This is a genomic window from Pedobacter zeaxanthinifaciens, from assembly GCF_003313335.1.
In the GTDB taxonomy this organism is placed as follows: Bacteria; Bacteroidota; Bacteroidia; order Sphingobacteriales; family Sphingobacteriaceae; genus Pedobacter; species Pedobacter zeaxanthinifaciens.
Genome location: NZ_QMHP01000011.1, coordinates 1 through 57,671, shown reverse-complemented (window position 1 = coordinate 57,671; position 57,671 = coordinate 1). Strand labels below are relative to the sequence as shown.

At 37.9% G+C, this 57,671-nt stretch carries 48 protein-coding genes (1 of these 48 running past the window's edge); 26 read left to right on the top strand and 22 right to left on the bottom strand.

All coding sequences use genetic code 11. From position 1 onward, the window contains the following. The 8 genes from mdh to DUT68_RS15540 form a co-directional block, all read left to right on the top strand. Positions 1-932 carry the 3' portion of a malate dehydrogenase gene (gene mdh, locus DUT68_RS15575; protein ID WP_113639146.1) on the top strand. The gene continues 7 nt to the left of window position 1, outside the view, so the window shows 932 of its 939 coding nt (coding positions 8-939); the start codon falls outside the window, past its left edge; its stop codon occupies positions 930-932. 84 nt (positions 933-1,016) lie between these two features. Continuing rightward, positions 1,017-1,442: an aspartyl protease family protein gene (locus DUT68_RS15570; protein WP_113639145.1), complete on the top strand. Its 426-nt coding sequence runs from the start codon at positions 1,017-1,019 to the stop codon at positions 1,440-1,442. A 3-nt stretch (positions 1,443-1,445) separates the two neighbouring features. Then, entirely contained in the window at positions 1,446-2,111 is a 666-nt protein-coding gene (locus DUT68_RS15565; protein ID WP_113639144.1) for a peptidoglycan recognition protein family protein, read from the top strand. Between the two features lie 57 nt (positions 2,112-2,168). Further along, positions 2,169-2,705 carry an SRPBCC family protein gene (locus DUT68_RS15560; protein ID WP_113639143.1) on the top strand — a complete coding sequence of 179 codons (537 nt, stop codon included), beginning with the start codon at positions 2,169-2,171 and terminating at the stop codon, positions 2,703-2,705. Positions 2,706-2,809: 104 nt separating this feature from the next. Further along, complete coding sequence (locus DUT68_RS15555; protein WP_113639142.1) at positions 2,810-3,487, top strand: response regulator transcription factor; 678 nt, start codon at positions 2,810-2,812, stop codon at positions 3,485-3,487. Next, entirely contained in the window at positions 3,487-4,848 is a 1,362-nt protein-coding gene (locus tag DUT68_RS15550) for a sensor histidine kinase (protein ID WP_113639141.1), read from the top strand. The genes DUT68_RS15555 and DUT68_RS15550 overlap by 1 nt, the downstream gene beginning before the upstream one ends. A gap of 97 nt (positions 4,849-4,945) precedes the next feature. After that, positions 4,946-5,446, top strand: coding sequence for a hypothetical protein (locus DUT68_RS15545; RefSeq protein ID WP_113639140.1), 501 nt, complete (start codon positions 4,946-4,948; stop codon positions 5,444-5,446). A 25-nt stretch (positions 5,447-5,471) separates the two neighbouring features. Beyond that, complete coding sequence (locus DUT68_RS15540; RefSeq protein WP_113639139.1) at positions 5,472-6,398, top strand: bestrophin family protein; 927 nt, start codon at positions 5,472-5,474, stop codon at positions 6,396-6,398. Between the two features lie 67 nt (positions 6,399-6,465). On the opposite strand, the gene DUT68_RS15535 is transcribed toward DUT68_RS15540, so the two are convergent. From DUT68_RS15535 to gyrB, 4 genes are all read right to left on the bottom strand, one after another. Beyond that, positions 6,466-7,155 (bottom strand): hypothetical protein, encoded by a 690-nt coding sequence (locus tag DUT68_RS15535; RefSeq protein ID WP_113639138.1) that lies wholly within the window; start codon positions 7,153-7,155, stop codon positions 6,466-6,468. Further along, complete coding sequence (locus DUT68_RS15530; RefSeq protein ID WP_113639137.1) at positions 7,152-7,808, bottom strand: hypothetical protein; 657 nt, start codon at positions 7,806-7,808, stop codon at positions 7,152-7,154. Before DUT68_RS15530 ends, DUT68_RS15535 begins: the two co-directional genes overlap by 4 nt. 1 nt (position 7,809) lies before the next feature. Next, positions 7,810-8,148 carry a PadR family transcriptional regulator gene (locus DUT68_RS15525; RefSeq protein ID WP_113639136.1) on the bottom strand — a complete coding sequence of 113 codons (339 nt, stop codon included), beginning with the start codon at positions 8,146-8,148 and terminating at the stop codon, positions 7,810-7,812. A gap of 109 nt (positions 8,149-8,257) precedes the next feature. Further along, complete coding sequence (gene gyrB, locus DUT68_RS15520; RefSeq protein WP_113639135.1) at positions 8,258-10,216, bottom strand: DNA topoisomerase (ATP-hydrolyzing) subunit B; 1,959 nt, start codon at positions 10,214-10,216, stop codon at positions 8,258-8,260. Between the two features lie 165 nt (positions 10,217-10,381). Between gyrB and DUT68_RS15515 the strand changes: the two genes are divergently transcribed. The 3 genes from DUT68_RS15515 (at position 10,382) to DUT68_RS15505 (ending at position 13,860) form a co-directional block, all read left to right on the top strand. Then, the gene (locus DUT68_RS15515; protein WP_113639134.1) at positions 10,382-10,984 is read left to right on the top strand and encodes an OmpH/Skp family outer membrane protein; all 603 of its coding nucleotides are present in this window, start codon (positions 10,382-10,384) and stop codon (positions 10,982-10,984) included. 180 nt (positions 10,985-11,164) lie between these two features. After that, positions 11,165-11,890: an EcsC family protein gene (locus tag DUT68_RS15510; protein WP_113639133.1), complete on the top strand. Its 726-nt coding sequence runs from the start codon at positions 11,165-11,167 to the stop codon at positions 11,888-11,890. 347 nt (positions 11,891-12,237) lie between these two features. Beyond that, complete coding sequence (locus DUT68_RS15505; protein ID WP_113639132.1) at positions 12,238-13,860, top strand: ABC-F family ATP-binding cassette domain-containing protein; 1,623 nt, start codon at positions 12,238-12,240, stop codon at positions 13,858-13,860. 148 nt (positions 13,861-14,008) lie between these two features. Here the strand turns inward: DUT68_RS15505 and DUT68_RS15500 are convergent, their stop codons facing one another. Next, positions 14,009-16,891: a TonB-dependent receptor gene (locus DUT68_RS15500; RefSeq protein ID WP_113639131.1), complete on the bottom strand. Its 2,883-nt coding sequence runs from the start codon at positions 16,889-16,891 to the stop codon at positions 14,009-14,011. 190 nt (positions 16,892-17,081) lie between these two features. Here DUT68_RS15500 and DUT68_RS15495 point away from each other — a divergent pair, with 190 nt between their 5' ends. Genes DUT68_RS15495 through DUT68_RS15485 form a run of 3 tightly spaced genes read left to right on the top strand, consistent with a single transcriptional unit; the run spans position 17,082 to position 20,882 of the window. After that, positions 17,082-19,514 carry a penicillin acylase family protein gene (locus DUT68_RS15495; RefSeq protein WP_113639216.1) on the top strand — a complete coding sequence of 811 codons (2,433 nt, stop codon included), beginning with the start codon at positions 17,082-17,084 and terminating at the stop codon, positions 19,512-19,514. Between the two features lie 2 nt (positions 19,515-19,516). Further along, positions 19,517-19,867 (top strand): hypothetical protein, encoded by a 351-nt coding sequence (locus DUT68_RS15490; RefSeq protein WP_113639130.1) that lies wholly within the window; start codon positions 19,517-19,519, stop codon positions 19,865-19,867. Between the two features lie 28 nt (positions 19,868-19,895). Next, entirely contained in the window at positions 19,896-20,882 is a 987-nt protein-coding gene (locus tag DUT68_RS15485) for a LuxE/PaaK family acyltransferase (protein ID WP_113639129.1), read from the top strand. A gap of 75 nt (positions 20,883-20,957) precedes the next feature. Here DUT68_RS15485 and tyrS read toward each other — a convergent pair whose 3' ends face one another. Further along, positions 20,958-22,241 (bottom strand): tyrosine--tRNA ligase, encoded by a 1,284-nt coding sequence (gene tyrS / locus DUT68_RS15480; RefSeq protein WP_113639215.1) that lies wholly within the window; start codon positions 22,239-22,241, stop codon positions 20,958-20,960. Between the two features lie 100 nt (positions 22,242-22,341). Between tyrS and DUT68_RS15475 the strand changes: the two genes are divergently transcribed. The 3 genes from DUT68_RS15475 (at position 22,342) to DUT68_RS15465 (ending at position 25,233) form a co-directional block, all read left to right on the top strand. After that, on the top strand, positions 22,342-23,013 hold the full coding sequence (locus DUT68_RS15475; RefSeq protein ID WP_113639128.1) for an ACP phosphodiesterase: 672 nt from the start codon (positions 22,342-22,344) through the stop codon (positions 23,011-23,013). A 1-nt stretch (position 23,014) separates the two neighbouring features. After that, positions 23,015-24,100, top strand: coding sequence for a putative type IX sorting system protein PorV2 (locus DUT68_RS15470; protein WP_113639127.1), 1,086 nt, complete (start codon positions 23,015-23,017; stop codon positions 24,098-24,100). A gap of 119 nt (positions 24,101-24,219) precedes the next feature. Beyond that, positions 24,220-25,233 carry a zinc-binding alcohol dehydrogenase family protein gene (locus DUT68_RS15465; protein WP_113639126.1) on the top strand — a complete coding sequence of 338 codons (1,014 nt, stop codon included), beginning with the start codon at positions 24,220-24,222 and terminating at the stop codon, positions 25,231-25,233. A gap of 13 nt (positions 25,234-25,246) precedes the next feature. Here DUT68_RS15465 and DUT68_RS15460 read toward each other — a convergent pair whose 3' ends face one another. The 4 genes from DUT68_RS15460 to DUT68_RS15445 all read right to left on the bottom strand — a co-directional run bounded on the left by DUT68_RS15460 (position 25,247) and on the right by DUT68_RS15445 (position 28,718). Then, complete coding sequence (locus tag DUT68_RS15460; RefSeq protein ID WP_113639125.1) at positions 25,247-25,627, bottom strand: Fur family transcriptional regulator; 381 nt, start codon at positions 25,625-25,627, stop codon at positions 25,247-25,249. Between the two features lie 85 nt (positions 25,628-25,712). Continuing rightward, complete coding sequence (locus tag DUT68_RS15455) at positions 25,713-26,675, bottom strand: AAA family ATPase (protein WP_113639124.1); 963 nt, start codon at positions 26,673-26,675, stop codon at positions 25,713-25,715. A 3-nt stretch (positions 26,676-26,678) separates the two neighbouring features. Further along, positions 26,679-28,046 carry a peptidylprolyl isomerase gene (locus DUT68_RS15450; protein WP_113639123.1) on the bottom strand — a complete coding sequence of 456 codons (1,368 nt, stop codon included), beginning with the start codon at positions 28,044-28,046 and terminating at the stop codon, positions 26,679-26,681. Positions 28,047-28,103: 57 nt separating this feature from the next. Beyond that, a complete protein-coding gene (locus DUT68_RS15445) occupies positions 28,104-28,718 on the bottom strand; it encodes a hypothetical protein (RefSeq protein WP_237088354.1) in 615 nt (204 codons plus the stop codon). Positions 28,719-28,797: 79 nt separating this feature from the next. On the opposite strand from DUT68_RS15445, the gene DUT68_RS15440 reads away from it, so the two are divergent. Both DUT68_RS15440 and rdgB read left to right on the top strand, forming a co-directional pair. Next, positions 28,798-29,415 carry a hypothetical protein gene (locus DUT68_RS15440; protein WP_113639122.1) on the top strand — a complete coding sequence of 206 codons (618 nt, stop codon included), beginning with the start codon at positions 28,798-28,800 and terminating at the stop codon, positions 29,413-29,415. Then, complete coding sequence (gene rdgB, locus DUT68_RS15435; protein WP_198659613.1) at positions 29,415-29,987, top strand: RdgB/HAM1 family non-canonical purine NTP pyrophosphatase; 573 nt, start codon at positions 29,415-29,417, stop codon at positions 29,985-29,987. The genes DUT68_RS15440 and rdgB overlap by 1 nt, the downstream gene beginning before the upstream one ends. A 70-nt stretch (positions 29,988-30,057) precedes the next feature. Here rdgB and DUT68_RS15430 read toward each other — a convergent pair whose 3' ends face one another. The 3 genes from DUT68_RS15430 to DUT68_RS15420 all read right to left on the bottom strand — a co-directional run bounded on the left by DUT68_RS15430 (position 30,058) and on the right by DUT68_RS15420 (position 34,443). Continuing rightward, positions 30,058-31,875, bottom strand: coding sequence for a serine hydrolase domain-containing protein (locus DUT68_RS15430; protein ID WP_113639120.1), 1,818 nt, complete (start codon positions 31,873-31,875; stop codon positions 30,058-30,060). A 42-nt stretch (positions 31,876-31,917) separates the two neighbouring features. Continuing rightward, entirely contained in the window at positions 31,918-33,570 is a 1,653-nt protein-coding gene (locus tag DUT68_RS15425; protein ID WP_113639119.1) for an amidohydrolase, read from the bottom strand. 378 nt (positions 33,571-33,948) lie between these two features. Beyond that, positions 33,949-34,443 (bottom strand): cytidine deaminase, encoded by a 495-nt coding sequence (locus tag DUT68_RS15420; RefSeq protein ID WP_113639118.1) that lies wholly within the window; start codon positions 34,441-34,443, stop codon positions 33,949-33,951. Positions 34,444-34,591: 148 nt separating this feature from the next. Here DUT68_RS15420 and DUT68_RS15415 point away from each other — a divergent pair, with 148 nt between their 5' ends. Genes DUT68_RS15415 through DUT68_RS15405 form a run of 3 tightly spaced genes read left to right on the top strand, consistent with a single transcriptional unit; the run spans position 34,592 to position 42,921 of the window. Next, the gene (locus tag DUT68_RS15415) at positions 34,592-39,589 is read left to right on the top strand and encodes a translocation/assembly module TamB domain-containing protein (protein WP_113639117.1); all 4,998 of its coding nucleotides are present in this window, start codon (positions 34,592-34,594) and stop codon (positions 39,587-39,589) included. Continuing rightward, positions 39,573-41,870, top strand: a complete 2,298-nt coding sequence (tamL, locus tag DUT68_RS15410; protein ID WP_113639213.1) for a translocation and assembly module lipoprotein TamL — start codon at positions 39,573-39,575, stop codon at positions 41,868-41,870. Before DUT68_RS15415 ends, tamL begins: the two co-directional genes overlap by 17 nt. A gap of 49 nt (positions 41,871-41,919) precedes the next feature. Next, the gene (locus DUT68_RS15405; protein ID WP_113639212.1) at positions 41,920-42,921 is read left to right on the top strand and encodes a YihY/virulence factor BrkB family protein; all 1,002 of its coding nucleotides are present in this window, start codon (positions 41,920-41,922) and stop codon (positions 42,919-42,921) included. A 5-nt stretch (positions 42,922-42,926) separates the two neighbouring features. Here DUT68_RS15405 and DUT68_RS15400 read toward each other — a convergent pair whose 3' ends face one another. Both DUT68_RS15400 and DUT68_RS15395 read right to left on the bottom strand, forming a co-directional pair. Next, on the bottom strand, positions 42,927-45,059 hold the full coding sequence (locus DUT68_RS15400; RefSeq protein WP_113639116.1) for a response regulator: 2,133 nt from the start codon (positions 45,057-45,059) through the stop codon (positions 42,927-42,929). A gap of 175 nt (positions 45,060-45,234) precedes the next feature. Then, complete coding sequence (locus DUT68_RS15395; protein WP_113639115.1) at positions 45,235-47,109, bottom strand: DNA topoisomerase IV subunit B; 1,875 nt, start codon at positions 47,107-47,109, stop codon at positions 45,235-45,237. Positions 47,110-47,316: 207 nt separating this feature from the next. Here DUT68_RS15395 and DUT68_RS15390 point away from each other — a divergent pair, with 207 nt between their 5' ends. The 4 genes from DUT68_RS15390 to DUT68_RS15375 all read left to right on the top strand — a co-directional run bounded on the left by DUT68_RS15390 (position 47,317) and on the right by DUT68_RS15375 (position 52,818). Next, complete coding sequence (locus DUT68_RS15390; RefSeq protein ID WP_113639114.1) at positions 47,317-48,669, top strand: APC family permease; 1,353 nt, start codon at positions 47,317-47,319, stop codon at positions 48,667-48,669. Positions 48,670-48,715: 46 nt separating this feature from the next. Continuing rightward, positions 48,716-49,876 carry a trans-sulfuration enzyme family protein gene (locus tag DUT68_RS15385; RefSeq protein WP_113639113.1) on the top strand — a complete coding sequence of 387 codons (1,161 nt, stop codon included), beginning with the start codon at positions 48,716-48,718 and terminating at the stop codon, positions 49,874-49,876. A 54-nt stretch (positions 49,877-49,930) separates the two neighbouring features. After that, positions 49,931-50,812, top strand: a complete 882-nt coding sequence (locus tag DUT68_RS15380) for a restriction endonuclease (protein ID WP_113639112.1) — start codon at positions 49,931-49,933, stop codon at positions 50,810-50,812. A gap of 758 nt (positions 50,813-51,570) precedes the next feature. Further along, complete coding sequence (locus tag DUT68_RS15375; RefSeq protein WP_113639111.1) at positions 51,571-52,818, top strand: DEAD/DEAH box helicase; 1,248 nt, start codon at positions 51,571-51,573, stop codon at positions 52,816-52,818. A 253-nt stretch (positions 52,819-53,071) separates the two neighbouring features. On the opposite strand, the gene DUT68_RS15370 is transcribed toward DUT68_RS15375, so the two are convergent. The 7 genes from DUT68_RS15370 to DUT68_RS15340 form a co-directional block, all read right to left on the bottom strand. Then, complete coding sequence (locus DUT68_RS15370; protein ID WP_113639110.1) at positions 53,072-53,800, bottom strand: acyl-CoA desaturase; 729 nt, start codon at positions 53,798-53,800, stop codon at positions 53,072-53,074. 77 nt (positions 53,801-53,877) lie between these two features. Then, positions 53,878-54,375, bottom strand: a complete 498-nt coding sequence (locus DUT68_RS15365; RefSeq protein ID WP_113639109.1) for a cupin domain-containing protein — start codon at positions 54,373-54,375, stop codon at positions 53,878-53,880. 67 nt (positions 54,376-54,442) lie between these two features. After that, positions 54,443-55,060, bottom strand: a complete 618-nt coding sequence (locus DUT68_RS15360; protein ID WP_113639108.1) for a Pr6Pr family membrane protein — start codon at positions 55,058-55,060, stop codon at positions 54,443-54,445. Between the two features lie 52 nt (positions 55,061-55,112). Then, a complete protein-coding gene (locus DUT68_RS15355; protein WP_113639107.1) occupies positions 55,113-55,421 on the bottom strand; it encodes a DUF3467 domain-containing protein in 309 nt (102 codons plus the stop codon). A 143-nt stretch (positions 55,422-55,564) separates the two neighbouring features. Beyond that, entirely contained in the window at positions 55,565-55,993 is a 429-nt protein-coding gene (locus DUT68_RS15350) for a hypothetical protein (protein ID WP_113639106.1), read from the bottom strand. Positions 55,994-55,995: 2 nt separating this feature from the next. Then, positions 55,996-56,286 carry a hypothetical protein gene (locus DUT68_RS15345; RefSeq protein WP_113639105.1) on the bottom strand — a complete coding sequence of 97 codons (291 nt, stop codon included), beginning with the start codon at positions 56,284-56,286 and terminating at the stop codon, positions 55,996-55,998. A gap of 17 nt (positions 56,287-56,303) precedes the next feature. Then, positions 56,304-57,107, bottom strand: coding sequence for a hypothetical protein (locus DUT68_RS15340; protein WP_113639104.1), 804 nt, complete (start codon positions 57,105-57,107; stop codon positions 56,304-56,306). Positions 57,108-57,671 lie beyond the last annotated feature (564 nt).

Genomic DNA, 57,671 nt, shown 5'->3' with positions numbered 1-57,671 from the left:
TAACAGTAGTAGGTGCGGGTGCCGTTGGCGCCACTTGTGCAGATAACATTGCACGAAGAGAATTAGCAGAAGAACTCGTATTATTAGATATTAAAGAAGGCTTTGCTGAAGGTAAAGCCATTGATATGATGCAAACCGCTACCCTATTGGGTTTCGATACAAAAATTAAAGGTGTAACTAACGATTACAGCCAAACAGCAGGCTCGGCAGTAGCAGTAATTACTTCAGGTTTGCCACGTAAACCAGGAATGACCCGCGAAGAATTGATTGGCATTAACGCTGGCATTGTAAAAGGTGTTGCAGAAAATATTTTAAAGTACTCTCCGGAGGCAATTATCATCGTAATTTCTAACCCTATGGATACGATGACCTACTTAGCATTAAAATCTTTAGGCTTACCAAAAAACAGAATTATTGGCATGGGTGGCACATTGGACAGCTCACGCTTTAAATATTATTTGAGCCAAGCCTTAAACTGCAGCCCTAATGATTTGCAAGGGTTTGTAATTGGTGGCCACGGCGATACCACGATGATTCCTTTAACCAGATACGCTACTTACCAAAGCTTACCAGTATCAGAACTGTTGGATGAAGCTACCCTAGAAAAAGTAGCTGCAGATACCATGGTGGGCGGAGCTACCCTAACTGGTTTAATTGGCACTTCTGCTTGGTATGCACCAGGAGCAGCAGGAGCAGCATTGGTAGAAGCAATAGTTAGAGATGAGAAAAAATTATTCACCTGCTGTGTTTCATTAGAAGGCGAATATGGTCAAAACGATATTTGCTTAGGTGTTCCAGTAATTATTGGCCGTAATGGTTGGGAGAAAATTATTGATTATACCCTTAACGAAAAAGAACAAGCAGCTTTCAACAAAAGCGCCGATGCGGTACGCGGTATGAACAATGTACTAGCTGAAATGAAGTTAGTATAGTTTTGTTTGAACGGAGCAACTAGTTAATCGTTTAACCGTTATAAGCAGTTAGCATTCTAAATAATTTAAACGATTAAACATATAATGAGAACAATTAAGGTTCCTTTAATTTTAGTGAACTTACAAGACAACGGTTTCCACATCTTAGTGGAAATTGTTGTTTTTGGACAACGCTTATTTGCTGTGGTAGATACTGGAGCATCGCGTTCTGTATTCGATAAAACCTTGATGGAAAAACACCTATCGCATTTGCGTGAAAATGAGGAACATCAAGCAGCAACCATTTTTAGCAGTACAACTACTTTGGAGGGCACCATCCCTCTTCTGCAAATTGGCAGTTTAAGCATGAAAAATTACGACACCGTAGCAATAGACCTACAAAGCGTTTCAGACACTTATATCCAACTCGGGCAACCTTCTATTTCCGGCATCATTGGCGGTGATATTTTAGTGCAGTTCAACTGCAAAATTGATTATAAAAAGCAAATACTTACATTTTACAAAGACTAGGAAATGCTAACAAAATTTAATTTATTTTTCTTACTGCTCATCAGTTACGTAACAGTTCAAGCGCAGCAAATTAAAATTGTCGACAAACCTATCTCCTATAATTCTACCAGAATAAAACTGAGTTTGCAATACCTTAAAGAAAGACATGGAATTACACAAACTACACCGACAATAACTCCCAAAATTATTGTGCTACACTGGACCGCCGCCAAAACCTTTTCCTCAACGTTTAACGCGTTTTATCCAGCCAAGCTTCCTAATGGCGACAGGAAGGATATTGCCCAAGTGAGTGCGCTCAATACTTCATCACAATTTTTAATTGATAGAGATGGCACCATTTATAGGCTAATGCCTGAAAACTATTTTGCCCGACACGTAATTGGCTTAAATTACTGCGCAATAGGTGTTGAAAATGTAGGCAGCGCCGATTTTCCCTTAACAGATGCTCAACTAAAAGCCAATGAGTTGTTGGTGCGTTACCTCTGTAAAAAATACAACATCGAATATTTGATTGGCCACTACGAATACGCTAAGTTTAAAAACACGCCGCTTTGGAAAGAAACCAATCCAAATTACCTTACGGGCAAAAATGACCCCGGAGCAGATTTTATGCTGAACATCCGCAACAACATGAAAGATTTAAAACTAAAGGGAGTATCAAATAACTAGTAAAATTTTCCCTTTTTCTAATTTTAATTAACTTTATGTAAATCAAACAAATACAACATGAAGTTTTTAAAAATTTTTCTAGCGGTGATAGTAGTACTCGTTGCTATCATCGTAATTGGTGGTACATTACTTCCAAAAACCTATTCGGTAAGCAGGTCTGTAACTATTGCAGCGCCAGACACCGTAGTTTATCAACATATCGCCAACTTCAATAACTTCCTTAAATGGAACGCTTGGTCCAAAATGGATACTACTTCTAAATATGATTTAAAAGGTAGTCCTGAGCAAGTAGGGCACCAATATCACTGGAAAGGAGAAAAATCAGGCGAAGGTGAAATGAGCATCACAGGCGTAACTCCGTACCAACAAATCAAAATGGATTTAAAATTCATCAAACCTTTTGAAAGCCTTGCAAATGTTACCTTCGACCTCTCAAAACAAGCTGACGGCACAAAAGTGACTTGGACGATGAGCGGCGACAATAACATCATTGGCAGGTGGATGTGCCTAGTAATGGGTGGCATGGATAAAATGATTGGAAAAGATTTCGAAAGTGGCCTACAATCCTTAAAGGAGATGTCTGAAAAGAAATAATCAAACAAATACTTGCGTTTGCTGTTCGTTATCAAACAGTAAAATTTAACTAAAAGAAGGGATATAATTTTTTTTTATCCCTTTTTTTAAAGTACTTGGCATTGATGAATTTGCTATTAGTTGAAGATGAGCCTAACGTGGTATCAGTTGTGGTACGCGGCCTCAGTGCCGAAGGGTTCAATGTAAGTGTTGCCCCTGATGGCAATATTGGTCAAACAATGGCACTTTCTAGCCATTTTGATTTGATCATTTTAGATATCATGCTTCCTGGCATTAATGGCTTAGAACTTTGCAAAATCATTAAAAAAGAAAAGCCTAACGTACCTATTATCATGTTAACAGCGCTTGACTCTACCGAGAATGTAGTGAATGGACTGGATAATGGCGCCGATGATTACTTAACCAAACCTTTCAAATTTGCAGAGCTTTTTGCTCGCATCCGTATGCTGTTGCGCAGGTACAGTGGCTTCATCAGTCCTGACCATACCATTAACATTGCTGATTTACAGATCAACCTAACCGCTAAAAGTGTAAAAAGAGCCGATCAGGATATTACACTTACTGCTACCGAGTACCGCTTACTTGAATTCTTGGCAAAAAATAAATCTAAAATTCTCTCCAGAATTGATATTTTAGAAAATGTATGGGATATTGATTTTAACTTGGGTACCAACGTAGTTGATGTTTACGTCAATTATCTTCGGAAAAAAATCGATAAAAACAGTGATCAAAAACTGATTCATACGGCAGTAGGTTTGGGTTACGTTTTGAAAGAAAATTAATGCAGCTAGCAAAAAAAATCACTTTATTATTTGCCATATTATCGGCAGTTATCATTTCCTTGCTAAGTGGATTCGTGTGGTATTTTTCCAATGAATTTGCCTTCGAAGATTTTTACAAACGTTTAGAAGCGAGAGTAAATATTGCAGCACAAATTAAGTTAGTAAAAGATGAAAATAACGATGCCTACGCAAAAATGCGTGCTCAATATTTAGAGCGTCTTCCTTCTGAAAAAGAGTATATCGTTAAAACGGATACCAATACCCATCCTGAAGTAAACACACAAGATCAGCTTCCGAAAAGTTTTTACAAACGTATTAACGAAGGCAAAATGGCTCGCTACCGTAAAGAAAACCACTTTTATGCTGGAAAATATTTTGAAAGTGGCGAACAAGGATATATCGTAGTTATTACCGCAAATGATCCATTTGGCTTTAAAGAACTTAAAAATCTGCAAAAGATATTAGTTGCAGGCTTTTTTCTTTCTGTGTTTCTATCTTTCTTAGTCGGTTGGCGCTTTTCTAAATATGCACTTGATCCGCTTCGGAAAATCATTAAGAGCATGAAAAAAATCAAGGCAGAAAATTTGCACCTGCGCTTGGATGTAAAAAGTTACGGCGGCGGTGAAATGTCTGACTTGGCACAGACCTTCAACAACATGCTCAACAGATTAGAGACAGCTTTCGAAACGCAAAATAATTTTATCAGTAATGCCTCCCATGAACTTCGTACACCTTTAACAATCATTACCGGGGAGGTGGAACTAGCAAACCGCAGTGATTTGCAACAACAGGATTATCTACAAACGCTAAATAAAATTAAATCGGAAGCCGAACGTTTGGAGAATATCATTGCCAGCTTACTTGGTTTAGCGCAATCTGGCTTCAACGGCAAGGTGCAACCCAGAGAAGAAGTAAGAATTGATGAATTGTTATGGGAAATTAAAGATGCTGTTTATCAGGTACATCCGGAAAGCAAAATTGAGCTAGATTTAAGCAAACTACCTGAAGACGAGGCCGCAGTAACCCTAAAAGCAAATAAAAACTTACTAAAGCTAGCTGTCACAAATATCGTGAGCAACGCCTGTAAATATTCCGACTTTAAGCCGGTAAAAGTGAAGCTAGAAAGTAATGGAAACCTTTTATCTATCGCAGTAATTGACCAAGGTATTGGCATACCTCAAGACGACATTCAGCATATATTTGAGCCTTTTTTCAGAGCATCTAATACCAGTAATTTTAACGGTTATGGCATTGGCTTGCCGCTCTCGCTCAACATCATTAGGCTGCACCGCGGCAGTATTGGCATCAAATCTCAGGAAGGCATGGGTACCGAAATTAAGGTGATGCTTCCAGTTAATTAAAATTCTAATCTCATTCTAATCTTATTCTTAGGTGGCTATAATTTGTCCGCCCTAATATTGTATCAAATAATTAATTGATCATTTAACAATTAGGGTTATGAAAAGAATATTAGTTCCAACAGATTTTAAAGTAGAAGGTACCAAAATAATTGATGCTATTGCTTTACAACCTGACTTAAAAGAAGTAACCATAATCTTTTTACACGCTTTCAAACTCTCAGATTCCATTACCAACATGCTGATGTTGAGTAGAAGAAGTAGAGACTACGAAAATGTTAGTGATGAATTTTATCAGAAAATTGATCAGTATACCGCAAAATATCAAGGCAAAGTAAAAGCCATAGGCATTGAATTTTTTTATGGAAGCACTGCCGCAGCGTTTAAAAACTTGATAGAAGGTTTAAAGATAGATCTAATTGTTTATGCACAGGACTATAATTTTAAACCAATCAATAAATATAGCATCGATCCTAAATACTTGACATCACGTAGTGGTTGCCAGGTGTTAGAGCTGGATACACGTGTAATTGCACAGGAAAAAGAGCTTTTCGAAACTAAGATGCTAAATGAAAAGCGCACCAATACGGTGTCAGCTTAAAAATTTTTAACTAAAACACGATATCATGCTTTTACGAAATAACATACCCATCACTTATATTTTTGGAAAGATTAAAAAAGAGTTGCTCTTCGTTGTAATTTACTCGGTGAGTGTAGTGATTTTGTACCATAATTTCCATGTCACACGCATCTCCATTCCAATTGCAGTGCCGGCGTTATTGGGAACAATCATCTCACTGTTGTTGGCTTTTAGGTCAAACCAAGCCTATGACCGTTGGTGGGAAGCCCGAATTTTATGGGGTGCCGTTGTAAACGATTCGAGGTCATTGTCCAGACAAATTTTATCTTTTGTAGATAGTGCTTACACACCTGATGAGGCCAAAGCTTTTAAACGCAAATTTATCAAAAGGCAAATTGCCTGGTGTTATGCGCTTAGTCAATCGCTAAGAGGGTTTAGTTCATCAAAAGGTTTGGATCGATATTTAGAAGCAGACGAATTTGCGTTTATTAAACGACAAAACAATGTTACGGTGGCGCTTTTGGAGTTGCATGCCATGGATTTGAAAAAGGCTTTGCAGGAAGGCTGGATCAACAAATATCAGCAAATAGAAATTGATAAAACCCTAAATGCACTTTGTAACCACATGGGTGGATGCGAGAGAATCAAAAAAACCATCTTTCCAGTAACCTACAGCAAATACATCCACATGTCGATATTTCTATTCATTATGATGTTGCCTTTTGGGTTGATAGAATATTTTGGTTTTATGGAAATACCGGTAGTAGTTTCTATCTCTGTTTTCTTCTTATTGGTAGAAAAAATGGCTGTACACTTACAAGATCCGTTTGAAAACAAACCTACCGACACCCCCACTACAACCATTTGTAGAACTATTGAAAAAGACCTTTGTCAGATGTTGGACGACAACAAATTATTTGAGGACAAAGCTCATGCGGATATGGCGCCTGTTGGCTCCTACTACATCCTTTAAATTGCTAGTTTTTTGATGTTGTTTTATAAAAAACCCTCCTCTGCGTAATGCAGGGAGGGTTTAATTTTTACGCCTGATCTAAAATTGTATATTTTTCCATCAAAAGCCTGCTTTCCCTCTTACCTAATCTAGCAGTCTTTACGCCCGAAATCACATAGATAGCTAAAGCTAACATCAAGATGGTGATTAAAAATACATTGATGTTAATTCCCAGATATTCAATATTAGGCATATCTTTTAATATCATCTTAAAAATCAAAAAAAATGAGCCAATAAAACCAAAATATGAAGCTGATACTCGAAAAGCTAAAAACTTATTATAAGTTCTATTTAATAAATTAGAAATAATAACAAACCCAGTTAAAGCCAAAATCAAAATCAGCGTTATCGCTAAAACCACATCAGAATTTCCAACAAAATTTATCACCTTATAAAATAAAATCCCGGTTAAAAGTAGCAGTGTCAAATACTTAAAATCAAAAAAGGATTTGAAGTTGGCCCAAAAGATGCTATTGTATTTCTTATTCATACCGTTAACAATTGCATCCTCCAAACTTGAAAATCCAAAGATCCCAAAAGATTGATGTACTTCCTTTAACGCTTGATCCAGTGTTAAACTTTCATTCAAACCCATTTTCTCTTCTACCGCACTAGCTACGTGATCAAGTATTTCCATTTGGACATCTACATATCTAATTCCTTTTTTAAGAATATAATTTTTGATATAATCGATTTGCGTTTTATCTAGTTGCTTCATTTTGCTGCTATAACTTTTTTATTTTGGCTATAAAATATCAAACGGATTAAGAACGAACTAGTTACGTAACAGATGAGTGCCATAACTCCTTTATAATACACGGGCAAAGAAAACACCGACCGTACATCTATAAAAAAATAATATAATGCCATAACACCTACCAACCCGGCCAGACTTATCGTTGACTTTAAATCATCAAAAACGGAAGCTTTATAACGTTTAAAATAATAATACAACTTTCGTAATGGATAGTATAAGCATACCAAGCAAACTAAAATCTTATTGGCTTTGTTTATATTTTCCAACGTTTGTCCATTTGAAATCATCTCATAGAAAAAGCGGGAGATAAAAATTAGAGAAATCAAGAAAAAAATATTTCGCCGAAAAAATTGACCATCAAAGCACCTAAATATTTTTTTGATAGACGAAATTAATAACACTGCAAAGAGTTTTTCTTCTTGATTTCTTATTCCTAAAATGCCTCCAAAATCTCTTTCGATTATCTCATTTACAAGTAACAGATCGTAACTTCTGGTATCGTATTCTAAACAACTCAATACATGATCAAAAACTTCTTGCTTGGTTTCTGTGTATTTAGTTATCGAAGAAATATATTCCTTTACCTCTTCAACTTCTTTTAGTGACAAATCCATACTAATAACTAGGCTTTAATTTCAACAATAACTCCAACTGACTGATGAATGCTTTAGCTTCTTCCAATTTACTAGCAACAGCTTTACCGCCATCTTTAGATAACGAATAATATTTACGTAGCCTATTGTCTACTATTTCAGTACTGGTTTCCAATAGCCCCTCCGCTTCCATTTTATGTAACGCCGGATAAAGCGCCCCTTCTTTGAGGATGAGTTCCCCCTGGGTTATCAATTTAACTCGTTGCGTAATTTCATAACCGTACATTTTTTCATTTTCTGACAACATCTTTAAAATGATGGTTTGTAGGGTGCCTTTAAAAAGCTCTGTATTAACTGCCATAAACACAAATATAAAGTATTCCTATATACATAAGAAATTTATATATATAAAAATAAAAAACCCTCCTCTGCGTAATGCAGGGAGGGTTTAATTTTATGATTAGCGATTGTTAAGCGTCTATCTTCGCATATTTAGCGTTGCGTTCAATAAACTCTCTACGAGGCGCTACTTCGTCACCCATTAACATAGAGAAGGTATGGTCACATTCCGCAGCATTTTCAATTGTTGCTTGCATTAAAGTACGACGAGCGGGATCTAAAGTAGTTTCCCATAACTGCTCAGCGTTCATCTCACCCAAACCTTTGTAACGTTGTACATGTACGCTATCTTCTTTACCCGCACCTTTTAAACGTTGGATAGCAGCATCGCGTTGCACATCGTTCCAAGCATATTCGAACTCTTTACCTTTCTTAACCTGATAAAGCGGTGGAGCAGCGATATAAACATAACCAGCCTCAATCAGTGGTTTCATGTAACGGAAGAAGAATGTTAAAATCAACGTGGTAATGTGCGAACCATCGATATCAGCATCCGTCATGATTACGATTTTATGATAACGAAGCTTGTTCAAGTTTAAAGCCTTGTCATCGTCTTCAGTACCGATACTAACGCCTAAAGCCGTGAACATATTCTTGATCTCATCATTCTCGTAAATTTTATGCTCCATGGCTTTCTCCACGTTCAAGATTTTACCCTTTAACGGAAGAATAGCTTGGTAGTTACGATCACGACCCTGTTTAGCAGTACCACCTGCCGAGTCGCCCTCTACTAAGAAGATTTCGCATTTTTCTGGATCACTATCAGAACAATCAGCTAGTTTACCTGGCAAACCAGAACCACCCATCACACTCTTACGCTGAACCATTTCACGAGCTTTACGAGCAGCAGCCCTAGCTGTTGCAGCTAAAATCACCTTGTTGATGATCATTTTAGCTTCTTTCGGATTCTCTTCAAGATAATTACCTAAAGCCTCACCTACTGCAACGTCTACAGCACCCATCACCTCACTGTTACCCAGCTTAGTTTTGGTTTGTCCTTCAAACTGAGGCTCAGCAACTTTAACAGAAACCACGGCAGTCAAACCTTCTCTAAAGTCATCACCAGTAATCTCCATTTTAAGGTTCTTCAACAAACCAGATTTATCAGCATATGCTTTTAAAGTACGTGTTAAACCACGACGGAAACCAGCGATATGGGTACCACCTTCGTGAGTATTGATATTGTTTACATAAGAATGTACATTTTCAGAATAACTATCATTGTACTGAAAAGCCAATTCAACAGGAATACCATTTTTGATACCTTCTACATAAATTGGTTCAGGTAAAAAAGATGCTCTAGTTCCATCTAAAAAGGCAACAAACTCTTTCAAACCACCGTCAGAATGGAAAACTTCCGAAAAGAAAGTACCATCTTCCAAAACCTCACGCTCGTCTGTTAAAGTTAGCTTAATACCTTTGTTCAAGAAAGCTAATTCACGTAAACGAGCAGCTAGCGTATCATATTTATATTCTGTAGTCTGCGTAAAAATGGTTGGATCCGGACTAAAAGTTACAATCGTACCTCTTTTATCGGTAGTGCCAACTTCTTTAACATTGTATTGTGGAACACCAATTTCATACTCCTGCATCCAGATTTTGCCTTCGCGGTGTACCTCAGCTTTTAAGTGGGTAGATAAAGCGTTAACGCAACTTACACCCACACCGTGCAAACCTCCAGAAACCTTGTAGGTATCTTTATCAAATTTACCACCTGCGTGCAACACGGTCATTACAATCTCTAATGCCGATTTATTTTCTTTTTTATTGATACCAGTTGGAATACCACGACCGTTATCTTCAACCCTGATAGAGTTGCCTTCTAAAATATTTACATAGATCGTATCAGCATGACCGGCCAAAGCCTCATCAATAGAGTTATCTACAACTTCATAAACTAAATGGTGCAAACCTTTAACGCCGGTATCACCAATATACATTGAAGGGCGCTTACGAACCGCCTCTAAACCTTCTAAAACCTGTATATTATCGGCCGAATAATTTGAGTTTGGATTTTTTTCTTCGCTCATATTTTATTTGAAAATTTAAGAATCAAAAATACGCAAAATTTATGGATTTCAGGGTATTGTGGATAACTATTCGACTGTTAAAATTGCTTTATTTGGCCTAAAAAAACCCGACTTATAGGATAGTCGGATTTGATTTTTATATTTGCTAAAATTTAGAAGTATAGAATGAAACTAAACACAGTAAAATTTAGCGGCTTAGCTACTGCAATTGCCATCGTTTCTGTGATGAGCGCCTGCGGAAACAAAGAAACGAAAACAGAAGGTACAGCAGCAAAACCTGCAGTATCTGTTGATGCAAATAAGGACAAAATCGTTTTCGTTGATTCGGACTCGCTTTTAAACCAATACGAGTACTTTAAAGTGCTAAAAACTAAAATGGAAGCTAAAGGCAAAGCTGCCGATGCAGACCTTAAAGCTAAAGGACAAGCTTTCCAGCGTGACATGCAACAGTATCAATCGCAAGCTAATGGGATGACTGCCGAGCAGAGAGCTGCTACCGAAGAGAGATTATCTCGTAAACAGCAAGAATTACAGGCTTATCAGCAAAATGCCGGTGCTGCTTTCCAAAATGAGCAGGCCAAAGAGCAGGAAGCGCTTTACAACAAAGTTGCTGATTACTTAAAAACCTATGCTAAAGAAAAAGGCTACAAAATGGTACTAAAATATCAAAAAGGCATGGGCGATATCCTTTTCGCTGATGAAAGCCTTGATGTAACTAGCGAGGTAATCAAAGGCCTAAATGAGGCTTATAACAAAGAAAAGAAATAAGGTTTAACACCAAACGTCAAGGAAAGTCCCGCTATTGTGGGACTTTTTTATTTTCCAAGCAGACTTAGCTTGACGGATGCCGTTCCTAACGAATGATGATCCGCTTAAGCAATAAACTCATTTATCATCCTGTAACATCATCTAACTTTTCGGGCTCTAAGCTGTTGTTACTTAATAGCTATGGATAAATACCAAGAACAGGTTGCAATAGAGCTTCAATTCTGGAAAATGGAAGTGATGAAAAAGCCATCACTTGCAGACAACATTACCTATAAAATCCAGGGAAAAATCAATGGTTATATTCCACAAAAGGTGCATGATGCCATTACTTTAGCAATAAGGCAAATGGTAAAAGCTGTACTTTTTGGTTCGGAAATAACTACCTCAAGTATGCCACCTCAAGAAATGAGTTTGATACACCGTGAAGCTTTGGTAAAATCCAAAATCGAAAGCTATTGTAAAACTGGTGCAGCTGAAGGTGGTATAACTGGCGCCGGAGGATTTTTAATGAGCTTAGCAGATTTTCCACTTTTGATTGCCATTAAAATAAAATTGCTATATGAAATTGCTGCCTTATATGGCTTCAATACCAGCGACTTCCGAGAAAGACTGTACGTCCTTCATATTTTCCAACTGGCTTTTTCAAGCAAAAAAGGATCGCAAGAAGTGCTACAGCAGCTAGAGAATTGGGATGATAAATTGTTTTTACTACCTGAAAATGGAGATGGCTTCGATTGGCAAACTTTCCAACAACAATACCGAGATTATATTGATTTAGCAAAACTGGCGCAGCTACTACCGGTTGTTGGGGCAGCAGTTGGCGCAGTTGTAAACTATCAACTCATTAAAAAATTAGGCAAAACAGCGATGATGTGCTATCGCATGAGGAGCGATTTGATGAGATAATTTCAATGCGGTGATTTGGTAATTGGTGAAAGCATATTTTTAAGCAACAGCCGATAAAATGAAAAGCCGCTAAATCAAAGACTGTAGATACTAAATTACTGAACTGCATAGGCTTTTGTTAAGTAACCCCGATTGAAGCGAAAATACTTTTGCAGCACTACATTTTTAACTTCGTAAGTTTTGAAAACTTACGAAGTTTACCACCAACGATGGCAAAAGATTGAAGCAAAAAGCGGGACTACAGCCGCCGAATTATACCATCTCACAGTTTCTAGTAATCCGTTTAGGCGCTAAACCTTTCAGCTTCCACCTTTTTTAACTACCTTTGCGGCTTATTTTTCAGCAATATGATTTCAGTTTCAAACCTATCGCTACGTTATGGAAAACGTACACTTTTTGAGGATGTTAACCTAAAATTTACGCATGGCAACTGCTACGGTGTAATTGGTGCTAATGGCGCCGGCAAGTCTACTTTCTTGAAAATTTTAAGTGGCGATGTACAACAAACAAGCGGCTCAGTAGCTTTTACACCGGGCGAACGTATGGCGGTGCTTAAGCAAAACCACTACGAGTTTGACGAGTTTTCGGTAATTGAAACCGTGATGATGGGTCACAAGCAGTTGTACGATATCATGAAGGAAAAAGATGCCATTTACATGAAGGAAGATTTTTCGGAAAAAGATGGTGAGCGTGCGGGCGAGCTGGAAAATCTATTTGCGGAAATGGATGGCTGGAACATGGAAAGCAACGCTGCTACAATGTTGAGCAACTTGGGCATTAAAGAGGAATTTCATTACAAATTAGTGAAAGAACTGGATGGTAACCAAAAAGTACGTGTGTTATTGGCGCAGGCTTTATTTGGCAATCCTGATATTTTACTACTGGATGAGCCTACCAACGACTTGGATATTGAAACTATCGCTTGGTTGGAAAATTTCTTGGCCGATTACCAAAATATTGTGCTAGTTGTGAGTCACGATAGGCACTTTTTGGATGCCGTTTGTACGCATATTGTGGATATTGATTTCAGTAAGATGAGCATTTACACTGGTAACTACACTTTCTGGTACGAAAGTTCACAGTTAGCGTTGAAACAACGTGCTGATCAGAACAAAAAGTTGGAGGATAAAGTGAAAGAACTACAGGAATTTATCCGCAGGTTTAGTGCCAATGCTTCCAAATCAAAACAGGCTACTTCGCGTAAAAAAGCATTGGAAAAAATTGACATCTCGGAAATTAAAGCTTCTAGCAGAAAATACCCTGCTATTATGTTCAACAATGGCGCTCGTGAAGCTGGAGATCAGATTTTACAAGTAGAAAAGTTAAGCAAAACTGTAAATGGTGAAGTGTTTTTTAAAGACATCAACTTTATGGTAAATAAAGGCGATAAAATTGCAGTGTTGTCACAAAACAGCTTAGCCACCACTGCTTTTTATGAAATACTTAACGGCAACGATAAAGATTTTACTGGTGAGTTTAAGTTTGGGGTAACTATTAGCACAGCTGACATTCCTAACGATAACTCTGAGTATTTTGCTGGCAAGGATGAGAATTTGATTGACTGGTTGCGTGAATACTCTGGTACTGAAGCGGATGAACAATTTGTGCGTAGCTTTTTAGGAAGAATGCTTTTCTCCGGTGAAGAAGTATTGAAAAACGTAAAGGTACTTTCGGGAGGCGAGAAAATGCGTTGTATGTTTTCTAGAATGATGTTGCAACAAGCCAACTTCTTAACTTTTGATGAGCCTACCAACCACTTGGATTTGGAATCTATTACGGCATTGAACAATGGAATGAAGGATTTCAAAGGCACGATTTTGTTCACCTCACGAGATCATGCACTTACAGAATCAGTAGCTACAAGAATTATAGAACTTACGCCAAAAGGTATCATTGATAAGTTGATGACTTACGATGAATACATTAACAGCGATGATGTGGCTAAATTAAGAGCCGAGATGTATAAATAAACGATACTGTCATTACGAGGGATGAGGAATCTGCTTCAATTTTTCCTCTATTCATAGTGTAAACTATCAATAAACGACAAAGCCCCGGGAAATTCTCGGGGCTTTGTCGTTATTAACCTTATCAACCTTAAAGATTGACGAGACTTCACTATGGATTAAATGCTAATGACACATAATACATTGCACCTACTTCTGGGTTACCATAAGAAGTGATGTAGTATTTGTTCAAGATGTTTGATCCACCAATTTTAATTAATGAATTTACAGAAGGAACTTTCAAATTTACTTGAGCATCAACTGTTCCGAATGCTGGCACCTCGCCACCGGCAAAAGAAGAGAACCAAGTAAATTTATCCTGCCAACGATAGTTCACATTGAAACCAACGTTTTTGAAAATTTCACGGTTGCTAATTCCTAAGTTGTAACGAACTTCTGGTGTATTGAAATCGTTATTATAGTCTGCAGGTAAATCATTTAATTTATTATAAGATACGTTACCCGAGAAAGTATATTTTCCGCGTACGTAATCTAAACCAAATGCACCTCCGTAAGTTTTCACTTTTCCAGTTGCGTTAACAGGAACACCGAATTTAGTGAAACTTGTACCATTTAACTGATATACGTTAACGGCTGTGATGAAATCTTTGTAGGTGTTATAGAAACCGTAAACATCTACCAACCAATTTGAACCTAATAATCCTTTGTAACCTAATTCATAAGCAGTAACACTTTCTGGACGCACGCCGCGAGGATCAAAAGTATATTGAGCCAAAGCACCTGAACCCGCAACAAATTGTCTGTAGCTAGCCTCAGTAAAAGGTTTATTGCTGATTAAGCTATACTTATTTAAAAACTCTGGAATACCTCCAATTAAGCGTTGACTACCACCGCCTACTGCTAAATCGATATATTGGTTTTGAGTGGTTGGATTACGGAAACCTGTTTGGAATGAGGCACGAATGTTGGAGTTTTTAGCTACAGTCCACACACCTGTTACACGTGGGGTGAAACGACCGTCGAAGTTTTGGCTTTTATCGAAACGGCCAGCAACAGTTACTTTAAATACGTCACCAAACTTTTTACCTAATTGGCCAAATGCCGCATATTCGTCAATGTCGATCTGTCTATTCAAGTCGTCAAATATAGTACCGCCAGAGTTTAAGTCATATCGACGAGCCGATGCTCCAACTTGAAATTCTATAACGTTATCAAATAACCTAGAAAAGTTATACATACCTTCATAATGATACAAGTTTGATTTATCATTAAACTTAGCGCCATAAACTCCAGTAGTTAAATTAGTTTGACTGATGTAAGTGTTTTTAATTTGATCTGCGAAGGTATTGAATTGAGGACTGCCAGCCTGTATTCTATTAGCATCTGCCGCTTGGCGAGCAGCAGCATGTGCTTGCTCATCAGTAACTGCAGGGTTTAATCTAGCACCAATATAAGTTCCAATATATTGAGGAAACCATGCAGTAGATGCTTTAGTTTTCTCATTGATATAACTTCCCAAAATTGAAGAAATATACGAATCACCCGAACGTTCCTGAGTAGTGTAACCTCTTAAATAAAAGTCTTGACCTTTTAATTCTAATTTATACAGGCCAATATTGAAGTTACGTAACGAATAACGGTCAGATCCAGTATAAACCGAAGTACCAGTACCCCAATTAGCTTGAGCTGATAATTGTACCGTATTAGTTAAATTATAATACAAACCTCCCGACATCTTCAAAGATTTAGTACCATAATCTACTAAGTCGATTTCATTGTAACCAGTTCTTGATACATTTTGATTAGGCAAGAAACCGTTATTTCTTTGTGCATAATAAAAAGGAAGATATTGGTTAATTACCGTAGGCCTTAATGCAGCAGGTACGTTGGCATTAATAAAAGCAATATAGTTTGGATAAGGAGTTCCTACCGGCAAATTATTAAGTACTGTTTGTGCATTGAATGCTCCACCAGATGCAGTTAATAAAGCTTGTCTTGTAGCAGCCTCCACATTGTTATTCACCGCTCTCATATTTTGGCTCACTTCATCACCATAAACATTCACACCGTCATAATTTGGATCAGATTGGCGAGTACCAGATTTTGGCATGTTAGCCGCTCTATCAAAGTTTGACTGATTAGTACCAAACCAGTCTTTAGCTTGCAAAAATGAAAATGCGAATTTAGCGCCAAACTTGTTGTTCCAAGACTTAGCCATACGCATATCAAACTGTCTGAACTCTTGCGCAGAAGTATTGTTGTCGTTCACGTGGTTTAATCCGGTTTTTAACTGGAAACTCACGCCTTGATATTTGAACGGATCTTTTGAAGTCATCAACAAAGTACCGCTGATACCACCAGCACCATATAATGCCGATGATGCTCCAGGCAACAACTCTACATTATCAACATCAAGCTCTGTGATACCTACAATATTACCTACAGAAAAGTTTAGGCCTGGCGCTTGATTATCCATACCATCAATTAATTGGTTGAAACGAGTGTTACCATTGGCGTTAAAACCTCTGGTATTGTAAGACCTGAAGGTTAAACTTTGAGTACTCATCTCCACCCCTTTAATGTTCTGAATAGCATCGTAAAAAGATGGTGCTGCAGCTTCTTTGATTTGTGTTTGCCCTAAGCGCTCAATCGTCACCGGCGATTCTAAAATACGCTCAGGAGTTCTTGATGCTGAAATCACGACTTCTTGCCCTAAAATTGCACCTGTTTCAAGCTCAAATTTTAAGTTACTTGCATTAGTAGTCACTTCCCTTTCCACTGTATTGTAGCCCACAAAGGTAACAGTAAGCGTAAATGGTGGTTTTTCAGTAGTACTGAAAGAAAATTTTCCGTTTTGGTCGGTAGAAGAACCTATTGTTTTTCCCTTCACTGTAACGCTCACTCCAGGAATCGGCTCCTTGGTTAGTTTATCGGTAACGGTACCGCTAACCACAATGCTTTGCGCAATGGCCGAGAACCCAGTCCACAGCAAAACACAAAGCATAAGAAATACTTTAGTAATAGTTTTGTTCATACTTCTGCAGTTTATATTGTTTATTTTAACATAAACTTAATACATTTTTTAAAATTTACAAATTAAATTTTATGCAAGCATAGTATTTTTTAAAAAAGCTAAATTTGTTTTACCTTAATGGTTATTTATAATTAAATTGCATGCTATCTTTTCGTCTCGTTTCAAAAAGAAAAACCAAAGCTTACACCAAATGAACAGAGTTAAAGCACTACTATGTATTGTTATCCCTATCCTATTAGGATATGTGTTAAATACAAAATTTGGCGACCTTCCTCCCATAGCAAAATTCTTAAATCCTTTTACTGGATTTTGGCAAAATGCCGAACAAATGAGCCCGGCTAAAAAGAAAAAAATCGTTTTAAAGAATGCACAGAGCGATATTGAGATTGTATTTGATGACAGGATGATTCCGCATGTATTCGCTCAAAATGATCACGATTTATATTATGCACAGGGCTATGTTACGGCCATGCATCGCCTTTGGCAAATGGATTTTCAAACCCGTTTTGCAGCAGGCCGAATTTCTGAGGTGGTAGGTGAAAAAGCCATAGAAGTAGATAAATACCAACGACGCATGGGCATGGTTTACGGTGCAGAGAACTCTTTAAAAGGAATGATGGCCGACCGAGAATCGAGAGAAATGCTTTTGGCATATACACAAGGCATCAACGATTACATTAAATCCTTAAACAAAAGAAATTTACCTGTAGAATATAAGCTGCTAGATTTTAAACCGGAACAATGGTCGCCCATTAAATGTGCGCTGTTACTTAAACAGATGTCCGCAGTGCTGGCCATGGGTTCCGACGAATTTTACATGACTAACATTCTGAAAAAGTACGGACCCGAAATTACTAAAGATCTATTTCCTGACTATCCTTTTAAAGAAGACCCGATTATTCCAGTTGGTACTAAATGGGATTTCAAGCCGTTGGAAGTACCTGCTACACCAAAATCTTTTACCGAAATGATGAGTACGGGCATTGCTACCAAGCAAAAAGTGGAAGGTATTGGCAGTAATAACTGGGCAGTTTCTGGAGCAAAAACAGCATCGGGATATCCAATTTTAGCGAACGATCCGCATCTTGATTTGAGCTTGCCATCTATCTGGTATCAAATTCAATTGCATGCACCGGGCGTTAATGCATATGGTGTTTCTTTACCTGGCGCCCCTGGAATTATCATCGGCTTTAACCAAAACATTGCTTGGGGAGTTACCAATGTTGCAGCTGATGTGCTAGATTTTTATCAAATCAAGTTTAAGGATAACAGTCACAAAAACTATTGGTACAACAACCAATGGCAAGCTACGAAACCTCGATATGAAAAAATTAAAATCAAAGGCGCCGCAGATGTAATCGATACAGTTTACTATACACATCACGGACCAATTGTATATCTGCAAAAGGCAAATTATAGTAAAGCCAAAAACGTTCCTGTTGGTCATGCATTGCGTTGGATTGCGCATGATAGCTCAAACGAGTTGAAAGCTTTTTACTTGTTGAACCGCGGAAAAAACTACAACGACTACCGCAACGCATTGCCTTATTTTACTGCTCCTGCACAAAATTTTATTTTTGCTAGCGCAGATAATGATATAGCCATCACACCAAATGGAAAATTCCCGTTGAAATGGAAAAATCAGGGTAAATTTATTTTAGATGGAACTGATCCTAGTAACGATTGGCAAGGCTGGATTCCTGCAGCTCAAAATCCAACGGTGAAAAACCCGCCGCGTAACTTTGTAAGTTCGGCAAATCAATCCTCGACAGATCCAAGTTATCCTTATTACATTAACTGGGAATTTGCTCCTTATGAGCGAGGCAAACGTATTAACGACAGGTTAACTGCAATGAAAAATGCTACTGCGGATAGCATGCGAAATTTGCAAATGGATTCTTACGGCATTATGGCCGAAAATTTATTACCTTACATTATGCCTTTGGTTAAAAGCAACGAACTTAATGCTACGCAAAAAGAGGCTTTTAACATCACAGCTAAATGGAATAAGTATTTCGAAGCTAAATCAATTGCGGCAAGTGTATTTGATTTATGGACCAAACGACTATCTTTTGAAATTTGGGATGATGATTTCAATGACAAGGACGTGCCTATGCGTTACCCATCCAGAGATAGAACGATAGAGTTGATTCAGAAAGACCCTAATTCCAAATGGTTCGACAATGTAAAAACTTCGAAAAAGGAGAGCCTAGCGGATTTAGTAAATTCGTCTTTCAAATATGCTTGCGATAGCTTAGAGCGTAAATATGGCCCCATTGGTGAAGAATGGGAATGGGGTAATTTTAAAAATTCAAATGTACCTCACTTAGCCAAAATTCCGGGATTTGGATCTAAAAAGCTATTGATTGGTGGCGCTAAAAGTACAGTTAATGCCTTAAGCGAAAGCAACGGGCCATCTTGGAGAATGGTGATTGAATTGGGCAAAACACCGAAAGGGCATGGCGGTTATCCAGGCGGACAGTCGGGCAACCCTGGCAGTCCGTTTTACGACAACATGATTGACTCATGGGCAAAAGGCAAACTATACGATTTGTTCTTTATGCAATCCCCAACAGATCAGGGAGGAAAAATTATTTCACGTTACAAAATTTCAAAAAAATAGAAATGGTCTTCATCGTTATATTATTACTCGCTTTTTTAGCCCAAACCTTTTTACCCTGGTGGGCAATAATCGTTGTATCATTTGCTACCTGTGGCATCATCGGGAAAACCAGCAAAATCTCTTTTTGGCAGCCTTTTTTAGCTATTGTTGTATTATGGGTAGGTATGGCTTTATACAAAAGTTTCCCTAACAACCATTTGCTAGCTGGCAGAGTGGCTGTAATGTTCGGTATAAAAGTTTGGCCAGCAATACTTGCCGTTACCGCATTAATTGGCGGTTTGGCTGCAGGCATCAGTGGACTTTGCGGCTATCATTTCAGAAAAGCTACGATTCAAGCAAAAGCAAAGAATTAATCATTAAAAAACTTCGTATTTTTGCCCTGTGAACAACAACACAGGGCATTTTTTTTATATTCAAAACGAGACGCAGTTTAATGAGATTGCTTTGGCTACTTTTAGGCATCAAGCTGCGAATTGTAAAGTGTATGCGGAATATATCTTCCACCTAAAAGTTGACCTCGACGCTATAACACACTACAGCCAAATTCCTTTCCTACCTATTAGCTTTTTCAAATCTCACTCGGTAATTAATGGCACTAAACCTGTAGAAATTACCTTCAGTAGCTCAGGAACTACAGGCCAAATCACCAGCAAGCATTTAGTTCAGGATTTATCAATTTATGAAGAGAGCTATAACAAGGCGTTTGAACTGTTTTACGGACCTGCGGAAAATTGTTGCCTGCTTGCGTTGTTGCCATCATACTTGGAACGCGACGGATCATCACTAATTTACATGGTGGACGACTTGCTTAAACAGAGTAAGCATCCACTTAGCGGTTATTTTCTTCATAACCATCAGGAACTTTACCATACACTTTTACAGCTTCAACTGGCTAAACAAAAAACCATATTGATTGGTGTAACTTACGCCCTACTGGATTTTATTGAGCAATATCAACTTAATTTCCCAGAACTTATTGTAATGGAAACCGGCGGAATGAAAGGCAAAAGGAAGGAAATGGTGAGGGCTGAATTGCATCAGCTACTTTCGGCAGCTTTTGGTGTAGCGCATATCCACAGCGAGTATGGCATGACAGAATTACTTTCCCAAGGTTATTCTAAAGGTGAAGGTATATTTGAATGCCCACCTTGGATGAAAATTTTATTGAGAGATACCTCTGATCCGTTGAGCATTTTAGATGAAAAGTATACCACCGGCGGCATTAATGTGATTGACCTAGCCAACATTAACTCCTGTTCATTTATTGCTACGCAAGATTTAGGCAAACTGCATGGACAAGGAAAATTTGAAATTATGGGTCGATTTGACAATGCGGATATCAGAGGTTGCAACTTACTAGTGCAGTAGGCGCTAAGTAATGCTAACTTTTAACAATAAAAAAATGCCACATCAAAAATGTGGCATTTTACTTTAAACCTTATGCTATTCTGCAATTATTAAGAAGTAATTTTTCTTTCCTTTTTGAGCTACTAAAAACTCATTGTTAATTAAATCAGCTATACCGAAAGTGGCATTCAAATCAGCTACTTTATTTTTATTGATACTTAAACCGCCACCTTGAACTGTCTTTTTCACATCCCCTTTTGATGGAAAAGCGGTTGTTTTTTCAGCTAACAAAGTTGGTGCATCCATACCTGAGGCTAACTCAGCTTTTGAGATTTTAAACTGCGGGATCCCTTCAAAGATATCCAGCACCTCTGCAGCGGATAATCCATCCAAAAATGCTAAAGAACCATTTCCAAATAAAAACTCAGAAGTTTTGATGGCTGTTTCCAACGCTTCGGCAGAGTGAGTTCTTACGGTGATATCTTCCGCCAGTGCTTTTTGTAAAATCCTCAAATGTGGTGCTTCATCATGTTGTGCCTCCAAAGCTTCAATCTCCTCCTTGCTTTTTAAGGTAAAAATTCTGATCCAAGCTTTAACATCACTATCAGATGAGTTTAACCAAAATTGATAGTATTTGTAAGGCGAAGTTTTAGCGGGATCCAACCAAATAGCACCACTTTCGGTCTTGCCAAATTTAGTTCCATCTGCTTTTTTAATCAGTTGCGTTGTTAAAGCATACGCCGTACCTTGATCTTTTCTTCTGATCAATTCGGTACCCGTTACAATATTACCCCACTGATCTGACCCACCCATTTGCAAAATACAATTGTGGTGTTTCCATAGGTAGTAAAAATCGTAGCCTTGTACCAGCTGGTAACTAAATTCAGTGAACGACATTCCATTATCGCCTTCCAAGCGCTTTTTCACGCTGTCTTTAGCCATCATGTAATTCACGGTGATGTGTTTACCTACCTCACGAATGAAATCCAAAAAATTGAAGTTTTTGAACCAATCGGCATTATTTACCATTACAGCACCATTGCCTTCATCCTGAAAGTTTAAAAACTTAGCCAACTGCCTTTTCATTCCTTCCAAGTTGTGGGCTACCATTTCTTCAGTTTGTAAATTACGCTCATCAGATTTTCCCGATGGATCTCCCACCATTCCTGTAGCGCCGCCCACTAAAGCAACTGGTTTATGCCCCGCCCTTTGAAAATGAATTAAGGTCATGATTTGGGTTAAATGCCCCACGTGTAAAGAATCAGCTGTTGGATCGAAACCGATATAACCAGCGCACATGCCTTCATTCAGTTTCTGTTCAGTATCTGGCATAATATCATGCAACATGCCTCTCCAACGTAATTCTTCTACAAAATTTATCATCTTTTTTTAACGATTTTGGGCACAAAGATAACAATTAGCTGATTAACTAATTAGCCAATTATCGAATGATTTGAGGCATTTAGATTATATTTACGGAATGAACTTTCTTTCGCATTACTATTTTGAGCAACAAAGTAGCAGTCCTGAAATGGTATTAGGAACTGTACTTCCTGATTTGCTTAAAAATGCGAATAAAAATTGGAGCATCCATCCTGAAAAGAAAGCTGATTTATTTGACCAAACTCAAACTTCAGCCATTTTGCAAGGCTGGAAACGTCATTTAGAAGTTGATCGCATTTTTCATTCGGCACCGTTTTTTAATCAAAAAATGCAGGAGCTCAAAAATCTGCTGATTCCAATTTTGACCGAAAGTCCGGTACGACCTTCATTTTTAGCGCACATAGGTGTGGAGTTATTGTTAGATCACCTGCTTATTGCATACGGAAAAATTAATGTGAGCAAATTTTATGAAAAGCTAGATACCGTTAATGAAGACGCACTTACCGATTTCCTAAAACTTTGCGCTATTGACGATGTAGATCATTTTTTCAAGTTTTACCAAAGTTTTAAATCTAGCCGATACCTATTAAGCTATCAAAAACTAGAGAACATTGCTTATGCCCTTCAACGTATTTGCATGCGTTTATGGGAACATCCGTTTACCGAAAAAACTAATTATCAGCTAATTTCTATCTTGGAATTTTACAAAACCCAATTAGAAGTTGATTTTATGGTTATATTTGAGGAAATAGAAAACAAGCTCAACTAACATGCGCAAGTATCGGCTACTTATTCCTTTATTGTTTTTTGCAGTAACCATTAAAGCTCAACGCAAATACAGCAATGAGTTTTTAAATTTGGGAGTAGGTTCTTCGGCCTTTGGTTTATCAGGCTCCGTTGTGGCAAGTGTAAATGATGTAACAGCAGGTTATTGGAATCCGGCTGGTTTGGCACGTATGGAAACACCACGCCAGGTGAGCTTTATGCACTCCGAATACTTTGCAGGAATAGCTAAATATGATTATGGTTCATTTGCTACCAGCGTACAAGATAATACTGCGGTAGTTGGCGCCTCGGTGCTACGTTTTGGCGTTGACGATATTCCCGATACATCGGAACTTATTGATGCCGATGGTAACATCAACTACGATAGAGTGAAGAAATTTTCTGCCGCTGATTACGCTTTTATTTTCTCCTATGCCCGTAAAAAAGGCAAGAAAAATCAAATTGGCGAAGGTGACGGACTGAGCTACGGAGCTAACGTAAAGGTAATCCATCGTTTAGTTGGTGAATACGGAAAATCATGGGGTTTTGGCCTTGATGCCGGTATACAATACAAGAAAGGAAAATGGGCTTTGGCTGCTGTAGGAAGAGATATCACTTCCACTTTTAACTCTTGGAGCTATAATGCAGATAAGTTATCTACTGTTTTTGCTCAAACTGGTAATGACATCCCTAAAAGCTCCACAGAAATCACCAATCCACGCATTGTTTTAGGAGCAGCATACACCACCGCCATCAGCGAAAAATTCAACTTAATGGCTGAAACCAATATCAATTTAACTACTGATGGACAGCGTAATGTATTGGTAAGTGCAAATCCAGTAAGTGCCGATCCGACCTTGGGTTTAGCCGTGGATTATAAAAAAACCATTTACTTACGTGGCGGCGTTGGCAACATTCAAAAGTCTACAGATTTTACAGGCAAACAAATTTACACCTACCAACCTAACATGGGCGTTGGTATTAAAATTAAAGGCTTTTCTTTGGATTATGCACTCACCAACGTAGGCAACACGTCTGATGCACTTTACAGCAACGTATTCTCTATCCGATTAGATTTTGACAATAGGTAATTATTCCTTGTTAAAATTTCTTTTGCATTAACCTGAGGTCGGGACATCTTTCACAAAACAACTTTTTCATGACAGGCTAAATCCTAATACCTTCTAAATTTGTGGAAAACCCCAACATCATGAAAGCCGTAGGATTTAAAACTTCTCTTCCAGTTACCGCAGCAGAAAGCTTCGTTGATTTCGAAACAGCAACACCTAGCCCCAAAGGCAAAGATTTACTCGTTAAAATTAAGGCAATTGCAGTTAACCCTGTTGATTATAAAATAAGGCAGAACGCAGCAAAAGATACGACTTTGGCTGAACCTAAAATTATTGGCTGGGATGCTTGTGGTGTAGTGGAAGCGATAGGAGAAGAAGTTAGTTTATTTAAAGTTGGCGATGAAGTTTATTATGCTGGCGACATTACCAGACCTGGATGCAACGCCGAATATCAGCTGATAGATGAACGCATAGTAGGAAAAAAACCAAAAAGCATAAGTTATGAAGCCGCAGCGGCAATGCCCTTAACCTCGTTAACAGCATGGGAAATCCTTTTTGACCGCATCCGTATCAGTCAAGAAAAAGATAAAAATAAAACGATTTTGATTTTAGCGGGTGCTGGTGGTGTAGGTTCAATTGCTATTCAGTTGGCTAAAAAAATAGCTGGACTAAAAGTAATCGCAACTGCATCAAGGCCTGAGAGCATCAATTGGTGCAAAAAAATGGGGGCAGATGTAGTAGTAAATCATAAAAATTTAGTGGAAGAAGTGAAGAATGCAGGTTTTGAGTATGTTGATTTCATTTTAGATTTTGTTGATGTAAACAACTACTGGGATGCCATGGCTGATCTCATTAAACCGCAGGGACATATCGCTTCTATTACTGGTAGCGCAACGCCAGTAGCTTTAAACAAACTGAAAACAAAAAGTGCAAGTTTCTCATGGGAGTTCATGTACACGAGGTCTTCATTTCAAACCGAAGACATGATTGAACAACACCATATTTTAAATAAAGTAAGTGACCTGTTGGACGAAGGTGTTGTGCAACACACACTTACCGAAACTTTAAATGGCTTATCGGCAGCTAACGTGAAAAAAGCACATGCGCAACTGGAATCTGGAACTACAATTGGCAAGCTGGCAATAAAATACTAAGTTGGTAGCGGAATTACGAACAATTTGGGCACAAGCCCGATAAGGTAAAATTCACCTCTTTCACTTGATATTGCTTAGGTAACTTAAAGGTGGGCTCCACATCTTCCAAGCAAGTTACTGCTTTGCATTTTTCACAGCTAAAATGTACGTGGTTGTGGTGGTGATGTTGAGTTTCGCATTGGTGGCATTCGGCATATTTGATTACGCCATCTACATTCACAATGCGATGGACAGCACCTTCATCTACCAATCGATCTAATACACGGTAAATAGTTACACGATCGCAAACATCATTCAACGCCTGTTGTATTTCTGGCTGCGACAAAGCAACGGGAGAAGTACTAATTAGTTTTCTAATTTCTGTTTTAGCTATCGTGTTACGTGTGATCTTCATCTTTAAAGGCAAATACAAATATACTAAAACTAACTTGAGTTGCTCGGAACCCGTTCCAAAGTATACTCAAGCTTGACAAAACCTGCTAAAATAAGTTTTTGATAATTTGTTCAATGCTTAAACCTTCGGCTTCGGCCCTATAATTTCGTACAATTCTGTGTCGCAAAATGCCTTCTGCAACAGCTTGCACATCTTCAATATCTGGTGAATATTTGCCCGAGATTGCCGCATGACATTTAGCGCCTAAAACCAAAAACTGTGATGCCCTAGGACCTGCGCCCCAAGAAATGAACTTGTTGATTTCGGCAGTTGCGAATTCACTATTTGGACGTGTTTTAGCCACTAGTTTCACCGCATACTCCAATACGTTATCCGTAACGGGGATGTTTCTAATTAACTTTTGGAAATACTGAATTTGGCTAGCATCAATTAATTTCTGCAATTCAACGGTATGGTTGCTTGTTGTATTTTTTACTATGGTCAACTCATCCGCAAATGCTGGATAATCCAATGAAATATTGAACATGAAACGGTCTAACTGCGCTTCAGGTAGTGGGTAGGTTCCCTCCTGCTCAATTGGGTTTTGCGTAGCTAGCACAAAAAATGGCTGTGGCAACCCATGTGTAACACCCGCAGCCGTCACTGCTTTTTCTTGCATCGCCTCTAGCAGGGCCGCTTGAGTTTTAGGCGGCGTTCTATTGATTTCATCAGCCAAAATGATATTTGAAAAAATTGGCCCCTTAATAAACTTAAATTGCCTATCCTCTCCTAAAATTTCGGCACCAATGATATCGCTTGGCATTAAATCTGGAGTAAATTGAATGCGGTTAAAGTTGAGGTCGAGCACATTAGCTACCGTTTGCACCAATAAAGTTTTGGCCAATCCCGGTACGCCTACTAACAAACAATGCCCATTGCTAAAAATAGCAATGAGCACTGACTTTACAATTTCATCCTGTCCAATTACAACCCTACCTATCTCACTTTGTATATTTTTAAATGATTGATGCAAGGCATCAACGGCTTCTACCTCATTTTTAAACTGCATTGGCTACTTACTATCTTTCTTTTTTACCCAAAGTTTCAATTCGTCACAAGTTTCAAATTCCTCGTCAACTCTAATATAAGTAGTTTCTTTTCGTTTTTCAAACCATTCGCTCATCACTTTTGATTCTTTTTCTTGCTGCGCTTTTTCTTTGAACTTTGGATAATCCTGTTCTAAACTTGCCTTATGCGGTGGAATTTTAGATTTCAGGAAGAAGATTTTATAGCCTTCCTTACCTGTTTTTTGGTCGTTAAAGGCAACTGGCTTAGAAATACCACCAACTTTCATGGTATCAATTACCACAAACACTGCTGGGTCTAATTTCTCCACCGGAACAAATGTGGTTCTAGCAGTTTGATTATCCGCATACAACATCATACCACCATTATATTGCGTTTCTTTATTATCCGAATACAATGAAGCTGCCGTAGCAAAAGGCAATTTCTTATCAATTAAATTATTGTAGATACTATCTGCTTTTAACTTAGTGCGTTCTAAACTTTGTGCTGTACTTTGCGGACGAATCAAGATGTGTCTTACATGGGCCTGCTCTCCACGGCGCTCAATTACCTGCACAATATGGTAGCCATACTCTGTTTCAAATATCGGCGACATTTCTCCAGCTTTCAATTTAAAAGCCCAGGCAGTGAATTCTTTCACCATCGTTTGCCTGTCAATAAAACCATAATCACCGCCCTCAGATGCCGAACCCGGATCCTCGGAATAAGTACGAGCTAAGAAACCAAAATCCTCACCACTCTTTACACGCAGGCGGATAGCTTCTAACTTATCATAATATTTTTGTTTTTCAGCTTTTGTTAGCTTAGGTTGAAGTACAATTTCTCCAACTTCTACTTCAGCACCAATATCTGGCAAACTATCTTTAGGATAAGTATCAAAATATTTTTTCACCTCTAAAGGAGTAACGTTGGTGTGCTCCGTAATTTTGGCTTGCATTTTTTGCGCAATCAAACCTTCTTTTACGTCAGGGCGCATTTCATCTTTATACTGTAAAACAGATTTTTGAAGAAAACGCTCTAAATTTTCCTGTCCACCCATGCGTTGAATTTGATAGCGCATACGTTTATCCAATTCGTCATCAACTTGAGTTTCCTCCACTACGATAGAGTCAATTTCTGCTTGTTGCTTCAACAACTTTTGCACTAGCATTTGCTGTAAAAAGTAACATTTAGCTCTGGTATCGGCAGGATTACCTTGGTTAAGGTAAATGGCATATTGCTGGTTAAGATCAGAAAGCAAAATGATATTGCTACCCACAACGGCTACTACCTTATCTAAATTAGGTTTAGGCTGAGCCTTTACATTCAAGAACAAACACATTAAGATGCTTGCTATTGATAAAATTTTCTTCATTAGTATGCTAAATCTATAATATAAGTTGCAAAGTTAAAATTATTAAGCGTAGAAGCATCAATTTGCTGAGCCTTTGGCCATTTTTTTCAACTCTGATTGATTAATTTTAATCTTGTATTTTGTACGTAAGCTGGCAATCCAATCTGCCTCTAGCTGTTGTTGGTAATCGCCTACCACTTGACCTCTAATTTCATCAAACTGCTTGCCATCGTAATTTTTGCTGTGATTGGAAAAATAAGTTTTTAGCTGTTCATCATCTTCCTGCACTTTTCCCCATATTTTCTGCTCACACACATTAAACATCAACACGCCCTCCCTGTACTCATTCATAATATAATTGTACTCAGGTGTGTCTGAAGCTATTTTTTGCTGCGCCTTTAAAGCACTTTCGTATCCAGCAATTTCCTCTTTGTAACTATCTTGGTTATCCAAACCTAAGGCCTTAGCTTCCGCTACTTTCAACTTAAAATTGATGTATAAGTTCAAGTAATCTTCAAGCTCCTTGTACGAAACGGAATTTTCACCGATGTGATTCTTTTTGTACACCCATAAAAATTCCTTACTACTTATTGGGCTACCATTAATAGTTGCTACATATTGAGCAAAGGCTAGGTTTCCCAAAGCAATAAAAAAAACAACCAAATAAGCTTTTTTCACAAAAGACGCGTTCATTGATTAATGGATAAAAGTAATAATTTAAGGTGCTATAATAAGATATTTAACTAATTTTAACAGAAATTTTTTCCATCAAATGAATAGCAACCAACTTATAACTAACGAAGAAGCGCTACGTTTATTCTTTAATGATGATGTATATTTAGTTGGCGATGTTCCTGTAGTTGAAAATAGCGCAAATATTATCACGGAAAACATTGATAATAAAACAACTAATGCTTCTACTACGGCTAACCAAACCAGTTCAGCAGCACCAGAAGTTGAGGTGCCAAATTTAACTCAAAACACACCTATTCAGCCTAAAAGTTTTGATTTTAAGCATTTGGGGAAAAACGAAAAAGGTATTCTTATTTTGGTTAACGACCAGCAAAACCCAGTGAGTACCAACCAAGGCACAGAACTATTGAGAAAACTGGTATTATCCATCAACTTAAAAAATGCTGATTTTGCCTTGCTCAATTACGCCACTTATACCGATGCGAAGTTTGAGGATTTACATTCCTTCTTCGCATGTAAAATGGTTTTTGCCTTTGGCGTAGCTCCAACCACTTTGGGGTTAAGTGAGATGCAGCTTCACCAACTTCATGAGCTAAATAAAATCAAATTCATTTTTACGCATAACCTGCATGATTTAGACGGTGATAATGCGGCTAAAAGAGTGCTTTGGGCAACCTTAAAAACCTTGACTTTATGATAAGAAAACTAGTTTTTGCCACTAATAACATCCACAAAACGGAAGAGGTAGCAAAAATATTGAGCCCAGATTATGAGGTGCTAAATTTAAAAGACATTAACTGTTTAGTTGACATCCCAGAAACTGGCGATAGCTTTGCTGTAAATGCCACGCTAAAAAGCACTTATGTATTTGATAATTTTGGCCTAGATTGCTTTTCAGATGATAGCGGATTAGAAGTTGAAGCTTTGAACAACGCTCCTGGCATTTTTTCGGCGAGGTACAGCGGCATTAAAGACGACCAAATTAACCTTGAACTGCTGCTTAAAAATATGGAAGGACAAACTAACAGAAAAGCCAGGTTTAGAACCGTCATATCCTTAATTCAAAATGGAAAGAACCATTTGTTTGAGGGCACCATTGAAGGTACAATTAGAACTTCACCTAGCGGGAACAAAGGATTTGGTTACGACCCAATTTTCCAACCTAATGGTTATGAAATCACTTTTGCAGAGATGGAAATGACCGAGAAGAATAACATTAGCCACAGGGCTTTAGCAATGCAGCAACTTATTTCGTTTTTGAAACAATAGCTATTCTGCCGCATTGAAATTGATATTTAGCAAAAATAATCCCTACTCACTCATGTGGTAGGGATTTCTTTTATTTCTTCGATTTGTCTATCGCTTTGTTAATTACATCTTGTATGCGGGGCCTGATATTTAACTTCCCTAACATTTCGCTAACTGTTGGGTGAACACGGTTAGTTAGGATGATGTAGATCATGTTTCTTGCAGGGTCAGTCCAAACGCCGATACCAGTATAGCCCGTGTGGCCAAAGGTTTGCGGCGAGGCTAATTCAGAAGGATATTTCTTGGTTGTATCTGGGTCCCATCTATCAAACCCTAAACCTCTACGGCTCACGTTCGACTGACGGCTGGTAAACATATCTACCGTTTGAGGCGTAAAATATTGCTCGCCACCGTAAGTTCCCTTATTTAAAAGCATTTGATTATAGATGGCCAAATCATTTGCACTGCCAAATAAACCTGCATGGCCTGCTACCCCTCCTTTTAGCGCAGCACCTTGATCATGTACGTAACCTTCTAACAAAGTTTTTCTAAATGCTTTGTCGTCTTCTGTAGGTACAATTTTGTCCTTCGCAAAGCGATTACGAGGTAAATAACCCGCAGTTTGCATGCCTAGTGGCACATAAAAATTTTGTTGTACATACTGATCTTCTGGCATTTCCGAAAGATGCTCCACAATATCCTGCATTACATACATGCTGATATCACTATACACATAACTTCCCTTGGTTTTGATAGGCGAGTTAAGCATTTTAGGCCACATAAAATCATTAAAAAAGCCTTTTTTGATGTAATAATTATCTGCCACTTTAGTTGGATAAGCCGCAGAAGAATCTCTGGCATAATCTCCCTCTTTCACGTAATTGTGAAAAGGAATGTAAGGAATGAAGCCCGCTTGATGCAACATTACATCTCTCACCAATGTGCCATTCATTGGTGTATTGCGAGCTTTGGCAACATAGTACCCAACGTTGGTATCTAACTTTAGTTTTTGCTGCTCAACCAATCGCATAACGCTAGGCGTGGTAGCAGTTACTTTAGTTACCGATGCCAAGTCGAAAATATCCGTTACTTTATCCGGCATTACATTGTCGTAGGTATGGTAACCAAAAGCTTTGTTGTAAATCACCTTACCATCCTTTGCTACCAAGACCACCATACCCGGACTAGCCTTTTTAGCTATTCCTTCATTGGCGATAGCTTCAATTTCACTTAAATCATCGCTATTTACCCCAGCATCTTCAGGTACGGTATATTTTAAACGGGTAACTTTTGTGGTATATCCTGTGCCCTTAACATATTTAGCCGAATAATTTTTAGTAAGCAGATGTTCAGCGGCTATTCCTCCAAAAATTACCTGCGGTGCTATCATTGCCGCTTCCTCGTTATTTTGAGCGCTCCAAACTAAAGGCGCATTAAGCAAATCTAAGGTGGCTAGGGAACTACCATTTCCAAATAATGCCACTACTACATTTTTACTCTTTGCGATATCCATAATGAAGTTGATGTACTTTCCATTTTTTGCCATTTCATCATCCAAAGCAATTAATAAGGTGTTGTAAAACTTCACATCATCTTCCAAATCATTCAGCGTAGTGGAATCAGCATATTTTGCAGCACTCAACTTGGCAACCGCAGCGTATTTGTTAAGTAAGCTATCAAATCCCAATTGATATTTGTAGCCCAAGTCAACAGATACAAATCTTTTATCAGAAAGGCCTACAATAGGAATAAAATTTTGTGCGTTGTTCAATAACACGGTGCTTTTCACCACGTCGCCCATTGTATTTAGGCGGCTCTGATTCTTTTTGTGATCTTGCGCACAAGCATTTAAAGTAGTAAGTAACGTTAAGCAAACGGCAATTAGGCCTATCAGTTTGTCTTTTCTCATCAGTATATTATCTCTAGTCAAAAAAATTAGTTCAACACTTTATTAGTTTTTACGCGGCGCAGCTTTATCGTAAACCTTCTCGCCATTAAGGTAGGTTTTAATCACCTTATTTTTCAAAATTTGCTGTTGGTTGGCGGTGAGCAAATCGTTTTCCATGATCACAAAATCAGCTACTTTACCTACTTCCAAACTGCCTTTTTGCTTTTCTTCGAAATTTGCTTTAGCCGCCCAAATAGTCATTCCTCGAAGCGTTTCTTGGGGAGTTAATGCATTCTCCATTTGAAAACCTCCTTCAGGGTAATTAGCAGCATCTTTTCTGGCTGTAGCGGCATAAAATGTTAACATGGGGTTAATTTGCTCCACTGGAAAATCAGTTCCTAATGGTATCCAACCATTTTGTTTGAGCAATTGTTTGTAGGCATAGGCCCCTTTAATGCGGTCTTTACCTAAACGATCTTGTGCCCAATACATATCCGATGTAGCATGTGTTGGTTGTACAGAAGGCACCACCTTTGCCTTACCAAACAAGTCAAAATCCTGAGGGGCAACTACTTGTGCATGCTCAATACGCCAACGCCTATCATTATTAGGTTCTAAAATTTTATTGTAAATCTTCAAAATCGCCCTGTTAGCAGAATCGCCGATGGCGTGGGTACACATTTGGAAATTATGCTCGTAAATTTTCTTTGCAACTTCTTCAAAATGACTTAGGTTGCTCAATAGAAAACCTGTTTTTTGCGGCATATCAGTATACGGATGCAGTAAACATGCTCCACGTGAACCTAGTGCACCGTCTGCATAAACTTTAAACGAGCTCACATTTAATCTATCGGTTTTAATTGCTCCACGTTTGAAAAGGTAATCGTAATTTTTCTGGTTATCAGAAAGCATCACATAAAACCTCATTTTAATATCGCCGTTTGCCTGCAATTTTTCCAGTCCCTCAACTGCGTCGTAATTTAAACCACAATCATCAATGGTAGTTAAGCCAACTTCAAAACAATTAGCCTGCGCCTGTAGCAGTAAGGCTTTCATTTCTTCCTTTGTTAAGCTTGGAATTTTGCTGGCCACTAAATCCACTGCGTTATCAATAAGCACGCCAGTGATTTTACCATTATCTACCATAATTTCGCCGCCAGTTAATTCAACTGCTTTGGTGATACCGGCAGCATCAAGTGCTTTTTGATTAGCAATTGCGGCATGACCATCAATTCTGGTTAATAGCACTGGCCTGTTAGGGAAAAGTTCATCTAATTTCTCCTTGGTAGGAAACTGTTTTTGCGGCCAATCATTTTGGTCCCAGCCTCTACCGGTTAGCCAACCATTAGGATGCTCAGCTGCGAAAGTTTTTAACCGTGCTAAAATTTCGTCCCAAGATTTAGTTTCAAAGAGATTGGCGGTATTTAAACTTTCAGCATAACCAAAAAAGTGCGCATGAGCATCTATAAAACCGGGGTAAATGGCTTTACCGTTAGCATCTAGCATTTCCGCCGCCGGATATTGCTTTTTGATTTCTTCCGAATTGCCTAGGGCAAGCACCTTGCCATCTTTTACTGCCATAGCCTCCGCAATGGTAAACGCACTATCCACGGTGTATATTTTTGCGTTGAACACTACTAAATCTGCCTTTGGCTTACCGCAAGCACTTAAAATTACCAATAAAGTTGCTAGGAGCAACAACCTCGCATGAGTCATATGATGATTAGTTTTAATGCTAAAGATAAATGTTTAACGAAATAAAACGTCTGTATTTTTATTGATACCTAGCAAGAAATTTCTAAACGAGGTAAAAAACTTCATTCCACAATTTATACTAATATTTCCACAATCATACGGGAAAAAATCGCCTCAAATTCCACAGCACTTAAAATGGCACACCGCATATAAGCTCAAAAAACGCACATTTTTGCAATGGCATCATTTTTATATATGAATAGTATCTACCTGTGAAAAACATAAGACATTCTCACCTGCTTATGTAAGCGACCTCATCTACCTGTGTAAAAACATCTTTTTTGGAAATTACTGCCGCAATTTGGCGGTTTAACCTACTCCGAAGATTCATCATTTTAGCTAAGCCTTACTGGCCAGTCTATCTTCTACAAAAACAAAAGGCAGTAAACTTTTGATTCCATTTACTTTGATAATTTGTCCGCTTAAACAGTAAAATATTACTGCAATTGGTGATTGTTGTTTTTGCTCAAACTCGGCCATTACTTGTAAACATGCGCCACAAGAAGTTACCGGATTTTTAATATCGAAATTTTCAGTAAAGGCAGTGATGGCCATAGTGCTGATTACCGCATGTGGTTTGCTTGCGCCAATAGCAAAAAGTGCCACTCGTTCTGCACACAAACCAGAAGGATAAGCTACATTTTCTTGATTACTTCCAAGTATAATTTCGCCATCGGCCAGCTGTATTGCTGTACCTACTTTAAATTTAGAATAAGGCGAGTAAGAAGTGCCTAACGCTTCTTCAGCCCTAATACACAATAACTTATCCTCTAATGAAAGCTCATTTATATGCTCGTAGGTTTCGTAAGTAATTTTAAAATCAAGTACATTCATAAACTAAACATACAAATTTGGAACAATATATGTTAAAATTGATGCGATAAGTTGGCAACAAAATCAAACTTTATGATTTAAGCATTGTTTACTAATTGGGTTTTAAAACCTGAATTAACACATAATAAACCATCAAATTTAATCTCGATTGAATAAGTATTTTAGAAAAGGCCTAAAAATTGTATTATGGATTATTGCCAGCGTTATACTATTGGTAGTGTTGGTTGCCTTCTCTCTCAATATCCCTGCGGTACAAAACTTTGTTAAAAACAAGGCCATTAATTACCTGAAAAATAAGACTAAAACAGAAGTACGACTGGAAAGTATTAAAATTGCTTTACCCAAAGATGTGGTGCTGAATAAGTTTTATATCGAAGATCTTAATAAGGACACCCTACTTTACGCTGAAAAACTACAGGTAGACATTAGCTTATTTAAACTTCTAAAAAATACGGTAGAGGTTAATTACATTGAACTTAAAAACATCAGAGCAAATGTTAAACGGGTTAATCCGGATACAACTTTCAATTTTTCATTTTTAGTTGATGCCTTTGCAAGCGAGCAGAAAAAACCAGAAGAAAAAGTGGAGAAAGATACCACTTCAACACTTAAGTTTTCCGTAGATAAAATCCGATTTGAAAATATAGGAATTACCTACAAAGACGATGTAGCTGGCAACAATGTGAAGTTTTATCTAGGTAAATTGGAAACGAAGATTAAGGATTTCGATTTACAAAACCAGCGTTATGTAATTAAAGATTTTATTGTAGATAACACCTCGTTATTATACTTACAACAAAAGCCTTTAACACAACTGGTACAGCACATTACCAATAGCGTAGATAGCGCCGAAAAGGAAAAAGGAAAACTACCTACCATTGAGGTTCAAAAATTTGAGTTCAATAAAGTGAAAGTGAACTATGATGATCAATTGACCACTACCAATGTTGTTGCCGACGTTAACCGACTTCATTTTAACAATTTAAAAGTTGACTTGACTAATGCAAGTTACACCACCGATAATGCCGAACTGGCCAATTCTTTTGTAAAGTTTGCTTTTAGACCCGCACCAAGTAACGACTTGGATAAAGTGCAGGATACTGTTGACGTTAAAGAGTCGTCTTTGGCTTTAGCTATTAAAAAAATCAATTTGGTTAACAACCATTTGCAGTATGATAACTTAGGCGTAAAACCTTTGAAAAAAGGTATTGACTTTAATCATTTAGATATTAATGGGCTAAACTTAGGTGCTGAGGAAGTTAATTACAGCAGCAAAGGAATTACTGCAAAGGTTAAAAATGGCTCATTGAGCGATAAAAGTGGCTTCGTACTGAATGCTTTGAGAGGTGATGCAATTTATAACGATAAACAAATTAAGCTTAATAACTTTGTGCTAAAAACGCCAAATACCAGTATAGAAAACGAAACTGACTTAAGTTTTAGTTCCATCACTGATTTGAGCAAAAATCCTGAGCGAGTAAAATTGGCCATCAATTTAAAAAACACCACTATTGGTTTAAAGGATGCCACATTTTTCAGCAATGCTTTACCTGCACAGTATACCAATCAAAAGATTAAAGTAAACGCAAAAATAAATGGCTATCTCAATCGCTTAAACATTCCTCAACTTCAAATTAGCGGCTTAAGAAACACCCAAATTGATATTAATGGAAAAGCAAATAACATTACTGATGTAAACAAGGCTTTCCTGGATCTTAACATCAGAAAAATATATCTCACCAAGGGTGATATCATTGCAGTTGTACCTAAAAAATCGTTACCACCAAGCATTGAATTGCCTAACGTAATTGATGCCAATGGTAAATTTAAAGGCTCGTTAAGTGATTTTTCTACCAACTTAAATGTAAGATCAGACATGGGCGGCGCAGTACTTATGGCAACCATGAAAGGGCCTAAAGGAAAAGAAAGCTATAACGCCGCAATTAACCTTAATAACTTTAACGTTGGGAAGCTGCTGAAACAACAACCTACACTAGGTAGAGTTTCGGCAAAGGCAAATGTGAGTGGCACTGGTTTAGATGCTAAAAAAATCAATGCAAAATTTAATGCAACTGTGTTGAGTGCCTACTACAATAAATACAATTATCGCAACCTTCAGTTATCTGGTAATTATGTAAATCAGAAAGTAGCGATTAAAGCAAAAATGCCTGATAGCAATGCAAACTTTGAAATTAATGCCAATGCTAACTTAGCAGGGAAATACCCCTCGGTAAAAGCCAACGTGGCACTGAAACAGGTTGATCTTCAAAAGTTAAACTTCAGTAGTACCGAATTCAAACTTGCTGGAAATATTAAAGCCGATATTGCAACTGCAGACGTAGATTACCTGAACGGCGATGTTTTTGCTACTGGACTACAATTGGTTAAAGAAGGTAAAAAATTCAATGTAGATACCATTCAACTTAAGGCAGTTTCTACTGCTACCGAAAATAAATTAGCGTTAAAATCTGAATTGATTAGCGCCACTGTGGACGGAAAGTATCAATTGAGTAAAGTAGGCAATGCAATTATCAACCAAATCAATAAGTATTATGAATTTGGAGAGGTAACCAATATACCTCCACAACGGATTCGATTTACGGCAAATATCTATAACCCAAAATTCTTAAAAGATTTTGTACCTGCCTTAACCACTTTTGCGCCTTCTAGAATTAATGGTTTAATTGATACAGAAAAAGACAGCTTGTTGATGAACGCCGTGTTCCCGAAAGTGGCCTACAACGGTATTAACTTGGACAGCATAAAACTGAACGTAAATAATGATGCACAAAAACTGAACTACAAGTTACTTGTAAACAGCATTCAAAATACTTCAATTGCCTTGTTTAATACCGAGATATCGGGCTCAGCGGCTGATAACAAACTTGATTTAAATGTTTTCTTAAGAGATAGACAACGTAAAGACAAATATGTAATTGCCGGTATTTTTCAATCGATTAACAAAGATTTTAGGTTCAGTCTTGATCCACAAAAGTTATTATTAGACTATGAAAAATGGACTGTTGCGCAGGACAACTACATTCAGTTTGGTCAATCGGGAATTTTAGCACACGAGTTTAATATCAGTCAAGGTTCGCAGTTACTGAGCATCAATAGCACTTCTGAACAACCTAATGCACCTTTGGATGTAGAATTCAAGAACTTCCAAATCGAAACGTTGATGAAATTTGCCGAAACAGATACTGCTTTGGTAGGTGGAGCAATTAACGGCGACGTAAATGTAAAGGATTTGGCAAGCAACCCTAAATTTGAAGCCGATTTAACCATTAACAAGTTACGTTACCAAAAAGATGAACTAGGCGATTTAAGAGCTATTGTAAACAACAATACTGCTAATGCATTTGAGGTTGATGCTAGCTTAAAGGGCGTTCATGAATTATCAGCTAAAGGATTTTATTATACCGCACCGCAAAGCAGTTTAGACCTTAGCGTGAACATTGAAAAAATTGACCTTACACAAATTGAAAGTGTTAGTGCGGGGCAAATCAAAGAAGGAAGGGGTACTATTTCTGGTCAATTCACCATTAAAGGAACACCATCGCAGCCGCAAGTTTTAGGTGCGTTAAAGTTTAATGATGCCGGAATGAGGATTGCTTACATTAACTCCTATTTTACTATGCCAACGCAGGAAATTGCGTTCAATAATCAAGGTATACGTTTCAATAACTTTACTTTGGTTGATTCGTTGGGCAATAAAGCTAGCGTAAATGGAAATATCAACACATCCGACTTCAACAACATTCGCTTTGGCTTGGATATTAAAACTGATAATTTCAGGGCAATGAACTCCACCGCAGCTGACAACGACATGATTTACGGTACGGTTTACCTTAGCAGTAACATTAAAGTGCGTGGCAATTTGAACCAGCCGGATGTTAACATGAATGTAACTGTAGAAAAGGGTACGAAGTTTTATTTCGCTATGCCAGTAAATGATCCATCGGTAATTGATCAAGAAGGAATTGTACAGTTCATTGATGCAGATGCGCCTCCGTTTAACGGGCAGAAAGATTTAAAGACGGATAGCGTGAGTAAATCGCCAATCAAAGGAATTAATTTAGTAGCCGATATTAATGTGGATCCAGAAGCGGAACTTAACGTAGTAGTGGATCCAGCCAATGGTGATATGCTAAGTATTAAAGGAGACGCAGATTTGAACGCTACCATGGACCCTAGCGGAAAAATTAGTATGACTGGGCGTTATGAAGTAGTAGATGGATCTTACAGCCTTTCGGTAGGGCCTTTAGGCAAAAAACCATTTAAACTTGTGAAAGGAAGTACCTTAATTTGGACCGGCGAACCAACTGAGGCAAACATCAATTTAACCGCTCTATACGAAGTTAATGCTGCACCAATAGATTTACTGAACCAACCAGATTTAGTACAAGCCAAAACTAAAATGCCTTTTCAGGTTTATCTTTACATGAAAGGAGAACTGCTCAAACCTATCATTTCCTTCAAAATTGACTTACCTGAAAACGAACGAGGAACTGAAATTGGAAGTTTAGCTTACACTAAATTACAAACGGTTAATAGAGATGAAAATGAACTGAATAAGCAGGTTTTTGCCTTACTGGCACTTAATCGTTTCATTGCCAACAACCCATTCCAAAGTTTAGCTGGCGGCGGTGGCGGCGTGTCTACCTTGGCACGTTCGAGCGTGAGCAAGTTATTAACCGAACAGTTGAACAATTTGGCTTCTGACTTGATTCAGGGTGTAGATTTGAACTTCGGCGTAAACTCGTCCGAAGATTACTCGACCGGTAGTTTAGAGCAAAAAACTGATTTGGAGCTCGGTATCTCAAAGAAACTTCTTAACGATCGCCTAACAGTAACCGTAGGAAGTTCGTTTGCTTTGGAAGGACCTCAGCAGGCCAACCAAAATGCCACCAACATTGCCGATAACGTAAATGTTGAGTATGCACTTTCTAGAGACGGAAGATATCGTTTAAGAGCATACCGACGCAATCAAACTGAAAGTGTGGTACAAGGCCAAATCATTGAAACCGGACTAGGATTTACCTTAGTAGTTGACTATAACAGATTTAAAGAAATATTCCAAAAACGTAGAAATAGATACAGAGATGAAGCAGAACAAAGACCAAAAGATGAAAAAGCTAATTAAATTTTGTGTTTTCATGTTGGCCTGTATTCTGCTTGCCAACTGTAGCAACACTCGTTACCTCAAACCGGGGCAAAACCTGTATATCGGGGCTGAAGTTAAAATCAATCCCGATTCCAATTCGAAAATTGACAATGCAAAGCAGGTGAAAAGTGCTTTAGAAGATAGGACCCGCCCCAGGCCTAACAAAAGCATTTTAGGTTTGCGCCCTAAACTGTTTATCTACAACTTAGCAGGGCAACCTAAAAAGCCAAAAGGAATACGAAATTGGTTACGTAATAAAGTTGGAGAACCGCCCGTGCTAATGACCGAGGTAAAGTTAAAATACAACAACGATGTGCTCAAAAGCTACTTGATTAGTCAGGGGTATTTGCAAGCCGAAGTTACTGGCGACACCGTGATTAAGCGTAGACGAGGCAAAGCCATATACACCGCTGTAACTGGCACCAGATATAAAATTAACCAAATTACTTTCCCACCAGATACTGGAGATTTAACGCATATCATCAATGCAAACAAAGATAAATCCTTATTAAAAACTGGTGATTATTATGATTTGGAAACCTATAAAAATGAGCGCATTAGAATTGATAATGACTTAAAGGAAAGTGGCTATTTTTATTTCAGCCCTGAACATTTGATTTTGCAGGTAGATAGTACCATTGGTAACCATCTGGTAAATGTTAATGTAAGAATTAAAAGTATCGCTCCAGATGCGTCCCTGAAACCGTACACCATCAGAAATATCAATATTTATCCTAGTTACAGCTTACGTCGCGATAGCGTGTTACGAAATTTGAAGCCTTTGCAATACAACGATTTCAACATTTACGATAACAGGAATACTTATAAACCTAGAGTTTTTGATCGGCTTGTGTTTTTCAGAAAAGGCGAAAGATACAATCGAAAAGACCATAACCAATCCTTAAACAGGATGGTAAATTTAGGCGCCTTCCAAGATGTAAGAGCCGAGTTTTTGCCGATCGATAGTTTTAAGAATAACCAATTAAATCTCAACATCTATCTTACTCCGTTAAAGAAAAATTCACTAACGTTTTCTATTCTGGGCACAAACAAATCCAATAATTTTGTGGGTTCGGAATTAAAGATTACACAAACTACTAGAAACATTTTTAGAGGTGCTGAACAACTTGATGTGAGTGCTAGCGGAGGTTTTGAAACACAATACAGCGGCCAATCCAAAGGCTTAAACTCCTACTCGCTAACGGGCGAAGCTAAGTTGACATTGCCGCGTTTTATCGTTCCTTTTTACAAACCGCAAAGTACGGCAGCTTTCATTCCAAAAACAATCATTTCCTTAGGTTATCAATTACTAAGTAGAGATACTGTTTACAAACTTAATTCATTTAAAGCGCAGTACGGCTACAACTGGAAAGAAAACCAATTTAAAGAACACAACTTAAATCCAGCTTCGGTGAATTTAGTGGTTTCCAATAAAGACACTACCTCGCTTGGCTATCAACAGTTAATTAGAGATAATCCTGGTTTACAATATACTTTAGAAGACCAGTTTATCATTGGAAGTAATTACAACTTCACCTACACCAACCAAATGCAGGAAAAACGCCGCCATAACCTTTACTTTTTTGGAGGATTGGAAACCAGCGGTAACTTATGGGGACTATTTGTACCGAAAGGTGAAAACGGTGATAAAAGGTTATTCAACATTCAATTAACGCAGTTTGTAAGGGTTGAAACCGATTTGAGAAGTTACTACAAAGTGGCCCCAAAAGTGGTTTGGGCTAACCGTTTGAATTTAGGTTATGGTTATGCATACGGCGGAAGTACTTCGTTGCCTTTCGTTCGTCAGTTTTTTGCAGGAGGAACTAACGATATTAGAGCATTCAGAGCAAGATCACTTGGCCCAGGAACCTACAAGATTAAAGATGATGCAACATTTGCAGATCAAGGTGGAGATATTAAAATGATGCTCAATTCAGAGCTTAGGTTTAAAATTGTGAGCATTTTACATGGTGCTGCATTTGTTGATGCGGGTAACATTTGGCTGCGTAAAGAAGATCCAGACCGCCCGGGATCAGAATTTAGTTTGAAAAACTCCATCAGTGAATTTGCCGTGGGAACCGGTGTAGGATTAAGAGTAGATGCTACTATTTTTGTAATCAGATTAGATGGCGCATTTCCTATTCGCAAGCCATTTTTGCCTAGCGGCCAACGTTGGGTAATTAATGACATTGATTTCGGCAGTAAAATTTGGAGAAGAGATAATTTGGTACTTAATATCGGTATTGGTTATCCGTTCTAAAGTGCCCCAAGTTAAAACTAAAACAACTCAATTTAGTTTAATAGTTATGATGAAGAAAACACCTACCAAAATAAAGAACTTTTTTGTGCATACTTACGGCCTATTCATTGCCGCAGGAAAAGGCTTTGTGGAAGACCGCGTGATGAAATTAAGCGCTGCCCTAGCCTACTACACCATATTTTCGCTAACACCGCTTATCATTATCATCATTTCATCGGCCTCTATATTTTTGGGCGATAACATGGATCCAAACACCAAACTTTTTGGGGAAATAAGCGAAATGATTGGTGTAAACGCTGCAAACCAACTTCGTGCTTTTGTAGACAATGCTAACCTCTCTGGTAAAAGTACTTTTGGATTGATTGTAGGTATAGCAACCTTAATTATCGGTTCAACAGCCATCTTTATTGAAATTCAGGATAGCATTAACTTGATATGGAAAGTAAAAGCAGTGCCCAAAAAAGGATGGAAAAAATTACTGACTAACCGTTTGTTATCTTTTTCTTTAATCGCCTCACTTGGATTTTTACTGCTAGTATCGCTGGTAGTAAACAGTATTGTGGTTGGTATAGGGAGCAAGTTGGATGTTTATGCAGCTAAAATTGGCATCGAGGAAGTTTCAGGATGGCTGATGATCATCATCACAAACGCACTTACTTTGGCCGTTGTTACCACCATATTCGCCATTATATTTAAGGTACTTCCCGATGTGAATTTAAAGTGGAAGCCTGCCTTGGTTGGTGCACTTTTTACCGCTTTACTATTTAGTTTGGGCAAGTACTTAATTGGCATTTATATTGAGAAGGGCAACCCTGGATCAGCTTTTGGTGCAGCAAGCTCCGTAATTGTAATTTTGGTTTGGATTTATTACACCGCAGTTATTTTATACTTTGGCGCCGAGTTCACTCAGGCCTATGCCGAAAAATTTGACACGGGCATTTCTCCTTCAAAGTATGCGGTGCACTTAAAAACGATTGTGGTCGAAAAAGAAGTAAAGGAACTGCCGCCACAACACCCGGAAGATACCATTGCGCCAAAGCTGGACGATTAGCGAGCTTAAACTTTAATGTGTGATACAATTTTGTTAATCAGCTCGTTTTCCGAATAAGGTTTAAGCACCAAATCATTCATTCCTGCGGCCAAATATCTTTCCCTGTCCTCCTCAATAACATTAGCTGTGACACCCAAAATGGGTACCGACGATTGGCATGGATCATTTACTGCCCTAATATTTCGGGTAAGCTCTAATCCACCCATTACAGGCATTTGCACATCTGTAAGAACTAAATCGTATTTGTTTGCCAAAAACAATTGATAGGCCTCTGCTCCATCATAAGCAGTGTCAGTAGAGATGTCGTATTTCTTTAACACAGTTTGTGCAAGCAATACGTTCATCTTGTTATCGTCAACTAATAAAATACGTTTTCCAACCAAGTAAGCCACATCAGTGATAGCTAAGGTCTTCTCTTTTTTACTTTCATCTTCACAAATTTCATAAGGTATTTCAAATGTGAAGTTAGAACCCTCGCCTATTTTACTTTTTAAATTGATAGAGCCTTGTTGAAGTCCCACGATCTTTTTACATATAGCCAAACCCAAACCAGTTCCCTTTTGTGCATTTTTTGTAAGCGAATAATTCACCTGTGCAAACTCATCGAAAATAAGTACAGCATCTTTCTCTTCAATACCAATGCCCGTATCAATCACTTGCACACGCAAAATGCTCTTCTTTTTGGCACCAATTAATATGTCGGCTTTTAAAGTTACGGAGCCAACGTTGGTAAACTTAATGGCATTGCTAAGTAAATTCATTACCAATTGCTTTAGGCGTAACGAATCGCCCTGCACAAACAATTTATGATCAAAAGCTAATTGTTTTTCCAATTTCAGCCCTTTTCTAGAAGCTTGGATTGCAATGCTGCTCATCACCTCAGTTATTGCATCACTAGGAGAAAAAGCTACCTTATCAAAATTGATTTTGCCTACTTCATATTTAGAAAAATCCAGGATATCGTTTACTAAATCCATTAATATCTCTGAAGATGTTTTAATAGCTTCTAACTGTTCTTTTTGTTGTTCCGACAAATTATCTTGACTCAACTGTTCGGAAAATCCAATCACCGAGTTGAGCGGCGTACGTATCTCATGACTCATGTTGGCCAAAAACCTACTTTTCGACTGAGCATACTGTGACGCCTTTTGTCCATAGTCTATCAGCTTGCTCTCGTTCCTATAAATAATCCACAAGTTGAATAAAATAATAGCTACCAATAATATTAACAGCAAGTAAATTACACTGTAGATATCACTGATACTTTTAAAAGTATGGTCTAAATCATAGTGGATATTTTTTTTGGCTTCGGCTACAAAATTGACTTCATTTTGCTTAAAATTTTCAAGTAGATTAACAATTTCCTTGATAATCTTTGAGTTGATTTGCAAAATTTCAACTTCACTATCTTTAAGTAATTTATGCTTGCTATACAAATTGCGGAAATAGGAATTGATATTCCTCATTTGCAACAGATTATACCTTCTACTTGATAATGAGGTATCTAGCGTGATTTCTTTCTTAACTAAAATAGCAGCTGTGTCCGAATTTGACTTTTTTTTAGACAGAGCCGCTGCCAAGCGTCCGAAAAGCCCTTTCTGTTTAACCTCTTCTTGTTTAGGCTTAATAGTGTCTACAGTAATCATCGTTTTGAATTTGCCCTTATTGAGCTCGAAACTATTTGTTACCGTACGTATCTTAACTGTGTCAATTCCAGAACTTTTAAAAAGTAAGTTGTCAGTAAGCCTCCTAAGCTTAAGATAAGCATCCATCTTGGCTTTTTTTAGTTTAACTAGGCCTTTGATGTTTTGAGAATGTAACTTAGCACTATCATTAATTTTAAGGCTATCTAGGATACGAGAAAGTCGTCTAATTTCAGCCGAATATTGCTTCATGAAATTATTATTTCCCGTTGCTTCAAACAAACGCCCATTATTATCTGCCCGATAAAGAATTAATACACAGGTATCTAATGCAGAATAATCTGTTTCAATGAGATGGAGTTGATTAACATTAGCCGAAAGGGTATTAATGCGATTATTTCTTGTATAGAAGAAAATAGCGGCTATAAAAAGTGCTAAAATGAGTATAACAGTTAACCCATATCTAGACGAGCTCTTCGCTGAGTTGATAGTCATGCAATAATACAATAAGTTATTAAAGCACAAGCACTAAAAGAAGAGACTGTTGCTTTAAATAGGTAAATAGTAGAAAGCAAATATAAGCAATGGAAAATAAATAACCACGGCTAAATTGATTAACCGTGGTTATAAAAGGAGGTGTTAATAGATTGAAATTTTGAGCCGTAGCAAACTATGCTACTTCCAAATCTTCATCTTCTGCATTTGTTTTGTCAATTTCGTCTTTTTCAATCCGAAGGTTTCTAATGATATGTTGTTGCCTATCTGGCGTATTTTTGCCCATGTAGTACTCCAGCAAGCTTTTAATGGTTTGCTCCTTTAAAATCACTGGATCTAAGCGGATATCTTTTCCTATAAATAAGCCAAACTCATCGGGCGAAATTTCACCTAAACCTTTAAAACGAGTGATTTCTGGCTTACCGCCGAGTTTTTCAATTGCATTGCGGCGTTCTTCATCACTGTAACAATAAATGGTTTCTTTTTTATTACGCACCCTAAATAATGGGGTTTGAAGAATATAAACGTGGCCAGCTTTTACCAAATCAGGGAAAAACTGCAAAAAGAAAGTCATCATCAACAAACGGATATGCATACCATCAACATCAGCATCAGTGGCAATTACAATATTGTTGTAGTGTAAAGCTTCAAGGCCATCTTCAATATTAAGCGCATGTTGCAACAAATTGAACTCCTCATTTTCGTACACTACTTTTTTGGTAAGCTCGTAACAGTTCAAAGGCTTACCCTTTAATGAGAAAACCGCTTGTGTTTCTACGTCTCTCGATTTGGTGATTGATCCTGAAGCAGAATCTCCCTCGGTAATAAACAAGGTAGTTTCGTACCTCCGCTCATGGTTAGTATTGAAATGTACTTTGCAATCGCGAAGTTTTTTATTGTGCAACGATGCCTTTTTAGCTCTGTCGTTTGCTAATTTTTTAATTCCAGCAATATCCTTACGTTCACGTTCAGATTGCTTGATTCGAGCCTCAATCGCATCCGCTACTTCCTTGTGCTTGTGCAGATAATCGTCCAATTCCTTTTTCAAAAAATCGTTAACGAAAGTACGTACGGTTTGCCCTTCTGGTGCTATACGTTCAGAGCCTAATTTGGTTTTTGTTTGCGACTCGAAAACAGGCTCTTGCACTCTAATGGCTATTGCAGCGATAATAGATGCCCTGATATCTGAAGCATCATAGTCTTTATTGTAATACTCTCTAATGGTTTTTACCACCGCTTCACGAAATGCCGCTTGGTGCGTACCGCCTTGCGTGGTATACTGACCGTTCACAAATGAATGGTAATCTTCACCATATTGCTGCCCGTGGGTCATGGCTACTTCAATGTCATGCCCTCTTAAATGAATAATTGGATACCTAATTTCCTCAGGCTTATTTTCACGGGACAACAAATCATACAATCCACGCTCTGAGAAGTATTTTTGCCCATTAAAATTGATGGTTAAACCTGTGTTAAGAAACACGTAGTTCCAAATCATACTTTCTACAAAATCAGGAATATAGCGGTAGTTCCTGAAAATAGTTTCGTCGGGATAAAAGGTAATGGACGTTCCATTGCGCTGTGTAGTTTCAATTTCGGGATGTTCAGTAGTTACCAGTCCTTTACTAAACTCTACTTTTTTGCTTTTACCATCGCGATAACTTTGTACCACAAAAATAGTAGATAATGCGTTTACCGCTTTGGTACCCACACCATTCATTCCTACTGATTTTTGAAAGGCATTGCTGTCATATTTACCACCGGTGTTCATTTTCGAAACACAGTCAATTACTTTTCCCAAAGGAATACCACGACCGTAATCTCGTACAATCACTTTATGTTCATGCAAACTGATATCAATGGTTTTACCGGCTCCCATCATAAACTCGTCAATAGAGTTATCGATAATTTCCTTTAATAAAACGTAGATACCATCATCCTGAGCAGAACCATCGCCAAGCTTACCAATGTACATCCCTGGCCTACGGCGAATGTGCTCCTGCCAATCTAATGATTTAATACTGTCTTCGTTGTAAATAGGTTCTGCCATGCTAAAAAGATGTTTGCTAACTGAAACGCAACCTTACAAATTTAATTAATTTTCGAGGCAATTTCAGCTTAGATTTCCACATTTGAACAATTTGCGCCATCACTCTTGTATTTTTTTGATGATGAAATTGCCGAGCAGTTTTTTATTGTTAAATTGGGCATTGTATTAACGTAACGCATCAGCTAAACTAACAAACTAGAAACTCAAATGAGCTCCGAGAAAAAACAACTTTCCCTATTCGATTTGTCAATGATTGTAGTAAGCCTAGTCATAGGGATGGGGATATTTAGAACACCTGTAAACGTTGCTGCCAAAGCCCAAATTCCCGAACTGTTTTTTTTAGCTTGGATAGTAGGTGGCTTTGTTGCTCTGTGTGGCGCATTAACCTATGCCGAAATTGGCTCTCGATATCCGGTAACCGGCGGCTACTACAAAATTTTCTCGGTTTGCTACCACCCTTCCATTGCCTTTGCCATTAACTGTATTATTGTGGTAAGCAATGCTGCATCGGTAGCCGGGGTTTCTTTAATAGGTGCCGAATATCTCAACAAGGCGCTTTTCCCCACAGAAATGCAAACCAACGAGTACCGTATTTTAATTGGCTTGGTGAGTATCATCATTTTCTACACCATTAACTTACTCGGATTAAAAACCAGCTCCAGAACCCAAAATGTACTTACCATCATTAAGGTATTAATGGTAACCACCTTAATTTGCGCTGTATTTTTCGGTGGCCAAACGCAACAGTTGCCTTCAGTTTTTAACACCATCAGCGGAGCGCCAGCCACTTGGAGCGATTACGGAAAAGCACTGGGCATTTGCTTAATTGCGGTGTCGTTTACCTTCGGAGGATACCAACAAACCATCAACTTCGGCGGCGAGGCTAAAGATGCCAAAACAGTAGTTCCACGGTCCATATTGATAGGGTTGGGAATCATCATCACTTTGTATATGGCCATTAACTATGCTTACGTTAAGGTTATTGGTTTTGAGCAGCTGAAAAGCGCACAAAGCATTGCGGCTATTTTAGCAGGTCAAATATTTGGCCCAACTGGCTTCACCATTCTTTCGGTATTGATATTTTTTTCGGTGCTGGGCTACGTAAATGTAAACTTGCTAAGTAATCCCAGAGCAATGTATGCCATGGGCGAAGAAGGCGCACTTCCCAAAGTATTCACTAAAAAAACAAAGAAAAATGATGTAATGGTAGTGAGTTTGACCATTTTCACCATCCTTTCCATTTTAACGTTGTTTTACGCAAAAACCTTCGATAAAATATTAAACTACACCATTTTTATGGATGGCGCCGGAATGATTTTTTCTGCCGCCACTATTTTCTATTTGCGTAAAAAAACGGCTCATCTGGATAAAAATACCATTTATACAATGAAGCTTTACCCGATAATGCCAATCATTTTTATAGCTGCCTATCTATTTGTTGCCATTAGTATTTACAATGATGATCCAAACGCCGCATTAAATGGGATTTATATTTTCATTGGCTTCGTAGCGGTTTATTTTATCCAAAGATTTTTTAATAGCAGCAAAGCAAAAAAATAAGGTTAATGCTCAGCTTTTAAATTTCGACTTTATACTTTTTAACTCAATGGATATCTCTTACATACTCAACGAACTTGGTGAAGAGCGTGAGCATTACTTCAATGCCATTGCACCGCCAATTATCCAGACCAGCAATTTTAAATTCAATACAGTAGAGGAGTTTAGAAATGCTTTGGACGACGAATTTCAAGGCAATTTGTATTCTAGAGGATTTAATCCCACCATTGACATTTTAAGAAAGAAATTAGCTGCGCTTGATGGCGCCGAAGATGCATTGGTTTTTGGCAGTGGCATTGCCGCTATCAGCATCCCAGTATTATCTTTACTAGCGCAAGGCGATGAAGTGGTTTGTGTTGAAAATCCTTACAGCTGGACCATCAAATTGTTTAAGGACTTGCTCCCAAAGTTTGGAGTTAAAACTACTTTCGTTAATGGAAGCGACACTTCAGCTATTGAAAACGCAATTACGTTAAAAACAAAGTTGATTTATCTCGAATCACCGAATACTTTTAGTTTTGAAGTACAGGACTTAGAAGCCATCGCTAAACTGGCGAAAGCCAAAGGCATCATCACCATGATTGATAACAGCTACTGCTCTCCACTTTACCAACAACCCATCCAATATGGTATTGATTTGGTTGCACAGTCGGCTACTAAATACCTTGCTGGCCACAGCGATGTAGTTGCAGGTGTAGTTACAGGCAAAAAAGAGCTGATAAAAAAAATCTTCGAAAAAGAATACATGAATATCGGCGCTTCAATGGCTCCTCAAAATGCATGGCTACTGCTGAGAAGTTTACGTACCCTGCCTATCCGCTTAGAAAGGATTACAGCCAATGCCAACAAGGTAATCGCTTATTTACAACAGCACCCTAAAGTAGAAAAAGTACTCCATCCATTTAGCGCAAATAACCAGCAACTTGCTTTGGCCAAAAAGCAAATGAAAGCTTGCGGCGGACTGTTTAGTATGGTTATTAAAGATACAAGCCTAGAAAAGATAGAAAGTTTTTGCAATAACCTGAAGCATATCCTCATGGCAGTTTCTTGGGGTGGTTACGAAAGTTTGATCATTCCAGCTTGCGCAGGCATTAGCAAGGCTGATTTTGACAGTAATAATCCGAGACACGTGCTAATTAGAATATACATTGGCTTAGAAGAACCTGAATATATTATTAGAGATTTGGAGGGGGCGTTGAAGTTAGTTTAAAGCATTAAGTGGATTTGTTGAGTTTTTATTAGATTAGCAAGTCAGATACAGACCATGGAAATTCCGAAATTTGACGAAACATTTTTACCGATACTTGAAATATTAAAAACTGGTAAAATTTTCAAAACACGTGATTTAATAGATGAAGTGAAATCTAGATTTTATTCTCGGCTTTCTGAAGAGCAGCTGAAACAAAAAACAAAATCAGGTGATTTGCTTATTGACAATAGGATAGCTTGGGGTAAATCTTACCTAAAAAAAGGTGGTTATGTATTTTTTCCACAAAGAGGTTTTGTACAAATAACAGAAAAAGGGAAAAATCATTCGAGTAATCTCACAATTAGAGATTTGGAGAATGAAACTTCACTTTTTGACTTTTATAAACAAGAAATTCCTAAATCGAATACAAATACTATCCCCGAAACCAAAGTGTCATCCCCACAAGATTTAATCGACGAAGGTTTTAAGAGAATTGAAGACGATGTAAAAAGTGAGCTACTGACAAAATTAAAAGGAACTAATCCTTATTTTTTCGAAAAAGTTGTATTAAAACTTCTTAAAAAAATGGGGTATGGAGAGTTCATCGAAACCGCTAAATCTGGAGATGGGGGAATTGACGGAATTATCAATGAAGATCAACTTGGATTAGATAAGATTTATATACAAGCAAAAAGATTTAATGATGGTAAAGTGAGAGAAACTGATATTAGAAATTTTATTGGTGCTATGAGTGGCGACACTAATAAAGGAGTTTTTGTTACGACGTCTGATTTTGACAATAAAGCCTTGGAAAAAGCTCGTTCTGCTCACCATAAGATTATTTGCATTGATGGAAAAAAATTAGTTGAACTAATGCATCAATTTAATGTTGGTATTCAAGTAAAGACAACTTATGAGATTAAACAAGTTGATGAAGACTTTTTCGATGAACAATAACCCCCTCGCTTTCCCCAATTATAAATTTATGGAAACCTCTATCCAAGGATATAACCTTTCCGTTGCTTTGCGAAAACTCTAAAACCTTTGCGGTTAATTTTATAGCGCAAAGAAAAATAAAGGCGTCGCAAAGGGCGCAAAGTAATCTCCAAGCCTTAAAACACATAGAATGAGAATTGATGTGGGTTTAGAAAAGAATAGAAACAACCCCACTCTTTCCAATTAGAAATTTATGGAAACCCCTATCCAAGGATACAGCCCTTGCGTAGCTTTGCGGTTAATTTATAGCGCAAATAATTGCTTAACTAGCAACACAAGAATTGAAAATCCTCAGATGCAAAACCTACATTAAACATACTAAGCTTTGACAAACATATAAAGAACGGGATAGTTGTTTGTCAAAGCTCGTAAATAGCATGAGCCACTGTAAATTAAACCCGATTGAAGTGAAAATACTTTTGCTACAGATTGCTCTGTTCCTAGCAATGACGAAAAAAAAGCAAAAGATTGCAACGGAAAGCGGGACTGAAAAGCCCTATGAAATGTAAGCTTTCATTTTCAAAACCCTAAAAAACTGAATACCGTATATTTTACCTATCTTTGTTGCTCGAAGCTGAATTTCTTTAATCATTAAAGCAACTCGCAAGTTAGTCCTTCTTAAAAATGATTGTTCTAGCTTCTTCGATAGTAATGGATAAAGCGTTTAAAACACACTTTACTTTTTACTTTTACTTTTTTACTTTTTTACTAAAAAAACAATGTTATTTTCGCAATTAAGGCTAATTGAGCCTATATTAAAAGCCGTTGAATCGGAAGGATACACCCAACCTACGCCTATACAGGAAAAAGCTATTCCAAGCATATTAAAACTTAAAGATCTACTAGGTTGTGCCCAAACAGGTACAGGAAAAACCGCCGCTTTCGCCATACCTATGTTGCAAATTTTGCACATGAGGCACTTAAAGAGCAACAAAAAAGCCATCAAAGCGCTGGTATTAACACCAACTAGGGAACTTGCTATTCAAATTCAGGAAAGCTTTAATGCCTACGGAAAAAACTTACCAGTAAAAAATACCGTGATTTTTGGCGGTGTAGGACAACAACCACAAGTTGATGCACTTAGAAAAGGTGTCGACGTTTTAGTAGCCACACCAGGTCGCTTGCTAGACTTGATGAACCAAGGTCATATCAATTTAAGCGAAATTGAAATATTTGTGCTCGATGAAGCAGACCGTATGTTGGACATGGGTTTCATTAATGATGTTAAGAAAGTGGTAAGCAAACTGCCATTTAAAAGGCAAACCTTATTTTTCTCGGCCACCATGCCGCCAGAAATTGAGAAATTAGCAAACACCATTTTAAAAGAACCCGTAACTGTAGAAGTTACGCCGGTTTCATCTACTGCCGAAACCATTAACCAATCCGTTTATTTTGTAGATAAACCAGATAAAAGAAAGTTGCTGAAGCACCTGCTAGATGAGCTTAAAATAGACCATACTTTAATTTTCACCCGCACTAAACACGGTGCCGACCGTATTGCGAGGGACTTGGCAAAAGATGGTATCAAGGCCGCCGCAATACACGGAGACAAATCGCAGGGTGCTAGACAAAGGGCCCTGACCGAGTTTAAGGAAAGAAAATTGAGGGTATTGGTTGCCACCGATATTGCCGCCCGTGGTATTGATATTGATGATCTAACCTACGTATTTAACTACGATTTGCCCAACATTCCTGAAACTTATGTGCACCGAATTGGTCGTACAGGAAGAGCAGGAGCTAACGGAAATGCCTTGTCTTTTGTTGACGCCGAGGAGAACGAGTACCTTATTGCCATCCACAAATTGATCAAAAAAGTAATTCCTATTGTAGAGAATCATCCCTACCCATTAAGTTGGAAAAGCATGTTAGCTAGCAAGGAAGTGGTTCGTAAGCCACAAAAAGATTCAAAAGGAAATGCAGCAGCTAGTAGTAACAAAAAGAAGAAATTCCACAAAAGCAGAAGATAGATAATTTTCGTAGCGCAGCTGCTCTGCAAAAAAATAAAGATAGTCCGGCTTTCCGCTGTAGTCCCTCCCTTTGGTCGGGCGCTGCCGCTACAATCCGGGCTATTTTACATGATAACTGCTCCTATTAAAATAATACCAAACGCTTAACATTGCTAAGTGTTAAGCAATCTCAATTGATAGGTTGATTCCAAGAAACACCGGCCGGGTTACTTGGTTTCTTGCAATAAGGATTTAACAAGCCAAATTTGGTTTATTAAGCTTTCCTAATTTTAATGATCCTCAGCCAATGCATCACTTTCATCATTGGATAGGTAGGATCAAACTCCCACCATTTAGTAGCAAAGTTTGGAGAATTTGGCTTCTTATGGTGATTATTTTGAAACAACTCGCCCATTAACAAAAAGTCCCAAGGCAATGAGTTTTTACTGTGGTCGTCATTATCGTGGTTTGAGTAGCCATACTTGTGGCCACACCAGTTAACAACAGCACCGTGAATAGGGCCCATTAAAAAATGGATGGGCAACAATAAAAACATCCACCATTGTGTAGCAAAAGTAACGTAAAACCAAATATAAAATGCTGCACAAGCTAACCTCCACAACCAAGAGTCGCCAATTCTGTCTATAATTGGCCATTCAGGATAATTGCCCTTAAAAGCTGGTTCTGGTTCAATTTTGTGAAGCAAATATGCCAAGTACATGTTTTTAGTCGCAATCATCATCCCAAAAACATCCCTAAAAAAATGCGGCGAATGCGGGTCTTTTTCTGTATCACTATAAGCATGGTGCATACGGTGAAGTATGGCGTAGGCTCTAGGGTTTAAAAATGACGAACCCTGTGAAATTAACAAGATAAGATAGAAAAAACGTTCCCAAAATTTATTCATCTTAAACATTTTATGTGATGAATAACGGTGTAAGAAAAAAGTTTGGCTAAACAATGATAAAAACCAGTGCGCCAAAAAGAAAAATAATATGATCATACAAAAAAACTACGAAGTCTATTTCGCAATAGTCTTCAAAAACAGCCAAATGGCGCCACAAAGTTACGGATTAAAAACTACCTACCGAAATCGTCCTGAACACGTACAATATCATCTTCGTCTGATGGATTTTGAGCATCCGTGTGCTGCCATATTTCCGCTACTACTCCCCAATCATCTAAACCAATTAAACGATGGCGCTCACCTTTATGTAGTTTAATTTGATTGCCCGGAACGTAAGTTTTCAATTCACCTTCTTCATCAGTTTCACTAGTTTTAATCCCTACGGTTCCACTTACTACCTGCCAAATTTCGGCCCTACGATGATGGTATTGCCATGATAAACGAGCATTTGGAGCAACTATTAAAACTTTAGGACTCAATTTGCCACCAATTTTTAGTGTATCTACATCTAATCCATCGAAATAAGTATCAGCAAATTGCTGCGCCTGGGCTTCATCAATCACGAAAAAACCACCCCAAGGTCTACTTTCATCTCTAGTTACTACGTTAAATCCCTCTAATTTTAAACGTTGTGCAACGTTTTCGAATATCTCTTTTTTTTGCGATTCCATTTTTCAAAAATAATACTAATAAAAAACCTTAAAAGTCTTTTTGTTTTAATTCCCCTAAAATTTAATGTTAAACACGTTTAGCTTGCCGCTTACCTATGGCAATAAATAGTACAGATAGTACGGCAAACAGTGCTGTAACCGCAAGGCAATTAACCATTACACTTTGTAGGCCTAGCTTATCCATATTTAAGAACGGATACGGATAAAAACCGCTGTAATTGCCTCTAAGCATTACAACAATGCAATAAACTAGCGGATAACTGAGCCACCACCACAAATTGCTCCATTTCAAAAAGCGCTTCACCACAAAAACACTCCAATAAATTAAAAATAATAACGGCACTACAACATGTAACAACTCATTTACCAAAGCTCCCCAACCACTAAATGTCCATAAAAATCGTAGTACCACATTGTATACAAGTGCTACTACTAAAATGTAAACCATTAACGCTGTTTTGGTAGTATGCCTACTAAAAAACACACCTAGAGCAGTTCTAGGAAGTAACACTATTGAAGTGCTTGCTATGGCAATAAGTAAATTACTTTGAATTGTAAAGTAGCTAAAAAATCTTACCAACAACTCGGGTTTAGGCGCAACGCCACTATTGAATTGCAAATAAAACTGGCCTATTAAGGCAAACCAAGCCACTATAGCAATAGCCGCTAAAAATTTTTTCTCCATTTACCCCAGCCTTTTAGTTAACACTTGTACCGGTTAATTCAGTGTAATTATATTAAGCCTGAGCAGTTGGACCTCCAAATCCCATCGGAAATGGTGTTTCATCTTGCGTTTTAATACGTCCATGAACAGCTTCAAATTTCTCAATGTTGTCTTGCATGGCAAGCATCAATCGCTTTGCATGCTCAGGAGTTAAAATAATTCTCGACTTAACTTTTGCCTTTGGAATACCAGGCATCACTCTGATAAAATCTAAAACAAATTCGGTGTTAGAATGGGTGATAATTGCCAAATTAGAAAAAATTCCTTCCGCTATCTCCTCCGACAACTCTATATTTAATTGATTTTCGTTCTGTTGTTCCATGCTGTAAATTTAAAAAAATATGCTTCCCTTTGCGCAAAAAGCAACTAATAATTTCTCACAGCGAAACCCTTAATTGCCCCCTAAGCAAAAAAGCAACAGAAGCTACTGCTCCCATTGCCTAATTAACCCATATGAAAAAAATACTATGGTTTAATGTATAATTGTAAAATGCCTGCAGATTGCTGCTGAATTTCGATTGGTGTACAAGTACCGGCTTTAAACTTACTGATTGGTATTTTAAAGGTGATTTGTCGACCAAAATTATTTGTAGGATAGTAATTGTAAAGCAACACTATTTCCAACTCATTCTTTTTTAAATCGTTGTCAGTAAGCAAATACCGCGTACCAAAACTACCACAATCAAAACTAGTAGCTACTACCCCTCCTATTTCCTTTCCCGCAATCGTTACATTTCTCACCCAATAATTCTGATCTTCCTTCGCTAAATAAAAACTTGCTCTAGTTTCAGCTATCGTTTCAACATCATCCTCGTCTAAATCCTGCTGCTCGGCCTTTTTGCAGCTTAAACAGCAAATCAACAGCATCGTTAAAAATAGTACCGTCTTTTTCATCACTACAAACCGCTACAATCTACTTGGCGCCAGGCCTCCGCCGCCTCCTTAATACTTACGCCTTGTTCACAGTTACCTATTTTATCAATCAATTTTAAAGCAGCATCTTTTAATGCAGTACAATTGGAACGTGACTGATTTGCAGTAAATGCGTTTACTTTTTGCATGTAGGTTTGATACGCTGCATCCCAATCACAACTGCTACTATCATCCTTTTCGCAACCTGTTAATGCAAACACTATTAACGTTGCCATAGCCACTAAATAAGCAGCGATTCTTTTAGATTTTTTCATGATTTTATGATTTGTAGTTAAAAATTGAAGTTTATACCTAAGCCGAATTTGTAGTCGACATCATATCTAGTGGTAATACCGAAGCCTTTACTGAATTTGTAATCCAATCCAAATCCAAAGAGAAAGTCTCCCGTAAAATCGGATGTACTGGCTGAAGAGCCGTAATTAGATTTTGCAGTTGAATACCGCAACAAAGCACCGCCATAAACGAAGGGGAAGAGTCCAACGTTTACATTATTAGCATTGTTCAACTTGTTTATTGGAAAATATAAATTGGTGTATAAGCCAAAATCATTTAAGGTAATTGAAGCATAATCATCTTCATAAAATGATCCATTTATAAGCAAACCTAAATTGAGATGCGAAAATAGCGTAGCATCAGTTGAAGCTGCTTTATTATTAAAAAAGTCGGCCATCCCGGTTATTGATGCGGTGTAACCTTCTATAAAATTCCATGTAAGCCTGCTGGGTGCGTAATAGAAATCGTTTGTTTGTTTAGCTTGGTTTTGCTTTTGCGCAGGACTTACACTTAGCACATTTGCTGTTTGCGCTGCCGTGGTTGGCTTTGGTACAGCAACGTTAGTTTTAGGCTGTTCAATGTATTCTTTGGTGCCGTTTTTATAAATAATCATAAAAACTTCAGTTTTATTAATGTTGTAGGTCGGTCCTTCTAACATTTCAAACTTTTTGTACTTAATGAGATCATCTGTAATCTCAAGCACCTTTGCTTTGATATCGGTTTTATCGTTCTTAACGATGACATCCTGTGCAAAGCTTCCGAAATAGAAAAAAATCAATAAAAATTTTAATGCAATCTTCATGTTGTTGGTTATTGGTTTAAAAAATTCTAGTAATCAATTTTTAAATTGATAAACCAAAATTATCTACAAGCCAATAGCCATTAGCACTACAAAACACCTTAAATTAAAGGGTAATTTAACGGTATTAAAAAAGTATTGCGTGAAGTCCTGAAATAGGTCGATTACTTTCTGATTTTTCCAAATCTCATTAAAGCCTAGATATCCGAGCTGGAGTTAAAGACCTTTTTATAGTTTTTTTGAAATCTACATTTTTGGTAATGTATCATTAGCCACGTTAGCATTTTCTTAGTTCAGATATCGTCTCGGATGGTTATAGATAGCTATGAAAAGTCTGGGCTATGCCAATTCTTATAATCCAGTATTACAACGTTAGAAAATCTCGACGTACTTGTAGATTGACGTCGGCAATCTTAAGTATAGAGCAGCTTTCTTTCGGTATCTTATTGTCTTTGCTTTTTATTGGTCCACAGTAGGATCATAATTTTCCCCTGCTGTTTTCGGGGCGGGGCCGGTACGATAGTCCGGAGCGGCGGGGGGGCCTGCGCAGGATCCCGTCCAATGTGC

Coding starts and splice junctions, on each gene's coding strand:
- DUT68_RS15445 (WP_237088354.1), bottom strand. CDS start 28,718: ATGAACGCGTCTTTTGTGAAAAAAGCTTATTTGGTTGTTTTTTTTATT.
- DUT68_RS15470 (WP_113639127.1), top strand. CDS start 23,015: ATGCGCAAGTATCGGCTACTTATTCCTTTATTGTTTTTTGCAGTAACC.
- DUT68_RS15540 (WP_113639139.1), top strand. CDS start 5,472: ATGCTTTTACGAAATAACATACCCATCACTTATATTTTTGGAAAGATT.
- DUT68_RS15365 (WP_113639109.1), bottom strand. CDS start 54,375: ATGGAATCGCAAAAAAAAGAGATATTCGAAAACGTTGCACAACGTTTA.
- DUT68_RS15475 (WP_113639128.1), top strand. CDS start 22,342: ATGAACTTTCTTTCGCATTACTATTTTGAGCAACAAAGTAGCAGTCCT.
- DUT68_RS15455 (WP_113639124.1), bottom strand. CDS start 26,675: ATGCAGTTTAAAAATGAGGTAGAAGCCGTTGATGCCTTGCATCAATCA.
- DUT68_RS15440 (WP_113639122.1), top strand. CDS start 28,798: ATGAATAGCAACCAACTTATAACTAACGAAGAAGCGCTACGTTTATTC.
- DUT68_RS15400 (WP_113639116.1), bottom strand. CDS start 45,059: ATGACTATCAACTCAGCGAAGAGCTCGTCTAGATATGGGTTAACTGTT.
- DUT68_RS15550 (WP_113639141.1), top strand. CDS start 3,487: ATGCAGCTAGCAAAAAAAATCACTTTATTATTTGCCATATTATCGGCA.
- DUT68_RS15515 (WP_113639134.1), top strand. CDS start 10,382: ATGAAACTAAACACAGTAAAATTTAGCGGCTTAGCTACTGCAATTGCC.
- gyrB (WP_113639135.1), bottom strand. CDS start 10,216: ATGAGCGAAGAAAAAAATCCAAACTCAAATTATTCGGCCGATAATATA.
- DUT68_RS15465 (WP_113639126.1), top strand. CDS start 24,220: ATGAAAGCCGTAGGATTTAAAACTTCTCTTCCAGTTACCGCAGCAGAA.
- DUT68_RS15500 (WP_113639131.1), bottom strand. CDS start 16,891: ATGAACAAAACTATTACTAAAGTATTTCTTATGCTTTGTGTTTTGCTG.
- DUT68_RS15380 (WP_113639112.1), top strand. CDS start 49,931: ATGGAAATTCCGAAATTTGACGAAACATTTTTACCGATACTTGAAATA.
- DUT68_RS15490 (WP_113639130.1), top strand. CDS start 19,517: ATGGTCTTCATCGTTATATTATTACTCGCTTTTTTAGCCCAAACCTTT.
- DUT68_RS15565 (WP_113639144.1), top strand. CDS start 1,446: ATGCTAACAAAATTTAATTTATTTTTCTTACTGCTCATCAGTTACGTA.
- DUT68_RS15545 (WP_113639140.1), top strand. CDS start 4,946: ATGAAAAGAATATTAGTTCCAACAGATTTTAAAGTAGAAGGTACCAAA.
- DUT68_RS15535 (WP_113639138.1), bottom strand. CDS start 7,155: ATGAAGCAACTAGATAAAACGCAAATCGATTATATCAAAAATTATATT.
- DUT68_RS15385 (WP_113639113.1), top strand. CDS start 48,716: ATGGATATCTCTTACATACTCAACGAACTTGGTGAAGAGCGTGAGCAT.
- DUT68_RS15350 (WP_113639106.1), bottom strand. CDS start 55,993: ATGAAAAAGACGGTACTATTTTTAACGATGCTGTTGATTTGCTGTTTA.
- DUT68_RS15560 (WP_113639143.1), top strand. CDS start 2,169: ATGAAGTTTTTAAAAATTTTTCTAGCGGTGATAGTAGTACTCGTTGCT.
- DUT68_RS15375 (WP_113639111.1), top strand. CDS start 51,571: ATGTTATTTTCGCAATTAAGGCTAATTGAGCCTATATTAAAAGCCGTT.
- DUT68_RS15495 (WP_113639216.1), top strand. CDS start 17,082: ATGAACAGAGTTAAAGCACTACTATGTATTGTTATCCCTATCCTATTA.
- DUT68_RS15530 (WP_113639137.1), bottom strand. CDS start 7,808: ATGGATTTGTCACTAAAAGAAGTTGAAGAGGTAAAGGAATATATTTCT.
- DUT68_RS15570 (WP_113639145.1), top strand. CDS start 1,017: ATGAGAACAATTAAGGTTCCTTTAATTTTAGTGAACTTACAAGACAAC.
- DUT68_RS15340 (WP_113639104.1), bottom strand. CDS start 57,107: ATGAAGATTGCATTAAAATTTTTATTGATTTTTTTCTATTTCGGAAGC.
- DUT68_RS15450 (WP_113639123.1), bottom strand. CDS start 28,046: ATGAAGAAAATTTTATCAATAGCAAGCATCTTAATGTGTTTGTTCTTG.
- DUT68_RS15360 (WP_113639108.1), bottom strand. CDS start 55,060: ATGGAGAAAAAATTTTTAGCGGCTATTGCTATAGTGGCTTGGTTTGCC.
- DUT68_RS15395 (WP_113639115.1), bottom strand. CDS start 47,109: ATGGCAGAACCTATTTACAACGAAGACAGTATTAAATCATTAGATTGG.
- DUT68_RS15505 (WP_113639132.1), top strand. CDS start 12,238: ATGATTTCAGTTTCAAACCTATCGCTACGTTATGGAAAACGTACACTT.
- DUT68_RS15405 (WP_113639212.1), top strand. CDS start 41,920: ATGAAGAAAACACCTACCAAAATAAAGAACTTTTTTGTGCATACTTAC.
- DUT68_RS15370 (WP_113639110.1), bottom strand. CDS start 53,800: ATGATCATATTATTTTTCTTTTTGGCGCACTGGTTTTTATCATTGTTT.
- DUT68_RS15425 (WP_113639119.1), bottom strand. CDS start 33,570: ATGACTCATGCGAGGTTGTTGCTCCTAGCAACTTTATTGGTAATTTTA.
- DUT68_RS15460 (WP_113639125.1), bottom strand. CDS start 25,627: ATGAAGATCACACGTAACACGATAGCTAAAACAGAAATTAGAAAACTA.
- DUT68_RS15525 (WP_113639136.1), bottom strand. CDS start 8,148: ATGGCAGTTAATACAGAGCTTTTTAAAGGCACCCTACAAACCATCATT.
- DUT68_RS15510 (WP_113639133.1), top strand. CDS start 11,165: ATGGATAAATACCAAGAACAGGTTGCAATAGAGCTTCAATTCTGGAAA.
- DUT68_RS15430 (WP_113639120.1), bottom strand. CDS start 31,875: ATGAGAAAAGACAAACTGATAGGCCTAATTGCCGTTTGCTTAACGTTA.
- tamL (WP_113639213.1), top strand. CDS start 39,573: ATGAAAAAGCTAATTAAATTTTGTGTTTTCATGTTGGCCTGTATTCTG.
- DUT68_RS15345 (WP_113639105.1), bottom strand. CDS start 56,286: ATGAAAAAATCTAAAAGAATCGCTGCTTATTTAGTGGCTATGGCAACG.
- DUT68_RS15420 (WP_113639118.1), bottom strand. CDS start 34,443: ATGAATGTACTTGATTTTAAAATTACTTACGAAACCTACGAGCATATA.
- DUT68_RS15555 (WP_113639142.1), top strand. CDS start 2,810: ATGAATTTGCTATTAGTTGAAGATGAGCCTAACGTGGTATCAGTTGTG.
- DUT68_RS15390 (WP_113639114.1), top strand. CDS start 47,317: ATGAGCTCCGAGAAAAAACAACTTTCCCTATTCGATTTGTCAATGATT.
- DUT68_RS15355 (WP_113639107.1), bottom strand. CDS start 55,421: ATGGAACAACAGAACGAAAATCAATTAAATATAGAGTTGTCGGAGGAG.